At 63.5% G+C, this 57,671-nt stretch carries 52 protein-coding genes (2 of these 52 only partly in view); 32 read left to right on the forward strand and 20 right to left on the reverse strand.

Annotated elements, in window-relative coordinates; translation table 11 throughout:
* The 24 genes from ASD07_RS25940 to ASD07_RS30465 form a co-directional block, all read left to right on the forward strand.
* Positions 1-997, forward strand: partial view of a glycosyltransferase family 4 protein gene (locus tag ASD07_RS25940; protein WP_055937305.1) — the 3' portion only. It extends 245 nt beyond the left edge of the window; 997 of the gene's 1,242 nt are visible here — the last part of the coding sequence; the start codon falls outside the window, past its left edge; the stop codon is at positions 995-997.
* A complete protein-coding gene (locus ASD07_RS25945; protein ID WP_055937308.1) occupies positions 994-2,148 on the forward strand; it encodes a sugar phosphate nucleotidyltransferase in 1,155 nt (384 codons plus the stop codon). Before ASD07_RS25940 ends, ASD07_RS25945 begins: the two co-directional genes overlap by 4 nt.
* Positions 2,145-3,560, forward strand: a complete 1,416-nt coding sequence (locus tag ASD07_RS25950; RefSeq protein WP_055937311.1) for a mannose-1-phosphate guanylyltransferase/mannose-6-phosphate isomerase — start codon at positions 2,145-2,147, stop codon at positions 3,558-3,560. The genes ASD07_RS25945 and ASD07_RS25950 overlap by 4 nt, the downstream gene beginning before the upstream one ends.
* Entirely contained in the window at positions 3,541-4,536 is a 996-nt protein-coding gene (locus tag ASD07_RS25955) for a TIGR03790 family protein (protein ID WP_055937314.1), read from the forward strand. The genes ASD07_RS25950 and ASD07_RS25955 overlap by 20 nt, the downstream gene beginning before the upstream one ends.
* Positions 4,537-4,643: 107 nt before the next feature.
* The gene (locus ASD07_RS25960; RefSeq protein ID WP_055937567.1) at positions 4,644-7,637 is read left to right on the forward strand and encodes an ExeM/NucH family extracellular endonuclease; all 2,994 of its coding nucleotides are present in this window, start codon (positions 4,644-4,646) and stop codon (positions 7,635-7,637) included.
* Positions 7,638-7,648: 11 nt separating this feature from the next.
* Entirely contained in the window at positions 7,649-8,257 is a 609-nt protein-coding gene (locus tag ASD07_RS25965; protein ID WP_055937317.1) for an NF038129 family PEP-CTERM protein, read from the forward strand.
* 190 nt (positions 8,258-8,447) lie between these two features.
* On the forward strand, positions 8,448-9,137 hold the full coding sequence (locus ASD07_RS25970; RefSeq protein WP_055937320.1) for a response regulator transcription factor: 690 nt from the start codon (positions 8,448-8,450) through the stop codon (positions 9,135-9,137).
* Positions 9,131-9,826, forward strand: coding sequence for a LuxR C-terminal-related transcriptional regulator (locus ASD07_RS25975; RefSeq protein ID WP_055937325.1), 696 nt, complete (start codon positions 9,131-9,133; stop codon positions 9,824-9,826). Before ASD07_RS25970 ends, ASD07_RS25975 begins: the two co-directional genes overlap by 7 nt.
* Before the next feature lie 197 nt (positions 9,827-10,023).
* Positions 10,024-10,749 (forward strand): NF038120 family PEP-CTERM protein, encoded by a 726-nt coding sequence (locus tag ASD07_RS25980; RefSeq protein ID WP_055937329.1) that lies wholly within the window; start codon positions 10,024-10,026, stop codon positions 10,747-10,749.
* Between the two features lie 49 nt (positions 10,750-10,798).
* On the forward strand, positions 10,799-13,963 hold the full coding sequence (locus ASD07_RS25985) for a S8 family serine peptidase (RefSeq protein WP_055937332.1): 3,165 nt from the start codon (positions 10,799-10,801) through the stop codon (positions 13,961-13,963).
* Between the two features lie 138 nt (positions 13,964-14,101).
* The gene (locus ASD07_RS25990; protein ID WP_055937334.1) at positions 14,102-14,458 is read left to right on the forward strand and encodes a hypothetical protein; all 357 of its coding nucleotides are present in this window, start codon (positions 14,102-14,104) and stop codon (positions 14,456-14,458) included.
* 296 nt (positions 14,459-14,754) lie between these two features.
* Positions 14,755-15,477, forward strand: a complete 723-nt coding sequence (locus ASD07_RS25995) for an NF038120 family PEP-CTERM protein (protein WP_156398183.1) — start codon at positions 14,755-14,757, stop codon at positions 15,475-15,477.
* 33 nt (positions 15,478-15,510) lie between these two features.
* Positions 15,511-18,681 carry a S8 family serine peptidase gene (locus ASD07_RS26000; protein WP_055937340.1) on the forward strand — a complete coding sequence of 1,057 codons (3,171 nt, stop codon included), beginning with the start codon at positions 15,511-15,513 and terminating at the stop codon, positions 18,679-18,681.
* 163 nt (positions 18,682-18,844) lie between these two features.
* Positions 18,845-19,279 (forward strand): type II secretion system major pseudopilin GspG, encoded by a 435-nt coding sequence (gene gspG / locus ASD07_RS26005; protein ID WP_055937343.1) that lies wholly within the window; start codon positions 18,845-18,847, stop codon positions 19,277-19,279.
* 19 nt (positions 19,280-19,298) lie between these two features.
* Positions 19,299-20,483: a type II secretion system F family protein gene (locus tag ASD07_RS26010; RefSeq protein WP_055937345.1), complete on the forward strand. Its 1,185-nt coding sequence runs from the start codon at positions 19,299-19,301 to the stop codon at positions 20,481-20,483.
* The gene (locus tag ASD07_RS26015) at positions 20,480-22,165 is read left to right on the forward strand and encodes a GspE/PulE family protein (RefSeq protein ID WP_055937349.1); all 1,686 of its coding nucleotides are present in this window, start codon (positions 20,480-20,482) and stop codon (positions 22,163-22,165) included. Before ASD07_RS26010 ends, ASD07_RS26015 begins: the two co-directional genes overlap by 4 nt.
* Positions 22,158-22,919, forward strand: a complete 762-nt coding sequence (locus ASD07_RS26020; protein WP_055937352.1) for a hypothetical protein — start codon at positions 22,158-22,160, stop codon at positions 22,917-22,919. Before ASD07_RS26015 ends, ASD07_RS26020 begins: the two co-directional genes overlap by 8 nt.
* Positions 22,916-23,461 carry a hypothetical protein gene (locus tag ASD07_RS26025; protein WP_055937355.1) on the forward strand — a complete coding sequence of 182 codons (546 nt, stop codon included), beginning with the start codon at positions 22,916-22,918 and terminating at the stop codon, positions 23,459-23,461. Before ASD07_RS26020 ends, ASD07_RS26025 begins: the two co-directional genes overlap by 4 nt.
* Positions 23,458-23,988: a hypothetical protein gene (locus tag ASD07_RS26030; RefSeq protein ID WP_082507567.1), complete on the forward strand. Its 531-nt coding sequence runs from the start codon at positions 23,458-23,460 to the stop codon at positions 23,986-23,988. Before ASD07_RS26025 ends, ASD07_RS26030 begins: the two co-directional genes overlap by 4 nt.
* Entirely contained in the window at positions 23,985-24,536 is a 552-nt protein-coding gene (locus tag ASD07_RS26035) for a hypothetical protein (RefSeq protein WP_055937360.1), read from the forward strand. The genes ASD07_RS26030 and ASD07_RS26035 overlap by 4 nt, the downstream gene beginning before the upstream one ends.
* The gene (locus ASD07_RS26040) at positions 24,533-26,545 is read left to right on the forward strand and encodes a secretin N-terminal domain-containing protein (protein WP_055937363.1); all 2,013 of its coding nucleotides are present in this window, start codon (positions 24,533-24,535) and stop codon (positions 26,543-26,545) included. Before ASD07_RS26035 ends, ASD07_RS26040 begins: the two co-directional genes overlap by 4 nt.
* A 2-nt stretch (positions 26,546-26,547) precedes the next feature.
* Positions 26,548-27,018, forward strand: a complete 471-nt coding sequence (locus ASD07_RS26045) for a type II secretion system protein (protein WP_055937365.1) — start codon at positions 26,548-26,550, stop codon at positions 27,016-27,018.
* Positions 27,012-27,386 carry a type II secretion system protein gene (locus ASD07_RS26050; protein WP_055937369.1) on the forward strand — a complete coding sequence of 125 codons (375 nt, stop codon included), beginning with the start codon at positions 27,012-27,014 and terminating at the stop codon, positions 27,384-27,386. Before ASD07_RS26045 ends, ASD07_RS26050 begins: the two co-directional genes overlap by 7 nt.
* The gene (locus tag ASD07_RS30465; RefSeq protein WP_156398184.1) at positions 27,352-28,146 is read left to right on the forward strand and encodes a type II secretion system protein; all 795 of its coding nucleotides are present in this window, start codon (positions 27,352-27,354) and stop codon (positions 28,144-28,146) included. The genes ASD07_RS26050 and ASD07_RS30465 overlap by 35 nt, the downstream gene beginning before the upstream one ends.
* 12 nt (positions 28,147-28,158) lie before the next feature.
* Here ASD07_RS30465 and murJ read toward each other — a convergent pair whose 3' ends face one another.
* Positions 28,159-29,709, reverse strand: coding sequence for a murein biosynthesis integral membrane protein MurJ (gene murJ, locus ASD07_RS26060; protein ID WP_055937375.1), 1,551 nt, complete (start codon positions 29,707-29,709; stop codon positions 28,159-28,161).
* A 195-nt stretch (positions 29,710-29,904) separates the two neighbouring features.
* On the opposite strand from murJ, the gene rpsT reads away from it, so the two are divergent.
* Positions 29,905-30,171 (forward strand): 30S ribosomal protein S20, encoded by a 267-nt coding sequence (gene rpsT / locus ASD07_RS26065; RefSeq protein WP_055937377.1) that lies wholly within the window; start codon positions 29,905-29,907, stop codon positions 30,169-30,171.
* Between the two features lie 88 nt (positions 30,172-30,259).
* On the opposite strand, the gene ASD07_RS26070 is transcribed toward rpsT, so the two are convergent.
* Both ASD07_RS26070 and ASD07_RS26075 read right to left on the reverse strand, forming a co-directional pair.
* Entirely contained in the window at positions 30,260-30,550 is a 291-nt protein-coding gene (locus ASD07_RS26070; RefSeq protein WP_055937380.1) for a hypothetical protein, read from the reverse strand.
* 80 nt (positions 30,551-30,630) lie between these two features.
* Positions 30,631-31,194 (reverse strand): pseudouridine synthase, encoded by a 564-nt coding sequence (locus ASD07_RS26075; protein ID WP_055937383.1) that lies wholly within the window; start codon positions 31,192-31,194, stop codon positions 30,631-30,633.
* A 102-nt stretch (positions 31,195-31,296) separates the two neighbouring features.
* On the opposite strand from ASD07_RS26075, the gene icd reads away from it, so the two are divergent.
* On the forward strand, positions 31,297-32,550 hold the full coding sequence (icd, locus tag ASD07_RS26080) for an NADP-dependent isocitrate dehydrogenase (RefSeq protein ID WP_055937386.1): 1,254 nt from the start codon (positions 31,297-31,299) through the stop codon (positions 32,548-32,550).
* Between the two features lie 94 nt (positions 32,551-32,644).
* Here the strand turns inward: icd and ASD07_RS26085 are convergent, their stop codons facing one another.
* The 4 genes from ASD07_RS26085 to ASD07_RS26100 all read right to left on the reverse strand — a co-directional run bounded on the left by ASD07_RS26085 (position 32,645) and on the right by ASD07_RS26100 (position 35,627).
* Positions 32,645-33,427: a hypothetical protein gene (locus ASD07_RS26085; protein WP_055937389.1), complete on the reverse strand. Its 783-nt coding sequence runs from the start codon at positions 33,425-33,427 to the stop codon at positions 32,645-32,647.
* A gap of 23 nt (positions 33,428-33,450) precedes the next feature.
* Positions 33,451-34,743, reverse strand: a complete 1,293-nt coding sequence (locus ASD07_RS26090) for a PoNe immunity protein domain-containing protein (protein ID WP_055937392.1) — start codon at positions 34,741-34,743, stop codon at positions 33,451-33,453.
* Between the two features lie 97 nt (positions 34,744-34,840).
* Positions 34,841-35,341, reverse strand: coding sequence for a GNAT family N-acetyltransferase (locus ASD07_RS26095; protein ID WP_055937570.1), 501 nt, complete (start codon positions 35,339-35,341; stop codon positions 34,841-34,843).
* A gap of 82 nt (positions 35,342-35,423) precedes the next feature.
* Positions 35,424-35,627, reverse strand: a complete 204-nt coding sequence (locus ASD07_RS26100) for a cold-shock protein (protein ID WP_055937397.1) — start codon at positions 35,625-35,627, stop codon at positions 35,424-35,426.
* A gap of 326 nt (positions 35,628-35,953) precedes the next feature.
* Between ASD07_RS26100 and clpS the strand changes: the two genes are divergently transcribed.
* Positions 35,954-36,256, forward strand: coding sequence for an ATP-dependent Clp protease adapter ClpS (clpS, locus tag ASD07_RS26105; protein WP_055937573.1), 303 nt, complete (start codon positions 35,954-35,956; stop codon positions 36,254-36,256).
* The gene (gene clpA / locus ASD07_RS26110; RefSeq protein ID WP_055937400.1) at positions 36,253-38,553 is read left to right on the forward strand and encodes an ATP-dependent Clp protease ATP-binding subunit ClpA; all 2,301 of its coding nucleotides are present in this window, start codon (positions 36,253-36,255) and stop codon (positions 38,551-38,553) included. The genes clpS and clpA overlap by 4 nt, the downstream gene beginning before the upstream one ends.
* 52 nt (positions 38,554-38,605) lie before the next feature.
* Here clpA and ASD07_RS26115 read toward each other — a convergent pair whose 3' ends face one another.
* The 9 genes from ASD07_RS26115 to prpR form a co-directional block, all read right to left on the reverse strand.
* Positions 38,606-39,307, reverse strand: a complete 702-nt coding sequence (locus ASD07_RS26115) for a LytTR family DNA-binding domain-containing protein (protein WP_229207292.1) — start codon at positions 39,305-39,307, stop codon at positions 38,606-38,608.
* A complete protein-coding gene (locus tag ASD07_RS26120) occupies positions 39,304-40,317 on the reverse strand; it encodes a sensor histidine kinase (protein ID WP_229207293.1) in 1,014 nt (337 codons plus the stop codon). The genes ASD07_RS26115 and ASD07_RS26120 overlap by 4 nt, the downstream gene beginning before the upstream one ends.
* A gap of 85 nt (positions 40,318-40,402) precedes the next feature.
* On the reverse strand, positions 40,403-41,053 hold the full coding sequence (locus tag ASD07_RS26125) for a LytTR family DNA-binding domain-containing protein (protein ID WP_229207294.1): 651 nt from the start codon (positions 41,051-41,053) through the stop codon (positions 40,403-40,405).
* Entirely contained in the window at positions 41,050-42,084 is a 1,035-nt protein-coding gene (locus ASD07_RS26130) for a sensor histidine kinase (protein ID WP_055937406.1), read from the reverse strand. The genes ASD07_RS26125 and ASD07_RS26130 overlap by 4 nt, the downstream gene beginning before the upstream one ends.
* Positions 42,085-42,095: 11 nt before the next feature.
* On the reverse strand, positions 42,096-43,133 hold the full coding sequence (locus tag ASD07_RS26135; protein WP_055937409.1) for a sensor histidine kinase: 1,038 nt from the start codon (positions 43,131-43,133) through the stop codon (positions 42,096-42,098).
* A gap of 13 nt (positions 43,134-43,146) precedes the next feature.
* Entirely contained in the window at positions 43,147-43,950 is an 804-nt protein-coding gene (locus ASD07_RS26140; RefSeq protein ID WP_055937412.1) for a sensor histidine kinase, read from the reverse strand.
* Between the two features lie 79 nt (positions 43,951-44,029).
* The gene (locus tag ASD07_RS26145) at positions 44,030-44,494 is read right to left on the reverse strand and encodes a DUF6328 family protein (protein ID WP_055937414.1); all 465 of its coding nucleotides are present in this window, start codon (positions 44,492-44,494) and stop codon (positions 44,030-44,032) included.
* Complete coding sequence (locus ASD07_RS30470) at positions 44,464-46,443, reverse strand: acyltransferase family protein (protein WP_082507569.1); 1,980 nt, start codon at positions 46,441-46,443, stop codon at positions 44,464-44,466. Before ASD07_RS30470 ends, ASD07_RS26145 begins: the two co-directional genes overlap by 31 nt.
* Positions 46,444-46,526: 83 nt before the next feature.
* Complete coding sequence (prpR, locus tag ASD07_RS26155; RefSeq protein ID WP_055937417.1) at positions 46,527-48,164, reverse strand: propionate catabolism operon regulatory protein PrpR; 1,638 nt, start codon at positions 48,162-48,164, stop codon at positions 46,527-46,529.
* 146 nt (positions 48,165-48,310) lie between these two features.
* Here prpR and prpB point away from each other — a divergent pair, with 146 nt between their 5' ends.
* The 4 genes from prpB to prpF are packed head-to-tail and all read left to right on the forward strand — an operon-like array spanning position 48,311 to position 54,151.
* On the forward strand, positions 48,311-49,198 hold the full coding sequence (gene prpB, locus ASD07_RS26160) for a methylisocitrate lyase (protein ID WP_055937420.1): 888 nt from the start codon (positions 48,311-48,313) through the stop codon (positions 49,196-49,198).
* Between the two features lie 17 nt (positions 49,199-49,215).
* Entirely contained in the window at positions 49,216-50,367 is a 1,152-nt protein-coding gene (gene prpC / locus ASD07_RS26165; RefSeq protein WP_055937423.1) for a 2-methylcitrate synthase, read from the forward strand.
* A gap of 2 nt (positions 50,368-50,369) precedes the next feature.
* Positions 50,370-52,967 (forward strand): Fe/S-dependent 2-methylisocitrate dehydratase AcnD, encoded by a 2,598-nt coding sequence (gene acnD, locus ASD07_RS26170; protein WP_055937426.1) that lies wholly within the window; start codon positions 50,370-50,372, stop codon positions 52,965-52,967.
* Positions 52,967-54,151, forward strand: coding sequence for a 2-methylaconitate cis-trans isomerase PrpF (gene prpF / locus ASD07_RS26175; protein ID WP_055937583.1), 1,185 nt, complete (start codon positions 52,967-52,969; stop codon positions 54,149-54,151). Before acnD ends, prpF begins: the two co-directional genes overlap by 1 nt.
* A 72-nt stretch (positions 54,152-54,223) precedes the next feature.
* On the opposite strand, the gene ASD07_RS26180 is transcribed toward prpF, so the two are convergent.
* The 4 genes in view from ASD07_RS26180 to tssI are tightly spaced (at most 11 nt apart) and all read right to left on the reverse strand, a layout consistent with a single transcriptional unit that may run on beyond the window.
* Complete coding sequence (locus tag ASD07_RS26180) at positions 54,224-54,610, reverse strand: hypothetical protein (RefSeq protein WP_200953859.1); 387 nt, start codon at positions 54,608-54,610, stop codon at positions 54,224-54,226.
* The gene (locus ASD07_RS26185) at positions 54,610-55,896 is read right to left on the reverse strand and encodes a PAAR domain-containing protein (protein ID WP_055937428.1); all 1,287 of its coding nucleotides are present in this window, start codon (positions 55,894-55,896) and stop codon (positions 54,610-54,612) included. Before ASD07_RS26185 ends, ASD07_RS26180 begins: the two co-directional genes overlap by 1 nt.
* 2 nt (positions 55,897-55,898) lie before the next feature.
* On the reverse strand, positions 55,899-56,729 hold the full coding sequence (locus ASD07_RS26190) for a DcrB-related protein (RefSeq protein ID WP_055937431.1): 831 nt from the start codon (positions 56,727-56,729) through the stop codon (positions 55,899-55,901).
* A gap of 11 nt (positions 56,730-56,740) precedes the next feature.
* Positions 56,741-57,671, reverse strand: partial view of a type VI secretion system tip protein TssI/VgrG gene (gene tssI, locus ASD07_RS26195; RefSeq protein WP_055937434.1) — the 3' portion only. It continues 1,634 nt past the right edge of the window; only the last 931 of its 2,565 coding nucleotides appear in the window; the start codon falls outside the window, past its right edge; it ends in the stop codon at positions 56,741-56,743.

The following is a 57,671-nucleotide window of genomic DNA, read 5'->3' on the forward strand; positions in this document are numbered from 1 at the left end:
GTATTCGGCGGCGCTGTTCCATAGTTCGCGCCTGGCGTGGAAGGTGCTGTTACGCCACGGTTTCGACGTCATCCATGCCTGCAATCCGCCCGACCTGCTGTTCCTGGTCGGCGGCTTCTTCAAGTTCTTGCTGGGCAAGCGCTTCCTGTTCGACCACCATGACATCAATCCTGAACTGTATGAAGCCAAGTTCGGGCGGCGCGACTTCTTCTACAAGCTGATGGTCTGGCTGGAGCGGCTGTCGTTCCGCACCGCCGACGTGTCGATTGCCACCAACGATTCGTATAAGCGCATCGCCATCGGTCGCGGCGGCATGGATCCCGACAAGGTGTACGTGGTGCGCAGCGGACCCAAGCTGGACCGCCTGCGCGTGCTGCCGCCGCTGCAGCAGCTGAAGCAGGGCAGGCGTTTCCTGGTCGGCTATGTCGGCGTGATGGGGGCGCAGGAAGGCATCGACCTGCTGCTGCAAAGCGTGCGCGTGGTGGTGCACGAGATGGGGCGGCGCGACGTGCATTTCGGCCTGGTTGGCGGCGGCACTTCGCTGGAGGAGATGAAAACGCTGGCGCGCGAGCTCGGCGTAGCCGAGTACGTGACGTTTACGGGGCGGGTGCCCGACCAGCAGTTGCTGGAAATGCTGAACACGGCCGATGTGTGCGTGAATCCTGACGTTGCCAACGAAATGAACGACAAGTCCACCATGAACAAGATCATGGAGTACATGGCGCTGGGCAAGCCGATCGTGCAGTTCGACCTGACCGAGGGCCGTGTATCGGCGCAGGAAGCTTCGCTGTACGCGGCCAGGAACGACCCGGTCGACATGGCGCTGAAGATTGTGGAGTTGCTGGATGATCCGGAGCGGCGCGCGCGCATGGGTACTTATGGGCGCAACCGTGTGGTCAATGAACTTGAATGGGAATACGAGGCGCCCAAGCTGCTGGCAGCTTATGAGCGGCTGTACTCGGCGCCCGAGCTGATTCTGGAAAAGGACAACCTATGAAAGCGATGATTCTGGCGGCCGGCAAGGGCACGCGGGTGCGCCCTTTGACCTATGAACTGCCGAAGCCGATGATCCCGATCCTCGGCAAGCCCGTGATGGCCTACCTGGTTGAGCACCTGCAGCGGCATGGCGTCAGCGAGATCATGGTCAATGTCAGCTACCTGCATGAGAAGATCGAAGAGTATTTCGGCGAAGGGCACCAGTTCGGCGTGCAGATCGGCTATTCCTTTGAAGGCTATACCAACGACCAGGGCGAGGTCGTGCCGCAGCCGATCGGGTCCGCCGGCGGCATCAAGAAGATCCAGGAGTTCGGCGGGTTTTTCGACGAGACGGTGGTGGTGCTGTGCGGCGACGCGCTGATCGACCTGGATTTGAAGTCGGCACTGTACGAACACCGGCGCAAGGGCGCCCTGGCCACCGTGATTACGCGTGAAGTGCCGTGGGAGAAGGTGAGCAGTTATGGCGTGGTGGTCAGCGACGGCGGCGGCCGGGTGCTCGAATTCCAGGAAAAGCCATCGCGCGCGCAGGCCAAGTCGAATTGCGCCAGCACCGGCATTTACCTGTTCGAACCGGAAGTGATCGACCTGATTCCCTCCGGCCAGGAGTTCGATATCGGCTCCGAGCTGTTCCCCCTGCTGGCCCAGCGCGGCTTGCCGTTCTACTGCCAGACGCGCAAATTCGACTGGATCGATATCGGCAGCGTCAAGGATTACTGGGAAGTGCTGCAAGGCGTGCTGACCGGCGGCGTGGCGCACATGACGGTGCCGGGCGTGCAGGTGGAGGAGGGCGTGTGGGTCGGCCTGAACACCAGCATCGACTGGCATGGCACCCGCATCATCGGGCCGGTCTATATCGGCTCCGGTTGCCGCATCGAGGCCGGCGCCACCATCATCGGGCCGACGTGGATTGGCCACGGCAGCCACATTCGCAGCGGGGCAAGGGTAGTGCGCAGCGTGTTGTTCGAATATACTCGAGTCTTACCGGACGTTACACTCGACGAATTAATCGTGTTCAAAGAGTATAGTGTCGACCGCGCTGGCGAAATGCAGCATATTTCGCAAGCAGAAGGCGGAGGCTGGGCTAATGCGCGGGATCGCCGTGCGACCCGGCGTGCCGCGCATAATGTTGCCAAAGAGACAACTTTAATATGAAAATTTATCCCGTCATCCTGTCCGGCGGCGCCGGTACCCGGCTGTGGCCCTTGTCGCGCGCGGCGTTGCCGAAGCAGCTGCTGCCGCTGGTATCGGACAAGACGATGTTGCAGGAGACCGTGCAACGCCTGGCTGGCCGCAACGGCATGATGGCGCCGCTGATCGTGTGCGGCAACGAGCACCGCTTCCTGGTGGCCGAGCAGATGCGCGAAATCGGCGTCAGCCCGCTTGGCATCCTGCTGGAGCCGGTGGGGCGCAATACCGCGCCGGCGGTGGCCGCCGCCGCCCATTACCTGCAGGCGATCGATGCGCAAGCGCTCATGCTGGTGCTACCGGCCGACCATGTGATCAAGGACGTGGACTCTTTCTACGCTGCGATCGAGCGCGCCGCGACCCAGGCCGAAGGCGGCGCACTGGCCACCTTCGGCATCGTGCCGACCGCGCCGGAAACGGGCTATGGCTATATCCAGAGCGGCGAGCCGCTGCCGGCCGAAGGCTGCTACAAGGTCGGCAGGTTCGTCGAGAAGCCGGACCGCGAGACGGCGCAGGGCTTTATCGATGCCGGCAACTTCTTCTGGAACAGCGGCATGTTCCTGTTCCGCGCCGACGCCTTCCTGAAGGAGCTGGCGCAATTCCAGCCCGAGATGGCCAGATTCAGCGAGGAAGCGGTCAGCAAGGGCTATCGCGACCTGGATTTCTGCCGCCTCGACGAGGCGGCCTTCACGGCCTGCCCATCCGATTCCATCGACTACGCGGTGATGGAGCACACCAGGCAGGCTGTCGTGGCGCCGGCGGCGATCGGCTGGAACGACGTGGGCTCCTGGTCGGCGCTGGTCGACGTGCTGGAGGCCGACGGCAACGGCAATGTGACGCGCGGCGACGTGTACACCGATGATGCCAGGAACTGCCTGGTGCGCGCCGAGGGCCGCATCGTGGCGGCAATCGGCGTGCAGGACCTGGTGATCGTCGAGACTTCCGATGCGGTGCTGGTGGCGCACAAGGACCATGTGCAGCGCGTGAAGCAGGTGGTGGACCACCTGAAAGCCAGCGGCCGCACCGAGCATCTGCACCATACCAAGGTGTATCGTCCCTGGGGTTCGTACGAAGGCATCGACGTGGGCGAGCGCTTCCAGGTCAAACGCATCATCGTCAACCCGGGCGGCAAGCTGTCGCTGCAGATGCACCATCACCGCGCCGAACATTGGGTGGTGGTATCGGGGACGGCGCGCGTGACTTGCGGCGACAAGGTCAGCCTGCTGACCGAGAACGAATCGACCTATATCCCGATCGGCATGAGCCATCGCCTGGAGAATCCGGGCAAGCTGCCGCTGCACCTGATCGAAGTGCAGTCGGGCAGCTACCTCGGCGAGGACGATATCGTTCGCTTCGAGGATGTCTACCATCGCGGCTAGACGCTGCATTGTTGCCGCGCTCCTGCTGTCGGCAGCCGGGGCGCGCGCCCAACTCCAGCCGGCCCAGCTTGGGCTGGTGGTCAACGATGCCGATCCTGCCAGCGTGGCACTGGGCGCTTACTACGCCCGGTTGCGCGGCATCCCATCGGCGCGCATCGCCCATGTCAGTATTCCCGGCCAGCCGCATCGCCTCGATGCCGATGCCTTTGCGCGGCTGAAAACCGAAATCGACCGCCAGCTGCCTGGCGACGCGCGCGCCGTGCTGTTTGCCTGGACCGCTCCCTATGCGGTGGAATGCAATAGCCTGACCTCGGCCTATACACTGGGCTTCGATGCGGCGCAATGCGAGCGCAGCTGCGCGCCCGGGCGCAAAAATCCCTATTTCAATGGCAAGCTGCTGCCGCCCGGCATGCGGCTGTCGATGCTGTTGCCGGCCGAACCGCTGGAGGTGGCGCGCGCGGTGGCCGAACGCGGCAAGGCGGCCGGTTTCAGTGTGCCGCAAGCGGGCGCCTATTTCCTGCAGACCAGCGAGGCGGCGCGCAATACCCGGGCGCGCTTCTTTCCGCCCAGCGGCGCCATCCCGGCGCGCAAATTGACGATCCACACCTTGCAGCAGGACGTGCTGGAAGGAGCCCGCGATGTCATGCTCTACCAGACCGGACTGGCACAGGTCGGCAAGCTGGAGACCTTGCGCTTCCTGCCCGGCGCCCTGGCCGACCACCTGACGTCCTATGGCGGCGACCTGCTGGGCAGCGGCCAGATGAGCAGCCTGCGCTGGCTGGAGGCGGGCGCCACCGCCAGCTATGGCACGGTCAGCGAGCCCTGCAATCACTGGCAGAAATTTCCTCATCCGCAAATCCTGTTGCAGCATTACCTCAGCGGAGCCACCGCGATCGAAGCCTATTGGCGCAGCGTGGCATGGCCCGCGCAGGGCCTTTTCATAGGAGACCCGCTGGCGCGGCCCTATCCCCGTTAGTCCGTTTGGACTAATCGTGTGTCACCAACTAGTCATATCAAACAGTTAATATGCAAAAGAACAATAAAAAATTCCTTTTGGTACATATTCTGGGGGTATTCATTTTCATGGACAAACGCATTCCTTTGCGCGCTAGCGCGCTGGCCGCCCTGTTGGCTTGCCAGCCGGCTTTCGCTGCCGACGTGGTGATCAGCCAGATGTACGGCGCGGGCGGCAATAACGGCGCTACCCTGCGCTACGATTACGTTGAACTGTTCAACCGCGGCAGCGCTGCGGTGGCCGTGGGCGGCTGGACCATCCAGTATGCGTCTGCCAGCGGCACCACCTGGGGCAAGGCGGAACTGCCGGCCGGCACCAGCATCGACCCGGGCAAATACTTCCTGCTCAAACTGGCCAGCAGCAATGTCGCGGTCGGCGCCGACTTCGCGGCCGACCATTACAGCGCCAGCGTGAACATGAGCGGCGCGTCCGGCAAGGTAGCGCTGGTCAATAACAATACGGCGCTGAGCGGCGCGCAGCCGGGCAGCGCATCGATCCAGGACGTGGTCGGCTACGGTTCGGCCAACTTCTCCGAAACAGCTGCCGCGACCGGCATGAGCGCCACCACCAGCCTGCTGCGCGCCAACAACGGCTGCACCGACAGCAACAACAACGCGGCCGACTTCAGCGCCGTCGCACCGCAATTCCGCACGGCCGCTTCGCCGGCCAATATGTGCGACAACGGGCCGCTGCCGCAGCCAATCGTGCCGCTATGCCCGGCCGCCGCCAAGCTCAACTTCGGCGCCGGCGGCAGCATCGCGCTGTCGGCCTCCGACGCCGACGGCATCGTCAACGACGCGCTCCTTACGTCGGCCGCAGTGCCTGGCCTGAGCCTGGGCAAGCTGCTTCCTGCGGGCGGGGTTGGCGGCAGTGCCAGCGTGTCGCTGCTGGCCTCGCCATCGCTGGCGGCGGGCACTTACCCGGTTGCGGTCAAGTTCTCCAACGACCAGGGGCAGGAAGCCAGCTGCACGGTCAGCCTGACCGTGGAAGTCGGCGCCGGCACGGTGGTGCCGGTACCGCAGATCCAGGGCTCGGGCGCCAGCAGCCCGTTCAGCGGTGCGAAGCTGACCACCGAGGGCGTGGTGACTGCCACGGTCGGCAGCGGCTTCTTCATCCAGGACGTGGCCGGCGACGGCGACCCGAATACTTCCGACGGCATGTTCGTCTACATGGGGGCGGCTGCGATGGCGGCCAAGGTCGGCGACCTGGTGCGCGTGAGCGGCACCGTGACCGAGTACAAGCCAAGCGGGGCAACACGGTCCTATACCGAGCTGTCGAGCGTGACCAGCGTCCTCACCCAGAGCACCGGCAACAGCATTACCCCGGCCAATATCGACCTGTCCAGCACCAGCCTGGCCAATGTGGAAGGCATGCTGGTGCGCTTCCCGGGCGCGCTGACCGTCAACGCTACCGATTCGCTGGCCAGCCGCGGCGAACTCACGCTGTCTGCCGGACGCCGCGAGATCCCGACCAACCGCTATCCGGCCCGCAGCGCGGATGCGCTCGCGCTGGCGGCGCAGAATGCCGCCAATATGATCACGCTGGACGACGGCCTGTTCGTCACGCCGGCGACGGTGCCCTACCTGGACCAGGACGGCACGGTGCGCGTCGGCTATACCGTCAGCGGCCTGACCGGCGTGATCGATTTCGGCGCCCTGGGCAGCGGCGGCGCGGGCTTCAAGCTGCAGCCGACCGAAGCGCCGGTCTTCTCGCGCGATAATCCACGCACCCCGGTGCCGGAAGTGGCGGCTGGCAACCTGAAGGTGGCCAGCGCCAACGTGCTGAACTTCTTCACCACCTTCATGGACGGCACCGATGTGCTGGGACAGACCGGCCAGGGCTGCACCCTGGGCAGCGGCAACAGCAAAGCCAACTGCCGCGGCGCCGACAATATGGCAGAGTTCGTGCGCCAGCGCGACAAGATCGTGGCCGGGCTGAAGGCGATCGATGCCGACGTGGTGGGCCTGATGGAGATCCAGAACAACGGCGACTATGCCACCAGCTACCTGGTGGACAGCCTGAACTCGGCATACGGCAGGGTGGAATACGCTTATGTGCCGAAGCCGCCTGCGACCGGCACCGATGCGATCCGGGTGGCGATGATCTACAAGCCGGCCAAGGTGGCGCTGGCGGGCGCTGCGCTGTCCGATGCGGCGCAGGTCAATGACCGGCCGCCGATGGCGCAGACCTTCAAGGCCAATAACGGCGCGAAGTTCAGCGTCATCGTCAACCACCTGAAATCCAAGCGCTGCAACGGCGCCAGCGGCGCCAATGCCGACCAGAATGACGGCCAGAGCTGCTACAACGCGGACCGCATGGCGCAGGCGCAGCAGCTGGCCGAAAGCTTCGTGCCGCAAGTGGTGGCGGCGGCCGGCGACCCGGATGTGCTGCTGATCGGCGACTTCAATGCCTACGGCATGGAAGACCCGATCATGTACCTGACCGCCGCCGAGCGCCCGCTGCGCTTCGAGAACCAGGTCGAACGCTTCGTGCGCCCGAACGGCATGCCGCATTCCTATGTATTCGGCGGCGAGAGCGGCTACCTGGACCACGCCCTGGCCAGCGCTGCCATGAGTTCGCAGGTAGCCGGCGCCATGGAGTGGAACGCCAACGCCGACGAGCCGGAAGTGCTGGACTTCAACCTCGATGGCAAGAATGCCGCCGCCCAGGCCCTGTACAACACGCTGCCTTACCGCGCTTCCGACCACGATCCGGTGGTGATCAGCCTGAACCTGGCGCCATCGTACGTGGACGTGACTTCGAGTGTGCAGATCCAGCGTTCCGGCCTGGTGCAGGGCCGCTTCAGCAGCATCGCCACCGCCACTGCCTGGCTGACCAACAGCAGCGGCGCCGACATGGCCGCACCGCTGCAGTATGTGCTGCAAGGGCTGCCGGCCGGGGTCACCCTGGCCAATGCCAGCGGCTCTATCAACGGCATGCCTTACATCACCGCCGCGCCGGCGCTGGCTGCCGGTGCCCAGGCAACCGTCCAGCTGCAATTCAATAATCCGGGCCGTGTCGCCGTCAACTACACGCCAAAAGTCTACAACGGCAGTTTCTGAGGACCTGAACCATGCAAAACAAGCTTCTGACCCGATTCCTGCGCATCGCCGCGCTGTTGCTGGCCTTTGGCGCCAGCAGCCACGCCATGGCGGACGTCATGCGCCTGGTGACGCTGGATACCTCCATTTACGGCGCCGGCCGCCAAGGCTACCTGGACTTCACCTTCAATGGCGTGGACGGGGCGCCTGCCGCGACTGCAACCATGGCGCAACTGCAGGGCTTTAATATGGACCCGGCCAATTTTTCGCCTTGGGGCGATGCCGCCGCGGTGCCGGGCGGTTTTGCCATGCTCAATTCGAGCAGCCCCAACGATGTGCTGTACCAGGGCGTGTTCGGTGGCGTGTTCAGCTTCCTGCTGACGATTTCCGGCGATCCTTCGGCGCTGCTGAATTCCAATTTCGGCGTGGTGGCCTATGACATCGACCAGAACCCGATCAAGGGCAAGATCCTGGACCTGATGTTTGTCGCGGCAGCGGACGGCAGCCCCGACCTGCAGATCCTCAGCATCAATGACGCGATCGCCAGCGTGGCGCTCCCGGCCGCAGTGCCGGAGCCGGCGTCGCTGGCGCTGGCGGCGCTGGGCCTGCTGATGCTGGCCTGGGTTCGCCGCCGCGCATAAGCAGCGCGGTTGCACAAACACCACAGGCACCTTGGGAGTTTGGGCTCCCAAGGTGCTTTTTCATTTGGATGGCACAGAGGGAGTGGGGGGATTTATTTCGGCAGAATATTAATACTTAATTAAAATTGTATTAGCGTGCAGGACTTGGCATGATTCATAGTTTTCCGCATAACGACCTGCGTTTTTTGCCATGTCCTTCAACATTCTCGTCATCGACAGCGACCCCGCTGTGCAGCAACTGCTGGCCCATAACCTGGGGCAGGCGGGCTATGCGGTACAGTGCCACGGCGATGCGATGACGGCGCTTGCCGCACTGCAGGGAAGCTTGCCGGAAGCGGTATTGCTGGAGTGGGACTTGCCGGGCCAGTCGGGCGTGTCGCTGATCCGCCATTGGCGCGCGGCGCCGCGCACCAGCGAACTGCCGATCCTGATGCTGAGTGCGCGCTGCGCCGAGCAGGACAAGGTGCTGGCGCTGGAAAGCGGGGCCGACGATTTCATCTGCAAGCCGTTCGGGCCGCGCGAAACCATCGCCCGCCTGCATGCGGTGCTGCGGCGCCGGCGTCCAGCCGGCATGCCGGGCGCCTTGCAGGTGGCGGGCTTGCGCCTCGATCCGCATACCCTGAGCGTGACGGCAGGCGACCGCCAGCTGAACCTGGGGCGCGTGGAATTCCGCCTGTTGAACTACCTGATGCACCACCCGGGCCGCGTGCACAGCCGCGCGCAATTGCTGGACCAGGTGTGGGGCAGCCATGTCTTCCTCGACGAACGCACGGTCGACGCCCATGTGGGGCGCTTGCGCAATGCGCTGCAACCCAGCGGCATGCATGAAGCGATCCAGACCGTGCGCGGCAGCGGCTACCGCTTCCACGCCCAATGCTGAATTCCGACGCCCGCGAGCAGGAATACCTGTTGCACGCCATCGATGGCGCGCATGGCCTGGCCACGCAGGGCGAATTATTCCTGTGGAGCCAGGGCGCCTTGCAGGCCCTGTTGCCGCATGGCGTACTGCTGTGCATCCAGCTTGACGAGCAGGGCCGGGCGCGCAAGGTGGAGTGCCTGCACAGCAGCGTGCTGGCGGCCTCCGCCAGCGCCCTGCTGTGCGACGCCCGGCAAGGGCCGGCCCCGGCCTGGCTGCGCCAGTGGCAACAGGGCGGCGGGCAGCCGCTGGCGCTGCAGGCCGGCGCCATGGGGCACGGCTTGCTGCACGGCTGCGGGCCCTTGGCCTGCGGCGGCAGTGCCATGGTCCTGCTTGGCATGCCGGCGGCGGCCGGCGTACGCGAATCCTGGCTGCTGCAATTGCTGCTGCCCTACCTGCACCTGGCGCTGCAGCGCATCGCCAGCGCGGCCCCGGCGCCAGCCGTCTCGCCGCGCCAGGCTGAAATCCTGCAGTGGCTGCGCGAGGGCAAGAACAACGGGGAAATCGGCCGCCTGCTCGGCATCAGTCCCCTGACCGTCAAGAACCACCTGCAGCGCCTGTACCGCCAGCTCGGCGTCAACAACCGCGCCCACGCCGTGGCGCAATTCCCCATCCCGCCGCTTGCAGATTTGTCGAAGATTTTTACACTTTGATGAAGTGCCAATAATGGCACTTCATCAACTGGTTGATTCTTTTGGAAATGTTGATTGGGCATGATTTTTGCGTGCGCCCTCCCGCACGCGGCAGCATAGCCGTGCGTAAAGTTGTGTTGTAGGCAATAGATCTGAGTCAGGCAGCTGTCCACGAGGCAGGCTGCCATTTTCGAGAGTTCAACCATCCAGGGGATTCCGTGGCCAATATTTCTAAGATCCAAACACATCGCGCAGCCCAGGCGATCAAACAATTCCTGTGCGTCGCAGCACTGGCCGCAGGCAGTGTGGCGCAGGCAGGAGTGCTCAATTTTGAAGGGCAGGTCGATTCGCCCTTCGTTTTCGCCGGCGACCACATCAAGGTCGGCGGGTATTGGATCGAGTCCTATGGCGGCAGCCAGACTTCCGACCTGGTCGGCGCCTTTGTCGACGGCAGCGATCCTGCCAGCTGCTTCGGTGTCAGCTGCCCGGTCAATAATGCATCGCAGTACTATACCGGCCTGGATGACGGTTATTTCTACTTTGGCCAGAATAACGATTCCCTGTTCCGCCTCGGCAGCCTGCGCGCCAGCTTCATCGGCACCGGCCAGGCCAGCTTCCCGGCTGTCGCCGGCATGCTGGTGCTGCAAGGTTTTGACGCCCTGGGCCAGGCGCTGGGCGGCGCGCGCCAGCTCGGCCTGTCCGGCCCGAGCGGCGGCCAGTTCCAGTTCGGTACTTTCGACCTGAGCTCGATCAAGGAACAGTTCGCCTTTGTGCGCGTGCTTGGCTACTCCTGCGATGCCAATGGCAGCTGCAACCGCAACTCCAACCTGGCCAACTTCGCTATCGACGATATCGTCACGATTCCCGAACCAGGCAGCCTGGCGCTGTTCGGCCTGGGCATGGCCGGCCTTGGCCTGGCCGCCCGCCGCCGCCGTGTGCGCTAAGCCGCGGCTCTTTCGCTAACCTGATCCGGGAATCCAAATGAAAATGACCATGAAACTGCGTCCTGCGGCGCTGGCGGTGCTGGCCGTACTGTCCAGCTTGACCGTGGGCGCCGGCGCGCAAGAGGCGCGCAAAACCTATATCGTGCAATTGAGCGACCAGCCGGCCACCACCTATGTCGGCGGCGTCAGCGGCTATCCGGCCACCCAGCCGGCACCGGGCGCGGTGTTCGACTACCGCGATCCCAAAGTACAGAATTATGTGCGCTACCTGGGCGACCGCAAAGCCGACGTCCTGGCCAGCGTCGGCAATCCGGTCGTGATTGCCAACTACGATGTGGTGCTGAACGGCTTTGCCGCCCTGCTTACCGACAGCGAAGTGCTGGCCCTGAAAGGCAATCCAGCCGTGGCGGACGTGCAGGCCGATGCGGTGCGCCGCATGGATACCATTTCCACGCCGCGCTTCCTGGGCCTGAGCACGGCAGGCGGCCTGTGGTCGCAATTTGCCGGCGGCAGCCAGGTCAAAGGCGAAAACATGGTGGTCGGCATCGTCGACGGCGGCATCTGGCCGGAAAACCCGGCCTTTGCCGACCGGGTCGACGGCAATGGCGTGCCGACCTTTGATGCCGGCGGCAGCCTGGCTTACAACACGGCGCCGGCCTCGTTTACCGGCGGCTGCGCGGCGGGCGAGGGCTTCGATCCGGCCATCCATTGCAACAACAAGCTGGTGGGCGCCAAGTATTACAACGCCGGCTTCCTGGCCAGCGGCCGTCCCAAGAACTGGACGGAATTCTATTCGCCGCGCGATTCCAATGTCGGCGGCGATGGCGTAACGAGCGGCCATGGCGGCCATGGCGACCACACTGCTTCTACCGCCGCCGGCAACAGCAATGTCCCTGCCGTGGTGGCCGGCATCCCGATGGGCCCGGCCTCCGGCGTCGCGCCGCGCGCGCGCGTGGCTGCCTACAAGGTATGCTGGACCTATGATGATCCCACTGCCGACGACGGCACCGGCGCCTCCAACAGCTGCTTCAACTCCGATTCGGTGCAGGCCATCGACGACGCGGTCAAGGATGGCGTGAACGCCATCAACTTCTCGATCAGCGGCGCCCAGAACACGGTCAACGATGCGGTCGAACAGGCGTTCTACCGCGCTTCGCTGGCGGGCGTGTTCGTTGCCGCTTCGGCCGGCAACAGCGGCCCAGCCAATGCGGTGGCCCACATCAGCCCATGGCTGACCACGGTGGCTGCTTCGACCCACGACCGCAACCTGGTGGCCGATGCCACCACGGGCAGCGGCAGCAAGTATACCGGCGCTTCGCTCAACACCAAGGCACTGCCGCAAACGGCCCTGGTGCGTGCCGAGGACGCCGGCCTGGGCGGCGGCAACGCCAACCTGTGTTTCAGCAGCTCGCCGCCGGCCGGCCAGGTGATGCTGGATCCGGCCAAGGTGGCCGGCAAGGTGGTGATCTGCACCCGCGGCACCAATGCCCGTGTCGACAAGAGCCTGGCTGTGCTGAATGCCGGCGGCGTCGGCATGGTGATGGCAGACAACGGCGGCGGCCTGGTGGCCGAAGCCCATTCGGTGCCGAGCGTGCACATCTCCGCTGCCGACGGCGCCGCCATCAAGGCGTATGCCTTGGCACAGGGCGCCGCCGCCACGACCGCCATCGGCACCTTCTACCCGGGCAGCAAGCCGGCGCCGGTGATGGCTGGCTTCTCGTCGCGCGGCCCGAATATGGGCGACGCCAACGTGCTCAAGCCCGACCTGACCGCGCCAGGGGTGGACATCATCGCCAGCGTGTCGGCGGCCTTGACACCGGCCCAGCACAGCGCGGTGGTCGCGGGCAGCTTCGTGCCGCCGGCCGCTTACGAGTCCTACCAGGGCACGTCGATGTCGAGCCCGCACGTGGCGGGGCTGTCCCTGCTGCTGCGCCAGGCGCATCCCGACTGGTCGCCGGCCGCCGTCAAGTCGGCCCTGATGACCACCACCTATTCGACCCTGAACGATGGCTTGCCGGGCGCGCAGAACGGCTTGCTGCCATGGTCGCAAGGCGCCGGCCATGTGGATCCGAACAAGGCGGTCGACCCGGGCCTGGTGTACGACATGGGCAAGGCCGACTACGTGCAGTACCAGTGCAAGGTCAACCGGCCAGCCGTACCGGCCGCCGACTGCAGCAACTTCGGCACGCTGGACGAGACCTATAACCTGAACCTGCCTTCGATCACGGTGTCCACGGCACTGGGCGGGGTTGGCACCACGGTGCGCCGCAAGGTGACCAATGTGGGACCGGCAGCCACCTATACCGCCACGGCGTCGCTGCCAGGCTTCAGCGTCGTGGTTTCGCCGTCGTCGCTGACGCTGGCCACCGGCCAGAGCGGCAGTTTCACCGTCAAGCTGACCCCGAACGGCGCACCGGCCAACGCCTGGCAGTTCGGCAGCCTGGCCTGGAACGATGGCAGCCATAATGTGCGCATTCCGGTGCAGGCCAAGGTGGGCAAGGCGGTGACGGCGCCGGCGATCCTGAGCGGCGACAAAGCGTCCGGCAGCCGCCTGTTCCCGGTCCTGACCGGCTTCTCCGGCCGCATGGGCTATGCCAAAGGCGGCTTGAAGGCCGCCAGCTATGGCGATGCGGTGACGCTGGAAGCCAAGTCGACCAGCTCGGCCGTCCTGAAAACCCTGTGCACGGCCGGTGCCGATACGGCCAACGTCAAGGTCTACAAGGTCAGCGTCCCGGCCGGCGCCGTGGCCGCCAAGTTCGCCCTGTTCCAGAAGGATTCCGGGGCCTCGGACGACCATGACCTGGGCGTGCTGACGCCAGGCGGCGCCTGGAGCTACTCCGGCAACGATGGCAGCAACGAGTCGGTGCAACTGGCATCGCCCGCAGCGGGCACCTACAACGTGTGCGTGGTGGCGTATGGCAGCACGACGCCGGAAGCCATGCAGCACAAGCTGGCATCGTGGGTGGTCAGCACGGCCGACACGGGCGGCAAGTTCGTGGTGGCAGTGCCGAGCAAGGTGGTGGCGGGCAACAACACCACGGTGGGCGTCAGCTGGTCCGGCCTCGACAATAACCAGAGCTATGTCGGCGCGGCCCAGTTCCTGGACTTGAACGGGGTGGTGCAGGCCACCACCCTGGTCAATGTCAGCACCGGCGCCGCGGCCGTGCCGATTGCCGAGACCGACCGCGTAGCGGCCGCCAAGCTGCAGGACTAAACGACGGCTGGCGACAGTCCGCCCTGGTGTGCGCCGCGGCGCATGCCAGGGCGGATTTTTTATTGCACCCGCTGCCGGCACGGTTGACCGGGCGGGCGGCAGGACTGATCATAGGCCATCGCCTTCGGAGCAATTCTGATGAAACAACTTGCCATCCTGCTGGCCTGCCTGGGCGCCGCCGCCTGCAGCCACGCCAACCCCGACACCCTGTCGCAGTTGCGCGCCCTGGGCAGCGATGCCGCCTGCAGCAGCGACCAGCAGTGCCGCACGGTGGCGCTGGGCGCCAAATCCTGCGGCGGGCCGGAAGGCTACCTTGCCTATTCGACCGCGCGCAGCGACCCGGCCAAGGTGGCGCAGCTGGCGGAGCGCTACCGCAAGGAGCGCAGCGATGCCAATGCCCGCTCCGGCATGGCCAGCGATTGCCGCTTCATCGCCGACCCCGGCGCGCAGTGCGTGGCCGGCAAATGCCAGCTGGGCGGCGCACTCGACCGCTAATTCCCGTCCCGATTCCCAAGCAGCCGGCCAAGTGCCGGCTATTTGTCATGCATTCGTATGCAAAGTGTCGGAAATTTTTACACTTTTTGAGTTAAATAAATCTTGCCAAGATAACACATTGATTCCTTTGATAATTATTATCTTGGCATGAATCATGCTTCCTACCGGCAACTTGCGCTTACCAAAATTTCCGCAAGTAAAGTTGCTCATAAGTAGAACGTTTAGTGGAGCCGGGGCGGAGCGGACCAAAAGTTCCGTACGCCCTTTCATGATCACAATTCGCAGAGGAATCGACGGTGAAATTTTTTAATAATCAAACACCTCGCGCAGGAAAAGCAGTCAGTCACATCCTGTTGGCGGCAGTGCTGGCCATGGGCGGCGTCGCCCAGGCGGGGACTTTGAGTTTTGAGGGCAATCCGCAATCGCCTTTCATGCTGGCCGGCCAGCATGTCAAGATTGGCGACTACTGGATGGAAGCCTACGGCGGCGAGCAGCAGGGCGATATGGTGGGGGCCTTTGTCAAAGGCAGCGAACCGGAAACCTGCGCCACGGGCAACTGCCCGGTCAACAATGTCAGCCAGTATTACACCGGCCTCAACGATGGCTATTTCTACTTCGGCCGTAATGACAATTCCTCCTTCCGCCTGGGCAGCCTGAACGCCAGCTTCGTCGGCGCCGGCCAGGAGAGCTTCCCGGACATGGCCGGCCAGTTGCTGGTGCAAGGCTTTAACGCCAAGGATGAAGAAATGGGGCCGCTGGTGCGCCTGGCGCTGGCCGCACCGGAGAATGGCCAGTTCAGCTTCCAGCATTTCAACCTGGGCAAGCTGACCGATTACTACAGCTACGTGCTGGTGTTCGGCCTGGAGTGCAACAGCGACGGCAAGTGCTACCGCGGCGGCGGCATGGCGAACTTTGCGATCGACGATATCGCGACGATCCCGGAACCGGGCAGCCTGGCGCTGTTTGGCCTTGGCATGGGCGGCCTGGCCCTGGCCAGCCGCCGTCGCCGCGCGCGCTGAATCTCCCTGCTAACCTGAACCGGAACAGAATCCATGAAACTGAATTTGAAACAACGTCCAGCCGCACTGGCAGTGCTGGCGCTGCTGTCCAGCATTACCCTGTCCGCTGTCGCGCAAGATGAGCGCAAGGCTTACATCGTCCAGCTGCAAGACCAGCCGGCCGCCACCTATAACGGCGGCGTCAGCGGCCTGGCGGCAACCCAGCCGGCCAAGGGCGAAGTGTTTGATTTCCGCTCGTCCAAGGTACAGAACTATGTCAGCTACCTGGGCACGAAGAAAGATGAAGTGCTGGCCAGCGTCGGCAATCCGACCGTGGTCGGCAATTACGACGTGGTGCTGAACGGCTTTACCGTGATGCTGACCGAGGCGGAAGTGCTGGCGCTCAAGGCCAACCCGGCCGTGGCCGACGTGCAGGCCGATGCCGTGCGCCGCATGGACACCGTGTCCACCACCGGTTTCCTGGGCCTGAGCACCATCAATGGCCTGTGGTCGCAATTTGCCGGCGGCAGCCAGGTCAAGGGTGAAAACCTGGTGATCGGCGTGATCGACGGCGGCATCTGGCCGGAAAACCCGGCCTTTGCCGACCGTGTCGATGCCAACGATGTGCCAACCTTCGACCCGGCCGGCACGCTGGCCTTCAGCGCGCCGCCAGCCACCTTCAAGGGCGGCTGCGTGGCGGGCGAGGGCTTTGAGCCGGCCCTGCATTGCAACAACAAGCTGGTGGGCGCCAAGTTCTACAATGCCGGCTTCCTCTCCACCCGCAAGCCGAAGCACTGGACCGAGTACTTTTCGCCGCGTGATTCCAGCTCCGGCACCGACGGCCACGCGATCGGCCATGGCGGCCACGGCGACCACACCGCTTCGACCGCCGCCGGCAATGCCAATGTCTTGGCCACCATCGGCGGCGTGCCGATGGGGCTGACCTCCGGCATGGCGCCGCGCGCCCGTGTTGCCGCTTACAAGGTGTGCTGGAGCACGGCTGAAGAGGGCGCCGCCGACGGCACCAACGTCAACAACGGCTGCTACAACTCGGACTCGGTGCAGGCGATCGACGACGCCGTCAAGGATGGCGTCAACGTGATCAACTTCTCGATCGGCGGTTCGCAGACCGGTACCGGCGACGCCGTCGAACAGGCGTTCTACCGCGCCTCGCTGGCCGGCGTGTTCGTGGCCGCATCGGCCGGCAATGCCGGCCCGGCCAATACCGTGGCCCACCTCAGCCCATGGCTGACCACGGTCGGCGCCTCGACCCATGACCGCAAGTTCCAGGCCGATGTCAAGCTGGGCAGCGGCGCCAAGTATTACGGCGCCTCCAACAACCTGAGCAGCCTGCCTGATACGGCCCTGATCCGCGCCGAGGATGCAGGCGTGGGCGGCGGCAACGCCAGCCTGTGCTTCAGCGCCGCGCCGCCAGCCGGCCAGGTCCTGCTGGACCCGGCCAAGGTGGCCGGCAAGGTGGTGGTCTGCACCCGCGGCAATAACGCGCGCGTCGACAAGAGCCTGGCAGTGCTGAATGCCGGCGGCGTTGGCATGGTGCTGAGCGACAATGGCGCCGGCCTGGTGAGCGAAATCCACTCGGTGCCGACGGTGCACGTGAGCGCCGCCGACGGCAGCGCGATCAAGGCCTACGCCAAGGCGCAGGCGGCAGCGACGGCTTCCCTGAGCGCCTTCTACCCCGGCACCAAGCCGGCGCCGATCATGGCCGGCTTCTCCTCGCGCGGCCCGAACCAGGGCGACAGCAATATCCTGAAGCCGGACGTCACCGCGCCGGGCGTGGACGTCATCGCCAGCTACGCGGCAGCCCTCAACCCTGCCGAAACGGCGGCAGTGGCGGCCGGCGCGCCGGGCCAGCAAGCCTACGCTTCGATCCAGGGCACCTCCATGGCCAGCCCGCACGTGGCCGGCCTGGGCCTGCTGCTGCGACAGGCGCATCCGGAGTGGTCGCCAGCTGCCATCAAGTCGGCGCTGATGACCACCGCCTACGATACGCTGGACGACGCCCTGCCAGGCGCGCAGAACGGCAAGCTGCCATGGGCGCAGGGCGCCGGCCATGTAGCACCGAACAAGGCCAACGATCCTGGCCTGGTATACGACATGGGCAAGGCCGACCTGGTGGCCTACCAGTGCAAGGTGAACCGCCCGCTGGTGCAGCCGGCTTCCGACTGCATCACCTACGGCACGCTGGACGAGACCTACAACCTGAACCTGGCATCGATCACCGCCGGTGCGATCCAGAACAGCGTCACCATCAAGCGCAAGGTGACCAATGTGGGCGGCGCAACGGCCACCTACAATGCCAGCGCTGCGGTGACCGGCTTCAGCACCGTGGTCACGCCAGCCACGCTGACCCTGGCGCCTGGCGCCAGCGGCAGCTTCACCGTCAAGCTGACCCGCACCACGGCGCCTGAAACCGTGTGGCAGTTCGGCAGCCTGGTCTGGTCCGATGGCAACCACGTGGTGCGCAGCCCGATCCAGGCCCGTACCGCCAAGCCGGTCATTGCGCCGGCACTGGCGTCGGGCGACAAGCCGGCCGGCACCCGCCTGTTCACCGTGCGCACCACCTTCAGCGGCCGCCTGACGGCACTGAAGGGCGGCCTGAAAGCGCCTGTCTTCGGCGACAGCGTCACGCTGGCGGCCAAGGCGGTCAGCTCGGCGGCCCTGAAGGATGCCTGCGCCACCGGCGCCGACACCGCCAACATCAAGGTCTATAACGTCGCCATCCCGGCCGGGGCGGTAGCGGCGCGCTTCGCGCTGTTCCAGAAGGATACCGGCACGGCCAGCGACGACCATGACCTGGGCATGCTGGCACCGGACGGCAGCTGGAATTATTCCGGCCATGACGGCACCAGCGAAGCGGTGCAGGTGGCTTCGCCGGCGGCCGGCAACTACAAGGTGTGCGTAGTGGCCTATGGCGGCGAGAATCCTGACGCCATGAACCACAAGCTGGCGTCGTGGATCGTGACCCCGGGCGACAGCGGCGGCCAGTTCACTGCGGCCCTGCCGGGCCGCGTGTACAGCGGGACCAACACCACGGTGGGCGTCAGCTGGGCTGGCCTGGATGAGAACCAGAGCTATGTCGGCGGCGTACAGTTCCAGGACCTGAGCGGCACGGTGCAAGCGACCACCCTGGTCAATGTGAACACCGGCAGCGCTACCGTGCCGGCGCCGGAATCGGACCGCGCCCAAGCCAAGCTGCAGGACTAAGCGCAGTTTGCAAGGTGAAAAACCGCCCGGGCGCAGGCCGTCCGGGCGGTTTTTTTTTGTGAATGACTGCAAAGACACACACTATTAATCAAAATGTTGTTGAATACTTAAACTGCGTGGTAGTCTTGCGAGTTCTTCAGCGGTCATCATAGGAGTCGTCCGGATGCAAGTAGCACAGTTTCAAGGTTCGCGCCGCGCCGCCGGCTTCACCCTGCTCGAATTGCTGGTGGTGATTGTCATCATCGGCCTGCTGGCCGCCTATGTCGGCCCGAAATACTTTTCCCAGCTCGGTAAATCCGAAGTCACGATCGCCAAGGCGCAGATCGAGGCCTTCGACAAGGCGCTCGACACCTACCGCCTGGATGTCGGGCGCTACCCGAGCACCGAGGAAGGCTTGCCTGCATTGCTGGCGGCGCCGGCCACGGCAGGCACCAAGTGGAATGGCCCCTACCTGAAAAAGGGCGTGCCGCCCGATCCATGGGGCCGCCCATACCAGTACAAGGCGCCCGGCGCCAAGGCTGAATACGACATCATCTCCCTCGGCAAGGATGGCCAGCCGGGCGGCGAAGGCGAGAACGCCGACATCGGCGCCCAATAAAGACAGCGTGGTTTAAGCAATGCAGTTTGATGTTCGCACCCTGTCGCCGGACATGGCGATCGGCCAATTGGTGGTCGATGGCCGCGACGAGGCCGATGCACGGCGCCAGGTGGAGGCGCGCGGCCTGTTCGTCAGCGCCATCACGCCGCGCAGTGCCGGCCTGCGCGCGGGCAAAGCCAAGGCGCTCTCGCTGGTGCTGTTCAGCCAGGAGCTGCTGGCGCTGCTGAACGCGGGCCTGGGCGTGGTGGAGGCGCTGGAAGCGCTGCTGGAAAAGGAATCGGCGCCGGCCACGCGCAGCGTGCTGGAGCGCCTGCTGCAAGGCCTGCGCGAAGGGCAGCGCTTTTCCACCGTGCTGGCCGAGCAGCCGCAATTGTTCCCGCCCCTGTATGTGGGCATCGTCAAGGCTGCCGAAGGCACCAGCGACCTGCCACGCTCGCTGGAGCGCTTCATCGATTACCAGCAGCGGGTCGACCTGGTGCGCGCCAAGCTGGTCAGCGCCGCCATCTATCCCTGCATCCTGCTGCTGGTGGGCGGCGGCGTGTCGCTGTTCCTGATTGCCTATGTGGTGCCGCGCTTTGCCGAGGTGTACCAGGGCGCGGGGCGCAACCTGCCGTGGATGTCGCAGCTGATGCTGAGCTGGGGCCAGTTTGCCGCGGCGCATACCCTGCCGCTGGTGGCCGGCCTGGCCGCTGCGATCGGCGGCGCGGTGGTCGGCGTGCGCCACCTGCTGCGCAGCGGCGGCCTGGCGCGCCTGCTGGCCCGCCTGCCGGGCGTGGGCGAGCGCGTGAAGATCTATGAGCTGTCGCGCCTGTACCTGACGCTGGGCATGCTGAGCGAGGGCGGCATCACCATCCTGAATGCGGTGGACACGGTGCAGGCAATGGTGTCCGCCAATGTGAAAGAAGGCTTGCAGGGCGCGCGCGCCATGATCGAGGCGGGCTTGCCGCTGTCGTCGGCCTTCGAAGCCAATGGCTTGACCACGCCGATTTCGCTGCGCATGCTGCGCGTGGGCGAGCGCACCGGCGAAATGGGGGCCATGCTGACGCAGTCGGCCGCCTTCTACGACGGCGAGATCGGGCGCTGGATCGACCGTTTTACCCGTACTTTTGAACCGCTGCTGATGGCCGGTATCGGCCTGGTGGTGGGCGCTATCGTGGTGCTTTTGTATATGCCGATTTTTGACCTGGCCGGAGAAATGGCATGACGCTGCCGGTGCTTGATGCAACCCTGCTGGCCAAGGCGCGCGCGCAGGGCGCGCTGTCCAAACGCAGCCTGGTGGAGGAGCTGGAAGAGCTGTCCGGCATCGAACCGCGCATGGCGGTGCGGGCGCTGGCCCAGCCTTTCGGCCTGGCGGTGCTGGAAACGGCCGACATGCTGGCTTTCGAGACGGCTTTCGACCTGCTGCCGCTGTCGCAGGCCATGGCGCGCCACTGCGTGCTGCTGCGCTCCCACGATGGGGCGGCGGTGGGCGTGATTGCCGATCCGTTCGACCTCGACCTGCAGACCTGGCTGGCGACGCAGGCGCGCTGCTCGGCAGCCGCGCCGCTGCAGCTGCGGCTGGCGCTGCAGGCCGACATCCAGGCCTACCTGTCGAAGCAGGAAGAGTCGGCGCGCGCGGTCGATACCCTGGTGTCGGGCGCGGAGGGCACGCGGCGCGACGGCAAGACGGCGGCGGTGCTGTCGTTTGCCTCGGTGTCGGAGGGCGCCAGCCCGGCCGTGCGGCTGGTCAATTCGACCTTGTATGACGCCTTGAAAGCCGGCGCCTCCGACATCCACCTGGAATCGACTGCCGGCGGCCTGGCCGTCAAGTACCGGGTGGACGGGGTGCTGGACCATGCCACGGCCGTCAACGGCATCGACGTGGCGGAGCAGATCATTTCGCGCCTGAAGGTGCTGGCCGAGCTGGACATCGCGGAACGCCGCGTGCCGCAGGACGGCAGCTTCCGGGTCGAATCGATGGGGCGCGAGATCGACCTGCGGGTATCGATCATGCCGTCCATCCATGGCGAAGACGCGGTGATCCGTATCCTGGACAAGCGCGCCATGATCGAGTCCTATGGCTCGCTGACGCTGGAGGCGCTGGGCTTCGACGACGCTTCGCTGTCGACCTTGCGTGCGCTGGCGCAGGAGGCTTACGGCATGCTGCTGGTGACCGGGCCGACCGGTTCCGGCAAGACCACCACGCTGTATGCTGCGTTGACTGAAATCCACAATGGCCGCGAAAAGATCATCACCATCGAAGACCCGGTGGAATACCAGCTGCCGGGCATCCTGCAGATCCCGGTCAACGAGAAGAAGGGCCTGACCTTCGCCAAGGGCCTGCGCTCGATCCTGCGCCACGACCCGGACAAGATCATGGTGGGCGAAATCCGCGACCGCGAAACGGCGGAAATCGCGGTGCAGTCGGCCCTGACCGGCCACCTGGTGCTGACCACCGTCCACGCCAACAATGTGTTCGACGTGTTCGGGCGCTTTACCCATATGGGCATCGATCCCTATGCCTTCGTGTCGGCACTGAACGGCATCTGGGCGCAGCGCCTGGTGCGCATCAACTGCCCGCATTGCGCGGTCGAGGTGACGCCGTCGGACGAGGAGCTGGCCAGCGTCGGCCTGGCGCGCGCCGACGTCTACGAATACAACTTCAAGGAAGGCAAGGGCTGCGGCGATTGCCGCGGCACCGGCTACAAGGGCCGCCGCTCGATCGCGGAGATCCTGACCCTGAACGATGAAATCCGCGAACTGATCGTGGAAAAGCGGCCGATCCGCCAGATCAAGGCGGCAGCCTATGCCAACGGCACGCGCAGCCTGCGCCATGCGGCGCTGGACGTGGTGCGGCGCGGCGATACGACCCTGGCGGAAATCAAGCGGGTGACCTTGCATGCTTAAGAATCTGACGCAATCGCTGCGCATCGAAGTCACGCCGCACGCCATGCGCCTGCTGCGCGTGCCGCGCTGGGGCTCGGCCGCACCGGAACTGCTGGCCGAACAGGCGCTGGCTGCTGCGCCGGCCGCTGCCTTGCCGCTGGCCCTGGGCGCGCTGCTTGCAGGGCAGGGCGCTGCCGGCATGGCCGCCAGTTTTGTCCTGTCCGATGAACTGCTGCGCCTGTGGCAAGTAAGCCCGCCGGCGCAGGCCGCCCGCCTGGCCGACCTGGAAGGCGCCGCGGCGCTGCGTTTCCACACGCTGTACGGCGAAACGCCGGCCGCCTGGCACGTCAGCGCGGACTGGAACGCCGCCGCCCCCTTCATGGCAGCGGCAATTCCGCGCTTGCTGAAGGCCGCCATCGAAAACGCCGCCGCCCAGCATGGCCTGGTCGTCAGCGCCATCGTTCCCTATTTCGTGGCAGCTTGGAACCGCCATGCCGGCGCCTTGAAGAACGATGCCTGGTTCGGCGTTGCGCAGGCCAATGTGCTGGCACTGGCCGCCTGCGAAGGCGGCAAGCTGCGCGCCTTGCGCCATGTCGCCATTCCGCCCGGCGCCGACCATTACTGGCTGACGCAGGCGGCGCAGCGCGAGGCCTTGCTGCTCGGATTGCAGGCGCCGGCCCTGATCCAGCTCAGCGGCGAGGTGCCGCCGGCGCTGGCAAAACCGGCCAGCAGCGACAAGCATATCGCCACTGCCGCGTTGGGAGCTGCAGCATGAGGCCTATGCAGATCGATTTTGCCGCTGCCGGCTGGCGCCGCACGCTGTATCGCAGCCACCCGCTGGCGCTGGCTGCCGGCGTGCTGGGCCTGGCATTGCTGACGGCGGGGGGCGTCTTCGGCGTGCAGGCTGCGCAGCAGCAAGCGGCGCGCGAAGAAAACCTGCGCGCCCAGCAGCGCAAGCAAGCCGCCGCCGTGCGCGCGCCTGAGCGCAAGCCGGAAACCGTGATTCTGGAAGCCCAGGCGGTGGCGGTCAACACCGCCATCCTGCAACTGAACCTGCCATGGCGCGACCTGCAGGATGCGGTGGCCGCCGCCAATACGCCGGCTGTGGCGCTGCTGGCGCTGGACCCTGATCCGCGCAAGCAGACACTGAAAATCACGGCGGAGACCAAGAACAGCGACGATATGGTCGGCTACATCGAGCAGCTGAAGCAGCAGGAATTCTTTGCCGGCGCTGCGCTGCTGCGCCATGAAATCAACGACCAGGACCCGAATCGCCCGCTGCGCTTCCAGGTCGAAGTGCAATGGAGGGCGCGATGAACGCGGCGGCCCTGATGCTGCGCCTGCGCCTGGCGGCAATGCGCCTTGGCATAGCCGGCTGCGTTGCGCTGGCGCTGCTGCTGGCCGGAGCGTCGCTGTTGTCATGGTCGCTCAAAGCGCGCCAAGAGGCGGCCCAGCCTTTGCCGCCCGCGCCGGCGCAGCTGGTGCAAGCGGCGCCGCCGCCGACCGCCAACGAGAACCTGGCCCATTTCTATGCCTCCCTGGGCGAAAAACGCCATGCCGAACAGCAGGTCAAGCAGCTGTTCGACATCGCGGCCAAGACCGGCCTGGCGCTGGACCAGGGCGAATACAAATTCAGCCTGGATAAGGCCAGCGGCGTCTCTGCCTACCAGGTCACGCTGCCGGTGAAGGGCGCCTACCAGAATATCTGGCAGTTCAGCATGCAGGCCCTGTCGGCGATCCCGTTCGCGGCGCTGGACGATATTGCCTTCCGCCGCGAAACCATTACCGAGCCGGTGGTCGAGGCGCGCATGCGTTTCACGTTGTACCTGAAGGAGAAGCCATGAAGCCGCGCCATATGCTGATGGGCGCGGCGCTGCTGTGCGCCGCAGCGCTGGTGCTGTTCGGCGACAAGGCCCCCAACGACACGGTGGCGGAAGCGGTCGAACGCAAGCCGGCGCGCGCGCCGGCCGCCAGCGCGCCGCCGGCGGTGAAAGTGGCGCATGCGGCGGCAGGGGAGACCTCGATCCTGCGCCTGGTGCCGCGCGAGGAATTGATCGGCGAAGTCGGCGAAGGCTCGTTCAAGAGCAAGGACGGGGTATTCGGCGGCCAGAACTGGAATCCACCGCCGCCGCCGCCCACGGCTGCGGAACTGAAACCGCCGCCGCCGCCGCCGCCGACAGCGCCGCCGCTGCCGTTCCAGTTCCTGGGCAAGGCAGCCGCCGATGGCCAGTGGGAGGTGTACCTTGGCCGCGGCGAGCAGACTTTTGTCGTGAAAAAAGGCATGCAGATCGACGGCACGTACCGCGTCGATGCCATCGCACCGCCAACCCTGACCATGACCTACCTGCCCATGAACCAGGTGCAGCAGTTAAATATTGGAGTAATTGAGTGAAGCCAAATCTGAGAACGCTGTCGCTGTCCGTGCTGGTACTGGCACTGTCCGGCTGCGCGGCCGATATGGCCTACCGCGATGGCCGCAGCCTGGTTGAAAAAGACCAGGTGGAAGCGGGCCTGCTGAAATACCAGGAAGCGATGAAGCGCAACCCGGACAGCGCCCTGTACCGCTCCGCCTACCTCGACACGCGCGAGCGGGCCAGCGCCCGCCTGCTGGAGCAGGCCGACCAGTTCATCAATGAGGGCAAATACCTCCCTGCCGCGCAGAATTTCCAGCGCGTGCTGTCGATGGACCCGCAAAACGAACGCGCGCGCGCCGGCCTGCGTGCGCTGGAAATGGCTGACCGCCACGACAAGCTGCTGGCGCAAGCCCGTGCATCGCTGGAGCAGAAGGAATTCGAAGCGGCGAAGAGCCGCGTCGGCACGGTGCTGGCCGAGAAGCCGGACCACGCGGCCGGCCGCGCCCTGATGCGCGAGATCAATGAGCAGACGCCGCAGCCGCCGGCCGAATCGGGCCTGTCCAAAGCCTACAAGACCCCGATTACGATCGAGTTCCGCGAAGCGCCGCTGAAACAGGTATTCGACATCATTTCGCGCCGTTCGGGCCTGAACTTCATCTTCGACAAGGATGTGAAGAGCGACGCCCGCACCACCATCATGCTGAAGAACAGCACGGTGGAATCGGCAATTTACTTCCTGCTGATGACGAACCAGCTGGAGCAGCAGGTGATGGATGCCAATACCATCCTGGTCTACCCGAACACGGCGGCCAAGCTGAAGGAGTACCAGGAAACGGTGGTGCGCACCTTCTATTTGTCGAACGCGGAAGCCAAAACCGTCGCCAACACGCTCAAGACCATCCTCAAGTCGCGCGACGTGGTGGCCGATGAAAAGCTCAACCTGGTGATCCTGCGCGATAGTGCCGATGCGGTGAAACTGGCGGAAAAGATCATTGCAACGCAAGACCAGGCCGAGCCCGAAGTGATGCTGGACGTGGAGATCCTGGAGGTCAAGCGCAGCCGCCTGATGAAGCTTGGCGTGGATTGGCCGAACCAGGTCGGCCTGTCGGTGCTGGGCAGTGCCCGCGACGCAACCAAGCTGACTTTGCGCGACCTCGACAACATCAACCGCGACAACATCGGCGTCTCGGCGCTTGCCACGACCCTCAATATCAAGAAGACCGACGGCGACACCAACCTGCTGGCCAGCCCGCGCATCCGCGTGCGCAACAAGGAGAAGGCCAAGGTCGTGATCGGCGAAAAGGTGCCGGTGATTACCACCACCATTTCGCCGGGCACGGGCGGCTTTGCCTCCGAATCGGTGAGCTATGTCGATGTCGGGCTCACGCTGAATGCGGAGCCGATCATCTACCTGAACAACGAAGTGGGCATCCGCATTGCGCTGGAAGTATCGAACCTGATCGACCGCGTGACGACCGCCAGCGGCACCACCGCCTACCAGATCGGCACGCGCCAGGCTTCCACCTTCCTGCAACTGAAGGATGGCGAGAACCAGGTGCTGGCGGGCCTGATCAATAGCGAAGAGCGCAGTACGGGCAACCGCGTGCCGGGCCTGGGCGACCTGCCGATCCTGGGCCGCCTGTTCGGCACGCAGACGGATGACAAGCAGAAGACCGAGATCGTGCTGTCGATCACGCCGCACCTGGTGCGCAACCTGCAGCGCCCGGAAACCTCGGTTGCCGAATTCTCGGCCGGTACCGAAGCGAACTTCCGCCGCAAGCCTGACGTCGCACCGCGCCAGGCCGTGGTGCTGCCGGGCGCCCGCCCAGCCGGCGCGACTGCTGCGCAGGATGCCGTCACGACGGCCGTGCCGACGCCAGGCGCCGCACCCGCCGCACCCGCCGCACCGGCGGACCAGCCCGCGCCGCAGAAACTGCCGCTGTCGAATACCCAGCCCGGCCCGGCTTCCAGCGTGACCAAACCGCTGCCGCCACCGGTCCCCGCCAATACCGTGCAGCCGCCGGCCAGCACGGAGCGTAAAGAGTAAGCATGCGCGCGCGCGGATTCACCCTGATCGAACTGCTGGTGACGCTGGCCATCCTTGGCCTGCTCGCCGCACTGGCGATCCCGGTCGGGCAGACCGTGGTCCAGCGCCGCAACGAGCAGGAGCTGCGCAGCGCGCTGCACGTGATGCGCAAGGCGCTGGACGACTACAAGACCGCCTACGATGAGGGGCGCATTGCCAAGTCCATCACCGGCAACGGCTATCCGCGCACGCTGGAGGTGCTGGTGGAAGGCGTGGTCGATGTACGCAGCCCGAAGCGCAGCAAGATCTACTTCCTGCGCCGCATCCCGCGCGACCCCTTCAACCCGGATTCCAATGCCAGCAATGGCCAAAGCTGGGGCAAGCGCAGCTACGCCAGCGACGCCGACGATCCGCGCGAAGGCGAGGATGTTTTTGACGTGTTTTCGACTTCGGAGCAGGTAGGCCTGAACGGCGTGCCTTACAAGAAATGGTGAACAAGAAGGGCTTCACACTGATCGAGCTGCTGGTCGTGCTGGGCATCATCGCCTTGCTGCTGACGCTCGCCGTGCCGCGCTATTTCCCGAGCGTGGACAAGACCAAGGAAACCATCCTGGCCGATAACCTGCGCAGCACGCGCGCCATCATCGACCAGTTCTACGGCGACACTGGCCGCTTCCCGGACAGCCTGGAGCAGCTGGTGGAGAAAAAATACCTGCGTGCCGTCCCGATCGACCCGATCACGGAAAAGAGCGATAGCTGGACTATCGTGCCGCCGGAGGACGTCAGCAAAGGCGGCGTGGCAGACATCAAGAGCGGAGCGCCCGGCAATGACCGCAGCGGCAAGCCTTATTCCGAGTGGTAGGCAGCACGGGTTCACCTACGCCAGCGTAGTGATCCTGGTGGCGATTATCGGCCTGGTTGGCGCCATGTCGCTGCGCCTTGGCACAACCATGCAGCGCGCGGCCGCTGAACAGGCCCTGCTCGACATCGGCATGGAGTACAGCAACGCCCTGGCCAGCTATGCCGCCGCCACGCCGCAGGGGCAGCCCAACTATCCCAATTCTTTCGCCGAACTGCTGAAGGACCCGCGCTTCCCGCAACTGCGCCGCCATTTGCGCCGCGTCTATGTCGACCCGATGACGGGCAAGGCCGAATGGGGCCTGGTGAAGGCAAACGAGAATGGCGGCATCCTGGCCATATACAGCCTGTCGAAAGCGGCGCCGATCAAGATCGGGAATTTCCCGCCGCGCTTCGTGGCTTTTGAAGGCAAGACCAGCCTGGCCGACTGGAAATTCAGCGGCGAGGGCGTGCAGGTTGCTGGCGCCAAGGGCGCGGACGGCCAGCAGCCCGGCCAGCAGCCGGGACAGCCGGCCAAACCCGGATCGGGCATGCAGCCGGGCAGTCCGCTGACCGGCATGAACGGCACCCAGCCCGGTGCTTTGAGCGGCACGCAGCCTGGCAGCAAGCCGGGCACGCCGCAAGAGCCGCCGCAGCCTGCCGAACCGCCGCAGGAGCCGCCAGAGCCGCCGCAGGAGCCGCAGGAGCCGCCACCAGAGCCGGCGCCGGAGCAGTCCGGCGAGCAGCCGCGCGAAGAGGCGCCACCGCCGCCATCGCGCCGCTGAAGCCTGGCGCCTTTACTTGGCGCGGCGCTTGAAGTCGCGCAGGCGGAAACCGAGCGCGAACAGGGTGCCGAAGTACACCACTGCGCAGGCGCCGATCACCAGGAACAGCGCGCCGGCGCGCAGGAAAGCGTGTTGGCGCATGCCCAGCCAGTCGAATTGCTGCGCACCGCACCAGCCGGCAAGCCCCATCAGGACTACCGCCGCCAGCAAACGGGCCAGGAACTTTGGCCACCCCGGTTGCGGATTGTAGATGCCCTTCGCGCGCAGGCCCCGGTACAGCAAGGCGGCGTTCAGCAGCGCCGCCACGCTGATCGACAGCGCCAGCCCGGCGACCTTGAACTGCCAGACGAAAGCCAGGTTCATTACCTGGGTCGCAACCAGGGTGATGACACCGATGCGCACCGGCGTGCGCACATCCTGGCGCGCATAAAATGCCGGCGTCAGCGATTTGACCAGGATGATGCCGACCAGGCCGACCGCATAAGCCAGCAAGGGCTGCGCCGACATCACGGCCGCGAAGTCGGTGAACTTACCGTTGTGGAACAGGGTTGCCATGAGCGGCAACGCCAGCACAGCAATACCTACCGCCGCCGGCATGGCCAGCAGGAAGGTCAGGCGCAAGCCCCAGTCCAGCAGGGACGAATATTCGTCGTGGTCCTGTTCCTGGCTGGCCTTTGACAGGCTAGGCAGCAGGATGGTACCCAGCGCCACGCCGAGCAAGGCGTTGGGGAATTCCATCAGGCGGTCGGCGGCGGTCAGCCAGGACACGCTGCCTTCCTGCATCCAGGAGGCATACGTGGTGTTGATCATCAGGCTGATTTGCGCCACCGACACTGCAAACAGGGCAGGGAGCATATTTTTCAGCATGCGGCGCACGCCCGGATCGGCCAGGCCGACGCGCGGATTCCATGACAAGCGTGGCAGCATGCCGATCTTCACCAGCGAGGGCACCTGGATCGCAACCTGCAGGACGCCGCCCACCACGACCGCGATCGCCATGGCATAAACCGGTTGCTTCAAGTGCGGAGCCAGGAACAGGGCAGCGGAGATGAAGGAGATGTTCAGCAGCACCGGGGTAAAGGCCGGGATCTTGAACTGGCGCCAGGTATTCAGTACGCCGCTGGAGAGCGCGACGAAGGACATGCAAGCGATATAGGGGAACATCAGGCGCGTCATCCACACTGCGGCGTCAAACGATGCCGGATCCTTGCTCAAGCCCGAACCAATCAGATAGATGAACAGCGGAGCGCCTATAATCCCCACCGCACTGGTGAGCAGCGTGGCCCAGACCAGGACGGTCGCCACATGGTCGACCAGGGAACGGGTAGCCTCTTCACCCTGCCTGTTTTTGTATTCTGCCAACATTGGCACAAAAGCCTGCGAAAAAGCGCCTTCCGCGAACAGGCGGCGCAACAGGTTGGGAATGCGGAAGGCAATGTAGAACGCGTCGGTCATGCCGCCCGCGCCGAAAGCGCGGAAGAACAGGACTTCACGGAGCAGCCCCGTAATGCGGGACAACATTGTCATGCTTGAAATAGCGGCGAGGGTCTTGAGCAAGTTCATGGGCGCTGATTATAGCGAAAGCAGCAACGCCCCGACATTTAGAATTGCCCTGGCAGCAAAACCCCGTTATAATTTAAGGCTGTACAGAATTCAGTATGGCAGGCAGCGACGTTCAGCCGGCTCTGAAAACACCGCACCGGTTTGGCAAACGCTATTGTTTGCAAACGAACTTTGACAACGAATTAGGATTCTCAAATGGCAAATACCGCACAAGCGCGCAAACGCGCTCGTCAAGCAGTTAAGCAAAACGCTCACAACTCCGCTCAGCGTTCGACCCTGCGCACCGCGATCAAAGCTGTTCGCAAGGCGATCCAGGCTGGCGACAAAGCTGCTGCTACCACCATCTTCCAGGCTTCCGTGTCGACCATCGACTCGATCGCTGACAAGAAAATCATCCACAAGAACAAGGCTGCTCGTCACAAGAGCCGTCTGGCAGCTGCCCTGAAGGCACTGTCCGCCTAAGTTCGTGTGCTGGCAGCATTAGCCGCCAAACAGGTGTACCGGAATAACCCGCATGGCATTGCGCCATAGCGGGTTTTTCACTTTGCGCCTACTTCATCGAAGCAGCCATGGAAGCGGCGGAGGCTGCCGATGCGGCAGCAGAGGCCGCGGCAGAAGCGGCTTTCTTGGCTTTCTTGGCCGATTTCTTGGCGGAGGCCGCGTCCGAAGCGGCGGCCGAAGCGGCCGATGCGGCGGAAGCCATTGGTGCGGCGGATGCCATCGAGGCAGCGGATGCTGCGGCGGAAGCCGAGGCGGAAGCCGAGCCTTTCAGGTGGTGGTCGGCAGCGAAGGCGGAGAGGGAAAGCAGGGAGGCAAGCAGCGCGACAGTAGTCTTAGACATGGCGAACTCCTTTTATAGTGGATGAAGGTTCTGGTGAACCTGATTCATCAACGCTGCCGCGACTTGCCTGGTTGACTTATTTAGTGCGTGCTCAGGTCGTCCGCTGAAACTTCCATCCATTCGCCCGGCATCAGCGGGTGGCTGGCCAGCGATATGGCGCCGATGGCCGAGCGCACCAGGCGCAGGGTAGGGTGGCCGATGGCGGCGCTCATGCGCCGTACCTGACGGTTTTTGCCTTCTTGCAGGGTGATCGCCAGCCAGGACGTGGGCTGGCCGGCGCGCTGGCGGATCGGCGGATTGCGCGGCCACAGCCAGGCCGGCTCGGCGATGCGTACCGCCTTGCAGGGCAGGGTGGTGAAGTCGCCCAGGTCGAGCGGCGCCTGCAGGCGCCCCATGGCGTCGGCATCCGGCACGCCTTCCACCTGTACCAGGTAGGTCTTGGCTTCCTTGCGATCGGGGTGGGCAATCTTGTGCTGCAATTTGCCATCGTCGGTCATCAGCATCAACCCCTCGCTGTCATAGTCGAGGCGGCCGGCCGGGTAGACGTTCGGGATCTTGATGTAATCGGCCAGGGTTTCCTTATCCCCGGAGGGGGAAAACTGGCACAATACCTGGAAAGGTTTATTAAAAAGTATCAGGGGCATAGGTTGGTAGTATAGCGCCCAGTAAAATACTGGTGCATAATGTGGAACGCCAGTGTCTTATGTCTTATAGAAGACTGCCAAACCCCTTCTTCGGAGAACACGATGTACCAACATATCAAAGTACCTGCCGACGGCCAGAAAATCACCGTTAATGCCGATTATTCCCTGAGCGTGCCTGACACCCCGATCATCCCTTACCTGGAAGGCGACGGCACCGGCGTCGACATCACCCCGGTGATGATCAAGGTGGTGGACGCGGCGGTTGCCAAGTCGTACGGCGGCAAGCGCAAGATCAGCTGGATGGAAATCTTCGCCGGCGAAAAGTCGACCAAGGTCTACGGCCCGGACGTATGGCTGCCGGAAGAAACCCTGAAGGTACTGAAGGACTACGTCGTGTCGATCAAGGGCCCGCTGACCACCCCGGTCGGCGGCGGCATCCGTTCCCTGAACGTGGCCCTGCGCCAGGAGCTGGACCTGTACGTCTGCCTGCGCCCCGTACGCTACTTCAAAGGCGTGCCATCGCCAGTACGCGAGCCTGAGAAGACCGATATGGTGATCTTCCGCGAGAACTCGGAAGACATCTACGCCGGCATTGAATGGCAGGAAGGCTCGGAAGGCGCCAAGAAGCTGATCGAATTCCTGACCAGGGAAATGGGCGTGAAGAAGATCCGCTTCCCTGAAACTTCGGGCATCGGCATCAAGCCGGTGTCGATCGAAGGCACCGAGCGCCTGGTGCGCAAGGCGATCCAGTACGCGATCGACAACGACAAGCCGTCCGTGACCATTGTCCACAAGGGCAACATCATGAAGTACACCGAAGGTGGCTTCCGTGACTGGGCCTACGCGCTGGCGCAGAAGGAATTCGGTGCTGAGCTGATCGATGGCGGCCCATGGTGCAAGTTCAAGAATCCGAAGACCGGCCGCGAGATCACCGTCAAGGATTCGATCGCCGACGCCTTCCTGCAGCAGATCCTGCTGCGTCCTGCGGAGTACTCGGTGATCGCCACCCTGAACCTGAACGGCGACTACATCTCCGATGCGCTGGCGGCGCAAGTGGGCGGCATCGGCATCGCACCGGGCGCCAACCTGTCCGACTCCGTGGCCATGTTCGAAGCGACCCACGGCACCGCGCCCAAGTATGCAGGCAAGGATTACGTGAATCCGGGTTCGCTGATCCTGTCGGCTGAAATGATGCTGCGCCACATGGGCTGGACCGAGGCTGCCGACCTGATCATCTCCGCGATGGAAAAGGCCATCACCTCCAAGAAGGTCACCTACGACTTCGCCCGCCTGATGGAAGGCGCGACCCAGGTGTCGTGCTCCGGCTTCGGCGACGTGATGATCGAACAGATGTAATCGATCCGGCTTCAAGCCAAACCCCATTTCCGCGAGGACATGGGGTTTTTATTTTTCTCGGCTGGGGCAGCCCTTCAACGTTGGCGCAAGCTGACTACTTGCCGCTATCGCAGGTATGCGAGATACGCGTCCAGACGGTACGCGAACGGGTTTTCATGGTCGGCGTGCCCGCTTGCATGCGGTCGAGCGCCATGCGGATGCCGGCTTTTTCTTCTGGGTCGGTGCTATTCTCCATTTCTGCCTTCATGCGTGCAATGGTGGCGGCGTAAGTCGCGTCGCTCTGCTTTTGCATGCCCGGCAGCTCGGCCAGTTGCTGTTTGGCGCGTGCACGGATCTCGGGCGTCTCACCATGCTCGGCCTGCTGTTTGAGCAAAGGCGACAGGACTGACATATTGGGCGCGGCGCCGGTCGTCACCATCGTCATATCCGATAGAAATTCCCAGCGCTCCTTGTCGAGTTGGTGCACGGTCAAGTCAAGCCTGCCGAAAGAGCAATTGGCGGTCTGGGTAAAGCCATCCTTGATTCTGGTTATCGACTGCACCGTGCAAGCTTCGGCTTGCGGCGGCAAGGGCAGCGTCCCGCCGGTCACGGCCTTGACGCAATGCGTGACCGGAGCACTGCCCTTGAACTCACGCGTGGCGCTATTTGCGCCGGCTTGCCAGCGTGCGGTTGTATCGCCGTGCTCACCCTCGGTGGTCAAGCGGACTTGGGTAGGGTTGCCGCTGAAGGCCATCGTACCGTCGGTATCGATGCGGTACAGGCCCAGTGGCGGCAATTCGATGGGCGCCGCCAGACTTGTCTCGCTAGTTAATGCGCCTGCCGCCAACAGAAGGGCAGCCAGCAGGCGGTGCGTTGTATGCAATTCGAATGTCGACATTTATTTTCCTTTTGTTTGTTAAGTTATTGCCACTGGCTATGGTTCAGGCGCTTGAGGCCAAGTTGCTCACATAGCGTCGTGAATTCGGCTTCATGGTGATAGCTGTATAGAAGGGCATTCCAGTTATCGCCGCCGTCGTCGAAGACGGCCAGCCGCCGTTCGTTGTCGTTTGCACGGTCTTGCAGCGCATTCAGCATCGTGGTGACGGCGGCCGTTCCTTGCTGCGCCGTATTGGCAAGCCCTGCTGCGGGTAATTGCCATGCTTCGCACAGGGCCGTTGCCTGGGCGGCCAACGTGGCGTCATCCTTCAAATCGGCGTGCAGCGCCAGGCCACGCGCTGCCAACGTCGCCATCAGCGTATGGATAGGCGGCATGGTTTTGCGCTTGCCCAGCGCCTGCCTGGCGGCGTCGGTTAGGGCAGGCTGCTCGCCGCACACCAGCTCGATCCAGCGGGCGTACGCTTCGGCTTTGGTCAGGACATAGTCACGCTTGGGTTTTGGTCTGGCGGTAGCGGGCAAGCCCTCAGCCGGGTCCCGCACGCAGCTGCGCCAGGCGTCGCGCGTTGGTCGAACGTGAGTGCGGTAGTAGTCGACCAGTTCGTGCGGATAGTAGGGCAGGTGGCGGAACGCGCTGTCGTCGACATCGAAGGCACAAACGGCAAGGCCCAGGTGCAGCGGGAAATATTCGAATGCCGACTTGCCGTCCCCGACCTGCTCGCGGTAGCCGAAAGCCTTCATCAGCCTGGGCCACTGCTTCATGTAGGTGGCAAATGCCTGCGGCCAGGTTGCGGGCGGCTGCAGCAGCGCACCCACCAGCTGCTCCTCGTGCGGCATCGCCTTATGCTCAATATCGAGATCAGCCGGGTAGCGCTCACCTGGCGCGAAGGCTTTGCGCACCATCGTAAACAGGACTGGATTGCCGCCCGGCGTGAACCAGTTGTCCAGATGCGTCACCTGCGCACCATCGTCATCGAAGCAGACCAAGGCGAACAGCAGCATCCAGCTAGCTGTTTGGTCAACCTGCAGGCGCAGCCGATGATCGGGAAACAGCTTGGCGCACAAGTCTGCCGCCTGCTGAAGTAAGGGCAGGTAGTCACCATGGAAGTGGTGACGCAGCAAGTCGAGCGAGTCGCCGCGAGCGTAGCGCTGCAGCAGTCCCCGGGCCAGGTGGCTGGGTACTGCCAGCAGGCTGTATTGGTGCGGATTGTCGGGTTCTTCCAGTGCCTTTCGGATCGCCCCGCTTGCCAACCGTTCATGACTTTCGACCTGGTAGCTTGTTGATTCCACGGTGGCGGTGAGATTGCGCGGCTTATGCATATGAAAAACTTATCCTAAAGATAAGTCTATCTTACCCCAGCGCACAAAAATTCCCGCGTTGATTCGCCAAATCATGGGAATGCTGGCGGGGGCTGCTTTAATTATGCCGGTAATGCAGGCAGGCCAGTTGCGCGCCGCCGACCACGGCGGTAATGGGGGACGGGCCTGCCAGCGCGAAGCCGGCGCGTTCCAGGACCCGGGCGGAGGCGGCGTTGGCAATGGTGACGTGGGCGTCGAGGCCGGCCAGCTCCCAGCGGCCATATGCCAGTTCCATCAGGTGCGACAGCGCGGCACCCGCCAGGCCGCGGCCAATGGCGGACGCTGCAATGCGATAGCCGACTTCGGCCCGGCCACCGATGCGGTCGATATCTTTCAGGTTGCAGCGGCCAAGAATGCCCCCGTCTTCAATCAACAGGCAGGGATGCAGGCTGCCGGCCGAATAGCGGGCCAGGTATTCCTCTATATGTGCCGCTACGCCGGACAGCTTGTAAAAGTCGGGCGTTCGCGCATCGACCTGCGATTCGAACCAATCGCGGTTGGCGAGCTCGAACGCAAGCAGGGCTGGCGTGTCGGCTAGGCTGAGAGTGCGTATTTGCATGACGAAATCAGCATAGTAGTTGCCGGGCAAGGTGCGAAAAAAAACCCCGCAGGGCGGGGCTTTTGCTGATCCGAGGCCAGGGTTAGCTGGATTGGATGTTGGAAGCTTGCTTGCCTTTAGGGCCTTGCGTGACTTCGAACTGCACTTTTTGACCTTCTTTCAGGGTCTTGAAGCCGTTCATGTTAATAGCGGAAAAGTGCGCGAACAAATCCTCACCGCCATCATCAGGAGTGATGAAGCCAAAACCTTTGGAGTCATTGAACCACTTAACGGTACCAGTTGCCATATTAAAAAAACCTTCATTAAAAACGAATCACACGAGCCATAAAAGCAAGAAGCTTCCTGCCCCCTCCTCGACAACTCACTTCTTACCGGCATGTACAGAACTGCACAATGTCGATATCGCATTGTTGGCGGAACAATTTTTAATGTCAAGCGCTTTCACTAGCACACGGTGAGCTTTTTGCAACAGCTATTTTTGAGGCCCCTTGATTTATGCCAACCTGACCGCCATCTGCGGCAATCGGCGAAAACGCGTAAGATGAGTACTGGTGGAAATGGCCCTCTTAAATGGGCGTTGCAACTAGTCTGAAAGCATTAGAATATAAGCGTATGGCAACCAAGCATGACACCGAAACCGTCCTGGAACGGCAGGCAATAAAGCCGCCACCTATGTACCAGGTGGCGCTCTTGAACGACGACTACACTCCGATGGAGTTTGTAGTCGCCATCATCCAGGAGTATTTCAATAAGGACCGGGAGACGGCCACACAAATTATGCTGAGTGTCCATCGCTACGGCAAAGGCGTGTGCGGCGTTTTCTCTAAAGATATAGCTTCAACCAAAGTGGAGTTTGTTTTAACGCATGCACGCAAGGCGGGGCACCCCCTGCAATGTGTGATGGAGGAAGTATGATTGCGCAGGAATTGGAAGTAAGTTTGCATATGGCGTTTGTCGAAGCGCGGCAGGCACGACACGAGTTCATCACCGTGGAGCACTTGCTGCTGGCGCTGCTTGACAATCCATCGGCAGCCGAGGTGCTGCGCGCCTGCGCAGTGAATATTGAGGACCTGCGCAAAACGCTGACCAACTTCATCGGCGATAACACCCCGACCGTGCCTGGCACCGGCGAAGTGGATACCCAGCCTACCCTGGGCTTCCAGCGCGTGATCCAGCGCGCGATCATGCACGTGCAGTCGGCTTCCAACGGCAAGAAGGAAGTGACCGGCGCCAACGTGCTGGTGGCCATCTTCGGTGAAAAAGACTCGCACGCGGTGTACTACCTGCACCAGCAGGGCGTCACCCGCCTGGACGTGGTCAACTTCATCTCGCACGGCGTGCGCAAGGACCAGCAGATGGAGTCCGGCAAGGCCTCCGAGGGCGTGGAAGAGGGCAGCGTGCCGGAAGGCCAGGCCAAGGAATCGCCGCTGGACCAGTTCACGCAGAACCTGAACAAGTCGGCCGCCGAGGGCAAGATCGACCCGCTGATCGGCCGCGAAGACGAAGTGGACCGTGTGATCCAGGTCCTGTGCCGCCGCCGCAAGAACAACCCGCTGCTGGTGGGCGAGGCTGGCGTGGGCAAGACCGCCATTGCGGAAGGCCTGGCTTACCGCATCACCCAGGGCGACGTGCCGGAAGTGCTGTCGAGCGCTGTGGTCTACTCGCTGGACATGGGTGCGCTGCTGGCCGGCACCAAGTACCGCGGCGACTTCGAGCAGCGCCTGAAGGCGGTGCTGAAGCAGCTGAAAGACAACCCGAACGGCATCCTGTTCATCGACGAGATCCACACCATCATCGGTGCCGGTTCGGCCTCGGGCGGCACGCTGGACGCGTCCAACCTGCTGAAACCGGCCCTGGCCAACGGCCAGCTGAAGTGCATCGGTGCGACCACCTTCACTGAGTTCCGTGGGGTGTTCGAAAAAGACCATGCGCTGAGCCGCCGCTTCCAGAAGGTCGACGTCAACGAGCCGACCGTGGAGCAAACCGTGCAGATCCTGCGCGGCCTGAAGTCGCGTTTCGAAGAACACCATGGCGTGAAGTATTCGTCGTCGGCGCTGTCGACTGCGGCCGAACTGGCGGCGCGTTTCATCAACGACCGCCACCTGCCGGACAAGGCGATCGACGTGATCGACGAGGCGGGCGCCGCGCAGCGTATCCTGCCGAAGTCGAAGCAGAAGAAAACCATCGGCAAGGCCGAGATTGAGGAAATCATTTCCAAGATCGCGCGCATCCCGCCGCAGACCGTCAACCAGGACGACCGCAGCAAGCTGGCCACCATCGACCGCGACCTGCGCAACGTGGTGTTCGGCCAGGATCCTGCGATCGAAGCGCTGGCTTCCGCGATCAAGATGTCGCGCGCCGGCCTGGGCAAGCAAGACAAGCCTATCGGTTCCTTCCTGTTCTCCGGTCCGACCGGCGTCGGCAAGACCGAAGTGGCCAAGCAGCTCGCCTTCATTCTGGGCATTGAGCTGATCCGCTTTGACATGTCGGAATATATGGAGCGCCATGCGGTGAGCCGTCTGATCGGCGCGCCTCCTGGCTACGTGGGTTACGACCAGGGCGGCCTGCTGACCGAAGCAATCACCAAGAAGCCGCACGCGGTGCTGCTGCTGGACGAGATCGAGAAGGCGCATCCTGACATCTTCAATATCCTGCTGCAGGTCATGGACCACGGCACGCTGACCGACAACAACGGCCGTAAAGCCGATTTCCGCAACGTGATCATCATCATGACCACCAATGCGGGTGCGGAAAGCTTGCAGAAGCGTTCGATCGGTTTCACCGACAGCAAGGAAGCAGGCGACGAGATGGCGGACATCAAGCGCATGTTCACGCCGGAGTTCCGCAACCGCCTGGACGCGACCATCAGCTTCCGCGCACTGGACGAGGAAATCATCCTGCGCGTGGTGGACAAGTTCCTGATGCAGCTGGAAGAGCAGCTGCACGAGAAAAAGGTGGAAGCGATCTTCAGCGAGAAACTGCGTAAGTTCCTGTCGAAGAAGGGCTTCGATCCTTTGATGGGCGCGCGCCCGATGTCGCGCCTGATCCAGGACATGATCCGCAAGGCGCTGGCCGACGAACTGCTGTTCGGCAAGCTGGTGTCCGGCGGCCGCGTGATCGTGGACCTGGACGAAGCCGAAGCCATCAAACTGGAGTTCCCGGAACCGGATGCGGCGCCTACGCCACCCCCGGAGACCGTTGAAGTCGAATAAGCGGTACTCCGCTTGCGAAAACCCGCCCGGCTTTGGGCGGGTTTTTTTTCGCTCAGAATTCCTGCAATTGCTTGAGGGCCGCCACGCGGCGGCGCGAGACTTCCACCGTCATACCGGCGATACGCAAGGACAAGGCGCCGCCTTCGCCGTTCTCGACGCCTTGCACGGCGGCCAGGTTGACGATGTGGCGGCGGCTGGCGCGGAAGAACTGCTGCGGGTCGAGGCGCTGCTCGACTTGCAGCAGCGAGCGCGCCAGCAGCGGTGCGGAGCCGTTGAAGTAGAGGCGGGTGTAGTTGCCTTCCGACTCGAACAGGCGGATGTCTTCCAGCCGCACGAACCAGCAGCGCTCGCCGTCGCGGATGAACAGCTTGCGTGGCGCGGCGCTGGGCGGCGGCGCCAGGCCCAGGCGAGCGGCGGCTCGCTCCAGCGCCGCGGCCAGGCGTTGCGGTTCGATGGGCTTCATCAGGTAATCGAGCGCACTGGCTTCGAAGGCCTGCAGGGCGTACTGGTCGAAGGCGGTGGTGAAGATCACTTCCGGCGCCTCGTCCAGTGTGGCCAGCAGGTCGAAGCCGCTGCCGCCCGGCATCTGCACGTCCAGCAGCAGCAGGTCCGGTTGCAGGGTTGCGATCTGCAGCGCCGCTTCGGCGGCATTGGCCGCTTCCCCGACGATACTGACGCCGGGATGGGAGGCCAGCAGGCGCCGCAATTCGGCGCGCGCCAGACGTTCGTCGTCGACGACCAGGATGCGCATCATGCGGCCACCGGGAATTGCAAGGTGGCGCGTACCCAGCCGCTGTTCTCGCTCAATTGCAGGCTCGCTTCGTCGCCTAAGGACAAGGCCAGGCGCTTGCGGGTGTTGCTAAGGCCAACCTTGGTGGAGTTGCCGAACGAGCGGATGGCGCCCGCGTTGGCGATCTCGATCAGGGCGTTGTCGCCGGCACGGCGGGCGGTGATCAGGATGTCGCTGCCGGTCTTGCTCATCTCCACGCCGTACTTGACGGCGTTTTCCACCAGAGTCTGCAATGACATGGGTGGAACCATGACCTGTTCCAGCCCCGGTTCGACGGTGATGCTGGCGCGCAAGCGCTCTTCAAAGCGGATTTTTTCAATGGCCAGGTAGGCTTCGACTGCTTCCAGTTCCTTTTGCAGCGGCACCTTGTGCAATTCGCCTGTCTGCAGGGTATAGCGCATCAGGCTCGCCAACTGGTCGATCATCTGCGAGGCCGAATCGGGTTCTTGGTAGACCAGCGCGCGGATGCTGTTCAGGCTATTGAAGAAGAAATGCGGATTGACCTGGGCTTGCAGCGCGCGCAATTCGGAGTCCTTGGCCTGCACCTCCATGCGCAGGGCGCTCGCTTCGAACTGGTTTGCGCGGCGGATAGCCAGCGCCACCATATAAGCAAGCTGCCAGCCGACGAAAACGCAGCTCCAAAGGGTAGCCGAAGGCGCCATCCATGCCCAGCTGCTGTCGAATTTCCCCTGCAAGAAATAGATCGCCGCCGCTACGCTCAGCGCCTGCAGCGGTCCTAACAAAAGCGACGGGCCTACGAACATGCGCCACTTGATCGTGCCGGTATTCCAGCTGCGGGCCTTGATCAAACGGTGCCAAAGGTCCGACAGCAAGGCGCCGCTGGCCGCGGTCCAGACGCAGGTGGCCAGCACGCCGGGCAAGTTGAGGAAATGGCTGTAAATTACCGCGACAACGAGGAAGATCAGTGTCCAGCCGAGGCCTTGCATGATCCAGTACCAGTTAAGCCTTGCCAACAAAGGACGCCGGAGTTCTGTCATAGGAGCGGTTAGTGGAGGAATTGGTCGGTGCGAGCATACATCCATTCTGCATCGTCGTACATCATGAAATAACGGGCTGGTTAGCGCCCGTGATCTCCACCGCGACGCCGCCTACTTTCAACGCCAGGGAGCCGCCGGCTGTCTGGACGATGCGATCGACATCGGCAAGGTTGACGATATGGCGGCTGCTGGCGCGGAGAAATTGCTGCGGGTCGAGCAGCTTCTCCAACTGCGGCAGCGGGCGTGCAATCAGCGGCGAGCCGCCGTCGAAATAGGCGCGTGTTTGCTGGCCTTCCGATTCAAACAGGCGAATATCCATCAGGCGCACGAGCCAGTATCGGTCGCCGTCGCGGATGAAAAGCTTGCCCGGCTTCCCGCCCATTCCGGCTCGCACTGCAGCGCGTTCCAATGCGGCTGCAAGGCGTTGCGGGTGGATGGGCTTGAGCAGGTAGTCGGCCGGGCAGGGGCCTTGGCCTGTAGTGAAGATAATCTCCGGTACCTCGTTGAGTGCGTCGAGCAGGTCGAAGCCGCTGCCGCCCGGCATTTGAACATTCAGCAGGATCAATTCCGGCGTCAAAGCGGCGGCTTGGGCAATGCCGTCGCCAACGTCCGCCGCCTCGCCGACGATTTCGAAATGCGCGTGGCCAGCCAGCAGGCGGCGCAGTTCCTTGCGCGCCAGCCGTTCATCGTCGACGACCAGCACGCGCATCATGATGACAAAGGAAAGGTAACAGTGGCGCGCACCCAGCCATCGCGCTCCACCAGGTCCAGGCTGGAATTTCCGCCTTTGGCATGCAGCAGACGTTTGCGGGCATTGGCCAGGCCGACGCGGGTCGAATTGCCAAGCTTGGCCAGCGTGCCACGGTTGGCTACCTCGATCTGTGCGCGGCCATTGGCCTGGCTGGCGCTGATGCGGATTTCCGTTCCAACGCTGCTTTGCTCGACGCCGTATTTGACCGCGTTTTCCACCAGCGTCTGCACGGCCATTGGCGGGATCGTCACCGCGCCCATCTCGCCGGCGATGTCGATGGCGACATTCAAGCGTTCTTCAAAACGGATCTTTTCGATGGCGAGATATGACTGCACTGCCTCCATTTCTTCTTTCAGCGGTACGGTGTCGGCATAGCTGGAAGCGAGCGTATAGCGCATCAGCGTTGCCAGCTGGTCGATCATCTGCGCGGCCGAGTGCGGGTTCTCGAAGATCAGCGCCCGCACGCTGTTCAGGCTATTGAAAAAGAAGTGCGGGTTGACCTGGGCCTGCAGTGCCTTCAGTTCGGCCTCCTTGGCCAGCACGTCGAGACGCAGCGCCTCCGATTCGAAGCGGTTGGCGCGGCGCAAGGCCGTGGCAGCCATATAGCACACCTGCCACGCCGTCATGATGCCGGACCAGAACAGGATCAGCATCGGCAGCCAGCTACCGCCGTCGGCCACGCCAACCAGTGTGCGCGCGATGAAAGTGACGGCAGCCAGTTGCAATGGACCGAGGATGAAGATGGCCACGGCGACCTGGCGCCAGTCCGCCTTGCGCGAGTTCCATTCGCGCAGCTTCATGTACCGGCGCCATAAGTCGGTCAGCACCAGGCCGCTGACGCCATCCAGGATGCAGGCCAGGACCGCGCCTGGCTTTTCCAGGAAGGGGCCGTTGACCAGCATGATGAAAGCAGTGATGGCGCTCCAGCCCAGTCCTTGCAGGATCCAGTACCAGTTGATGCGCGCAAGTAGCGGTGTACGAAGTTTATTCATTGCGCTCTATCTCAGGCGGCGAGCGGGAAACGCAAGGTAGCCGTCACCCAGCCATCGTGTTCGCTCAAGTCCAGGCTGGATTGTCCGCCCTTTGCCAGTTCCAGCCGTTTGCGTGCATTGCCCATGCCAACCTTGGTCGAGCCGGCATTGGCGAGCAGCGAGCCCTGGTTGGCGACTTCGATCACTGCATGGCCGCCCGACTGGCGTGCGGTGATGCGGATCTCGCTGCCGTCGGTACGGCGCTCGACGCCGTATTTGACCGCATTTTCAACCAGGGTCTGCAAAGTCATTGGCGGAATCGTCACGTGCGCCATCCCGTCGCCGATCTCAAAATGCGCGCGCAAGCGTTCCTCGAAGCGGAGCTTCTCGATGCCCAGGTAGGCGTGCACGGCATCCAGTTCCTGCTTCAGCGGCACGCAATCGCTGAACGTGGACATGAGCGTGTAGCGCATCAGGGTAGCAAGCTGGTCGACCATATGGGCGGCGTTGTCGATGTTTTCGTACATCAGGGCGCGGACGCTGTTCAGGCTATTGAAGAAAAAGTGCGGGTTGACCTGCGATTGCAAGGCCCGCAGTTCGGCGTCCTTTGCCAGCACTTCCAGTCGAAGTGCTTCGGCCTCGAGCCTCGAGGCGCGGCGCAGCGCAACCGCCGCCATGTAGCAGATGGTCCATCCCAGCATGACGGCGCACCAGAAGGCCAGTTCTATTGAAATGCGCTCCGGACGGCCGACATCGGCCAGGTGAGGCGCGAAGATGTAGGTTGCCAGCTCCGAGATCGCAGTCTGCAAGGGTGCCAGTACCAGCACTGCGGCAGCTGGCAGCCGCCAATCGTTGCCATGGCGGTTCCAGCGCCATGCCTTGAAGATGCGGTGCCATGCGCTGGTGAACATCCAGCCGCTGCCAAAAACCAGGATGAATGAGGCCAGTATCTTGGCATTCGTATAGCGGTTGTTGCCGAGGATGATCAACAGGAACAGCGTTCCCCAGCCAATGATTTGTAGCGCAGAGAACCAGCCAAGGCGGGAGACGGGGGCGCGGTTGTGGTCCATGTAGTGGAATCCTTTATGCTGCGACCGGAAAGCGCAAGGTTGCGCGCACCCAGCCGTCGATTTCAGCAAGATCGAGGGTGGCATGCTCGCCTTTGGATAGCGCCAAACGCTTGCGTGCATTGCTCACGCCAACTCCGGCCGATTTGCCGCCTGCCAGGATGCGGCCGCGGTTTGCTACTTCGATGATGGCAGTTCCGCCGGTACGTTGCGCGCGGATGCTGATTGCGCTGCCGCTCGAGGACGGTTCGACGCCGTATTTCACAGCGTTTTCCACCAGCGTTTGCAGCGCCATCGGCGGGACCATGATCGCTTCCATGTCCTTGCCTATGTCGATAGCGAATTGCAGCCGTTCTTCGAAGCGAATTTTCTCGATCGCCAGGTAGGCGTTCACGGCGCTCAGTTCTTCTTGCAGCGGCAGGCGCTGGTTGCTGCGCAGCGACAGTGCGGCCATGTAGCAGACATTCCATGCCAGCATGACGCCGCTCCAGAACGACAGCAGGATCAATTTCCACGGCAACCCGCCGCCTTGCCAGCCGGGACCTGTCAGGAAACGGTCCATTTCGAGATTGCCGACGCTCTGGATGACTCCCAGCAGGATCGCCGCTCCGACTGCAACCGGCCAGGTGAGGTGTTTGCCGCGGCGCTGCCTGGTATTGCACAGTTGGCGCCACGCGCAGCTCAAGGCCAGGCCACTCAAGCCGCACCAGGCGGATAGCGGGAACAGGATGATTTCCAGCCGGTTGACCAGGGCGACGAACAGCGCGACGCCGGCCCAGCCAGTGACTTGCAGCGGCCAAAAATAGTGTGCTCTTTTCATGGAATGGAAGCATAACGCACGCAGAAGGATGCCGTTCCGGCGATATGACGAGTGGTCGGATCGGATGACAGGCGGTTGCTCAGGGGCGGTGTGAGCGACCGCGGGCGCGCAAGGGGAAAATGAACCAGGTGCCAATCAGCAGCAGGAAGGCGGCCAGGCCGCCGGCTGCGCTTCCCATGTCGCTTCCTGTGACCATATACAGGACCACGGCGATGTCCAGCGCCAGGCCGGCGGCAAGCGGTGCGAGGGCGTAGCAGATGGCGCGCGAAGAAATTTTGATCGCATGCATGGAGACCTGGCCCGGTTCGGCCAGGCGATGGTAGGCAGCAGGCAGCATGACCAGTGCGATGGCCACCACCACCAGCGCCAGGGCGGCGGCATGGCAGTCCTGGGCGTAGACCGGCAGCTTCTCGAAGCGGTCGTTGAAGACGGCAATGGACTGGAAGCCGAACAGTGCCTGGATACCTGGCAGTATCATGCGCGCCTCTTCAATGATGCGGCCCATCTGTTCTTTTAGTGTCTCTTGTTCGGTGTGCTCGTCCATGCCGTCGATTTTAGCGAGCAGCCGGTTTCGCAGGCGCGCGCCTGTCCCGCCAGGATACCGTGCGCGACAAGACCCGCGCCGTAGACGGACATATGGTCGTCGTCGAAATACAGGGCTTTGGCGTCCTTGACGGCGTAGCAACGCGCTGCATCGCAAAACAACGATTCCGGCCGCACGATGCGCACGCCGGCAGGCAATTCGCCCAACCGTTGCTCGACATAGGCGCTGCGACGGCGCCACCAGTCCAGGGTGACACCGTCAACGGTGCGTGGATCCTCGGCCTGGCGTATCAGCTTGTCCACCTGGCGCGGCAGTTCCGGCGCTTGCAATACCACGGTCACGCGTTTGCCTGCGCCGACAAAGCGGTTCAATATCGTCTTGTACGATGCCCAGATGGCGCTGCGCTTGGCATCGGAGAATTCGTCCGGCAAGCGCGGGTAAATGCCTTCATGGTCGCCGAACAGCGCGCTGTGAAGGCGGTAGCTGACCACTACCTCCTTGATATGGGGATCGCCGGCGATGAAGTCGACCGTTTCGCGCGTCCAGTCGCTACAGCCGGGATTGAGGTCTGCGCGCTGATAGGAAGGCGAGCAGCCGCTGAAGCTGAACTGGCGCACTCCCTGGTGGCTGTCCTTCAACTCCACTGACAGCGCGTAAGCCAGTTCGATGGCATGGCTGTCGCCGAATACAGCCCATTCGCCGCCAGTTGCATTGAAAGCGCAGGCGTCCTGGGGTTTGCGGTAGTCCAGCCCTTTGGTATGGCAGACAGCCCGCTCTGGGCTTGCAGTGACGGTACGCAGGACCTCCTGCTGCTGTGGCGTAGTTTTCACGCTTCGCATACCATCGGTTTTGTGGCCGGCCAAGCCGATGCCGAAAAACAGCAGCGAGCCGGCGATGGCAAACGCGAAGACTTGCGGGCGGCCGAACTTGCTGCGGTTGCGGAACGGCTTTTCGACAAACTGCCAGCTAAGGTAGGCCAGCACCATGGTCAACGCAACCAGGCTGGCCATCAACGCGGTGCTGGGGCCTTCCATGCTGCGATGGCGCGCGAACGCCAGGAGCGGCTGGTGCCACAGGTAGGCGCTGTAGCTGACCAGGCCCACCCCGACCAGGATCCTGCTGCCCAGGATCTTGCCGACCGTAGTCGGCGGCGCCGCGAACAGGATGATCATTGCAGCGCCAACCGTGGGCAGCAGCGCATATACGCTGGGGAAGGGCGTGTATTTGTCGAAGGCGAAAATACTGATGCCGATCAGGCCAAGCCCCGCCAGGCTGGCCAGTTCGCGGGTGCGCTGCGCATACTCTCCGGCGCCCGGCCGCGACATGTAATACGCGCACAGGGCGCCGATGGCCAGTTCCCAGCCGCGTGTGGGCAGCAGGAAGAAGGTGGCAGTCGGATCCTTGGCAACGCCCCATTGTGCTGCAGCCAGGCTGGCGAGCGCCGTACCTGCCAGCACCGCAAGCAGCACGCGTTGGTCGCGGCGCCAGAACAGCATCAGGAACAGGGGGAAGAGCAGGTAGAACTGTTCTTCCACCGCCAGGCTCCAGGTGTGGAGCAGCGGCTTGAATTCGGCGGAAGAATCGAAATAATCGCTCTGTTGCCAGAACAGGATATTCGATGCAAAGACAGTGACGGCCAGCAGGCTTTGCCCAAAGCTTTTCAAATCATCGGGCACCAGCCAGAACCAGGCGAACGGCAGGCAGGCGAGCAGCAGCAGGAATAGCGCGGGCAAGATGCGGCGCGCCCGCCTTTCGTAGAAATTCAGGATCGAGAACTGGCCGGCTTGCAGTTCATGGATCAGGATCGTCGTGATCAGGTAGCCGCTGATGACGAAGAAAATATCGACCCCAACGAAGCCGCCGCCGAACAGCTGGAACCCTGCGTGAAACAGGATTACCGGCAGGACGGCAACCGCCCGTAGACCATCAATTTCCCTGCGATATTCCATGAATTGCCCCTGAAATCAAGGCAAGACGATACTACGGCATTGTAATTGATGCAATATTATGTGGTTTCGATGCCGCAGGCGCACTAGGTTTCCTGTTCTTCGCGCAAACGGCGCCAGAGCGTCGTGCGGCTGACGCCCAGGTAGTCAGCCGCGGCGTCGCGGCGGCCGCCGAAACGTGCCAGTACTTCGGTGACGCGTTCCGGTGCGCTCGCGCGTGGCGCCGATGCGAACGGTGCGGCCAGTTGCGGTGCCGTGTGCGGGGACGCGCCCAGTTCCGGCGCAACGCCGATGACGAAGCTTGGTGTCAGGGCTTGCAGCGGTTCGGCGGCGAGGAATAGCGCCAGGCGTTCGGTCAGGTTGCGCAGTTCCCTCACATTGCCCGGCCAATCGTAGCGCAGCAGCAGCGGGGCGCAGGCGGCTAGTTCGGCCGGCAGGTTCGGGTGGGCGCGTGCGCCCAGGCTGGCCAGTGCGGTGCGCAATGACCATTCGGCCAGCGGCTGGATGTCGGTTGGACGGTCGCGCAGCGGCGGCAGCGACAGGCGCAGCACGGCCAGGCGGTAGAACAGGTCGGCGCGAAAGCGGCCTTCGCGCACGCGTGCCTCCAGGTCGCAATGGGTGGCGCTGATGATGCGCACGTTGACGGGAATCGGCCGCGTGCCGCCGACCCGCACCACTTCGCGTTCTTCCAGTACGCGCAGGAGCCGGGTCTGCAGCGCAAGCGGCATTTCGCCGATCTCGTCGAGGAACAGCGTGCCGCGGTTGGCTGCTTCAAACAGGCCCGCGTGGCCGCCGCGCCGCGCGCCGGTGAAGGCGCCTTCTTCGTGGCCGAACAATTCCGATTCCAGCAGCGATTCGGCGATGGCGCCGCAGTTCACGGCGACAAACGGCCGGTTGGCGCCGCCCAGGGTGCGCGGCGATTCGCGGTGGATGGCCTGCGCCACCAGTTCCTTGCCGCTGCCGGTTTCGCCCTGGATCAGCACTGTGGCGGGCGACTTCGCGTACAGCACGACCGCCTGGCGCACGCGCTCCATCGCCTCGGATTCACCGCGCAGGTCGGCCAGCCCATGTTTGGCGCGCAGGGTGTCGGCCACCACGTGGCGCCGGCTGCGATTGGTTTCGAGCTGCGCCAGGCGCGCCAGTTCCAGTGCATCGTCGAAGGCCTGGCGGATCGAGGCGGCGGAATAGACAAACACGCCGGTCAAGCCGGCTTCTTCAGCCAGGTCGGTAATCAAGCCTGCGCCGACAATGGCCTTGATGCCCGCAGCTTTCAGGTCGTTGATTTGCGCGCGCGCGTCTTCTTCGGTCGCGTACGTGCGCTGTTCGATCGGAACGCCGAAGGTGGCTGCGAACTCCGCCAGCGCGGGCATGTCCTCCTGGTAGGTGATCACGCCGATGCGGTCCGATACTTTGCGGGCGCGGGCCAGGGCCTGCATGAAGTCGAAACCGCTGGCCTTGGCGATCACCACCGGTATCGACAGGCGGCCTTTCAGGTAGGCCGCATTGGAACCTGCCGCGATCACCGCATCGCAGCGCTCGGCCGCCAGGCGTTCGCGGATGTGGCGCGCGGCTTCGTCGAAGCCGAGGTTGATCGGCTCGATATCGGCCAGGGCATCGTATTCCAGTGTGATATCGCGGAACAGTTCCGACAGGCGCGAGACTGAAACGGTCCAGATCACAGGCTTGTCGGCCGGGTCGAAGGGCAGGGGAGTGGAATGTCGCATGTTTCACCTGAAACGTTGCACGTGTTTCAATTTGGAACATTATACTCTGGCGCCGGCGTTGCAAGTACTTGATTTTGCTGGACCGGCGCGGCTGGCACGCCACTTGCACTATGGTCGGCAAACTCTCCATAACTGTTAAGGACATCATGAGCCAATATTCCGCAGGCGCCGCCTTTCGCAAGGCCGTGCAAGAAGAATCCCCGCTGCAGGTGGTCGGCGCGATCAACGCCAACCACGCCCTGTTGGCCAAGCGCGCCGGCTTCAAGGCGATCTACCTGTCGGGCGGCGGTGTGGCGGCCGGCTCGCTGGGCCTGCCGGACCTGGGCATTTCGAACCTGGACGACGTGCTGACCGACGTGCGCCGCATCACCGACGTATGCGACCTGCCGCTGCTGGTGGACGTCGATACCGGCTTCGGCTCCTCTGCTTTCAACGTGGCGCGCACCGTGAAGTCGATGATCAAGTTCGGCGCCGCAGCGATGCATATCGAAGACCAGGTCGGCGCCAAGCGCTGCGGCCACCGTCCGGGCAAGGAAATCGTGTCCAAAGGCGAGATGGTCGACCGCATCAAGGCTGCCGTGGATGCGCGCACCGATGAAAACTTCGTGATCATGGCCCGCACCGATGCGCTGGCCGTGGAAGGCCTGGATGCGGCCATCGAGCGCGCCGTGGCCTGCGTGGAAGCCGGCGCCGACATGATCTTCCCGGAGGCGATGATCTCGCTGGACATGTACAAGCAGTTCGCCGCGGCAGTTAAAGTGCCGGTACTGGCCAATATCACCGAATTCGGCTCGACCCCGCTGTTCACCGTGGAAGAGCTGAAGTCCGCCGACGTGGGTTTGGTGCTGTACCCGCTGTCAGCCTTCCGCGCCATGAACAAGGCTGCCGAGAATGTGTACACCGCGATCCGCCGCGATGGCACCCAGCAGAACGTGGTCGACACCATGCAGACCCGCGCCGAACTGTACGAGCGCATCAGCTATCACGATTTCGAGCAAAAACTGGACGCGCTGTTCGCAGCGGCCAAGAAATAATCCGAGGAGAGACCGCCATGACCGAACAAGCCCCAGCCTTCAAGCCCAAGAAATCCGTCGCCCTGTCCGGCGTTGCCGCCGGCAATACCGCCCTGTGCTCCGTCGGCAAGACCGGCAATGACCTGCATTACCGCGGCTACGACATCCTGGACGTCGCCACCACCTGCGAATTTGAAGAAATCGCCTACCTGCTGGTGCACGGCAAGCTGCCTAACCTGGCTGAACTGAAAGGCTACAAGAAGAAGCTGAAGTCCCTGCGCGGCCTGCCGCAAGGCGTGAAGTCCGCCCTGGAAGCGCTGCCGGCATCGGCCCACCCGATGGACGTGATGCGCACCGGCGTGTCCGTGCTCGGCTGCTGCCTGCCTGAGAAGGATGATCACAACATCGCCGGCGCGCGCGACATCGCCGACCGCCTGATGGCCTCCTTCGGCTCCATGCTGCTGTACTGGTACCACTTCAGCACCAACGGCAAGCGCATCGACGTGGAAACCGACGACGAAACCATCGGCGGCCACTTCCTGCACCTGCTGCACGGCGAAAAGCCGTCCGAATCGTGGGTGCGTGCGATGCACACCTCCCTGATCCTGTACGCGGAGCACGAGTTCAACGCCTCCACCTTCACCAGCCGCGTGATTTCCGGCACCGGTTCCGACATCCACTCCGCCATCACCGGCGCAATTGGCGCGCTGCGCGGACCGAAGCACGGCGGCGCCAACGAAGTCGCGCTGGATATCCAGCAGCGCTACGAAAACGCCGACGAAGCCGAAGCCGACATCCGCAACCGCGTCGCCAACAAGGAGGTCGTGATCGGCTTCGGCCACCCTGTATACACCATTTCCGATCCGCGCAACGTGGTGATCAAGGAAGTGGCGCGCTCCCTGTCGCAGGAAGCCGGTTCGATGAAGATGTTCGACATCGCCGAGCGCCTGGAATCCGTGATGTGGGAAATCAAAAAGATGTTCCCGAACCTGGACTGGTTCTCCGCCGTGTCGTACCACATGATGGGTGTCCCGACCGCCATGTTCACCCCGTTGTTCGTGATCTCCCGTACTTCGGGCTGGGCTGCCCATGTGATCGAACAGCGCATCGACAACAAGATCATTCGTCCAAGCGCCAACTACGTCGGCCCTGAAGACCTGGCCTTCGTACCACTGAAGGACCGCAAGTAATCATGAACACCCAATACCGCAAACAACTCCCAGGCACCAGGCTGGATTACTTCGACGCGCGCGAAGCTGTCGATGCGATCAAGCCGGGCGCCTACGCTACGCTGCCGTACACCTCGCGTGTGCTGGCGGAAAACCTGGTGCGCCGCTGCGACCCGTCCATGCTGACCGCGTCGCTGTCGCAGCTGATCGAGCGCAAGCGCGACCTGGACTTCCCATGGTTCCCGGCGCGCGTGGTGTGCCACGACATCCTGGGCCAGACCGCGCTGGTCGACCTGGCAGGCCTGCGCGACGCGATCGCGGAGCAGGGCGGCGACCCAGCCCTGGTCAACCCTGTGGTGCCGACGCAGCTGGTGGTCGACCATTCGCTGGCGGTGGAATGCGGCGGGTTCGATCCGGATGCGTTCAACAAGAACCGCGCCATCGAAGACCGCCGTAATGAAGACCGCTTCGACTTCATCAACTGGACCAAGAAGGCGTTCCAGAACGTCGACGTGATCCCGCCAGGCAACGGCATCCTGCACCAGATCAACCTGGAGCGCATGTCGCCCGTCATTCAGGTGAGCGACGGCGTAGCGTATCCGGACACCCTGGTCGGCACCGACTCCCACACCCCGATGGTGGACGCGCTGGGCGTGATCGCAATCGGCGTGGGCGGCCTGGAAGCGGAAACCGTGATGCTGGGCCGCGCCTCCTGGATGCGCCTGCCGGACATTATCGGCGTTGAGCTGACCGGTAAGCCGCAGCCTGGCATCACCGCCACCGACATCGTGCTGGCGCTGACTGAATTCCTGCGCAAGGAAAAAGTGGTCTCGGCTTACCTGGAGTTCCATGGCGAAGGTTCGACCGCGCTGACCCTGGGCGACCGCGCAACGATCTCCAATATGGCGCCTGAATTCGGCGCCACCGCGGCAATGTTCTCCATCGACGCGCAGACCATCAAGTACCTGAAGCTGACCGGCCGTGACGACGACCTGGTCGAATTGGTGGAAACTTACGCCAGGCACACCGGCCTGTGGTCGGACGACCTGGCCACCGCGGAGTACGAGCGCGTGCTGACGTTTGACCTGTCGAGCGTGGTGCGCAATATCGCCGGTCCGTCCAATCCGCACAAGCGCGTGCCGACCAGCGAGCTGGCCGCACGCGGCATTTCGGGCGTGGTGGAAAACGAGCCGGGCAAGATGCCTGACGGCGCCGTGATCATCGCCGCCATCACCAGCTGCACCAACACCAACAATCCGCGCAATATGATCGCCGCCGGCCTGTTGGCCCGCAATGCGAACAAGGCGGGCTTGCTGCGCAAACCATGGGTCAAGTCCTCGCTGGCGCCAGGCTCCAAGGCTGTCACGTTATACCTGGAAGAAGCGGGCCTGATGCCTGAACTGGAAAAGCTGGGCTTCGGCGTCGTCGCATATGCTTGCACCTCGTGCAACGGCATGTCCGGCGCGCTGGATCCCGTGATCCAGAAGGAAGTGGTCGAGCGCGACCTGTACGCCACCGCCGTCCTGTCGGGCAACCGCAACTTCGACGGCCGTATCCACCCGTACGCCAAGCAAGCCTTCCTGGCTTCGCCCCCGCTGGTGGTGGCCTACGCCATCGCCGGCACCATCCGCTTCGATATCGAGAAGGATGTGCTGGGCCATGACGCCGCCGGCAAGGCCATCACCCTGAAGGACCTGTGGCCGAGCGACGAAGAAATCGACGCCATCGTCGCTTCTTCCGTCAAGCCGGAACACTTCCGCAAAGTCTACATCCCGATGTTCGCGCGCAGCGAAGAAGCCGCCGAACGTGCCGAGCCGCTGTACGACTGGCGTCCGCAATCGACCTACATCCGCCGTCCGCCGTACTGGGAAGGTGCGCTGGCAGGCGAGCGTACCCTGAGCGGTATGCGCGCGCTGGCCGTGCTGGGCGATAACATCACCACCGACCACCTGTCGCCATCGAATGCGATCATGATGGATTCCGCTGCAGGCGAATACCTGCACAAAATGGGCTTGCCGGAAGAGGACTTCAACTCCTACGCCACCCACCGCGGCGACCACCTGACCGCGCAGCGCGCCACGTTCGCCAACCCGACGCTGAAAAACGAAATGGTGCGCAATGCCGACGGCAGCATCAAGGCCGGTTCGCTGGCCCGGGTGGAGCCGGAAGGCCAGGTGACCCGCATGTGGGAAGCCATCGAAACCTATATGGAGCGCAAGCAGCCGCTGATCGTGATCGCCGGCGCCGACTACGGCCAGGGTTCCTCGCGTGACTGGGCCGCCAAGGGCGTGCGCCTGGCCGGCGTGGAGGCCATTGTGGCCGAAGGCTTCGAGCGCATCCACCGCACCAACCTGGTGGGCATGGGCGTGCTGCCGCTGGAGTTCAAGCCGGGCGTGAACCGCCTGACCCTTGGCATCGACGGCACGGAGACTTTCGATGTCATCGGCAAGCGCTCACCGCGCGCCACCCTGACCCTGGTCATTAACCGCAAGAACGGCGAACGCGTTGAAGTACCGGTCACCTGCCGCCTCGATTCGTCGGAAGACGTATCGATCTACGAAGCAGGCGGCGTGCTTCAGCGTTTCGCGCAGGACTTCCTTGAATCGGCAAAGGCGGCATGATGGCACACGCACCGCAAATCAAGATAGCCGCCACCTATATGCGCGGCGGCACCAGCAAGGGCGTGTTCTTCCGGCTGCAGGACCTGCCGCAAGCGGCCCAGGTGCCAGGCAAGGCGCGCGACGCCTTGCTGCTGCGCGTGATCGGCAGCCCGGACCCTTATGGCAAGCAGATTGACGGCATGGGCGGCGCGACCTCGAGCACCAGCAAGACGGTGATCCTGTCCGCTTCCACCCGTTCCGACCATGACGTGGACTACCTGTTCGGCCAGGTTAGCATCGACAAGGCTTTTGTCGACTGGAGCGGCAACTGCGGCAACCTTTCCGCAGCGGTCGGGGCGTTCGCCATCAGCGGCGGACTGGTAGCTCCAGCCCGCGTGCCACGCGACGGCATGGCTGTGGTGCGCATCTGGCAAGCCAATATCGGCAAGACGATCATCGCGCATATTCCGATGAACAATGGCGAAGTGCAGGAAACCGGCGACTTCGAGCTTGATGGCGTGACCTTCCCGGCCGCCGAAGTGCAGCTTGAGTTCATTGACCCGGCGGCGGAAGAGGAGGGAGCGGGAGGTTCGATGTTCCCCACCGGCCGCCTGGTCGACGATCTGGAAGTCCCGGGCGTCGGTACACTGAGGGCAACCATGATCAACGCCGGCATTCCGACCATCTTCATCAATGCCGATGCTATCGGCTACACCGGCACGGAGCTGCAGGATGCGATCAACGGCGACGCCGCCGCACTGGCGAAGTTCGAAAACATCCGTGCCCACGGCGCGGTGCGCATGGGGTTGATCAAGGACGTGTCGGAAGCGGCCACGCGCCAGCACACGCCAAAGGTGGCCTTCGTCGCGCCGCCAACCGGCTACACCGCATCCAGCGGCAAGCAGGTGCAGGCCGGCGACATCGACCTGCTGGTGCGCGCCCTCTCGATGGGCAAGCTGCACCACGCGATGATGGGCACTGCAGCAGTGGCAATCGGCACGGCTGCCGCCATTCCCGGCACCCTGGTCAACCTGGCAGCCGGGGGCGGCGAACGTGAAGCGGTGCGTTTCGGCCATCCTTCCGGTACGCTGCGTGTTGGCGCCCAGGCCACGCAGGAGAATGGCGAGTGGACCGTGAAGAAAGCCATCATGAGCCGCAGCGCGCGGGTCCTGATGGAAGGCTGGGTGAGGGTGCCAGCCGCCTGATGCGCCAGGCTATGCGTTCGGCTTGACGGCCGGACGCTTGCGCGCCTGGACGCATGCAGGCCCACCGCGTCATCATCGCCTGATATCGTCGTCTTCGTCGTCATCGTCATAGAATTTACCGGGCGGGCCATATTCCCCGTTCTGGAACACCGGGCACCAGCCAAAGCTTGTGTCGAACATGGCGAGGTCGATGACCTTGTAGACGCCCGGCTGCGCAGCTTCCAGTGACACCATCCCGAAGGTGTAGTGGGTATAAATGCCGCCTACGCCCGAAATAGCCCGCTCGTGGAGCAGCTTCCAATCCCAACCTTGCACAACACCTGTCGCTTCCGGTAATGGGTCCAGGAATTCGATTTCGAATTCCTTGGCTACCTTGCAAAAGCAAGGGATGTTTTTTTGCCGGATCATTTCTTCCGAAATGAGATTCTTTGGCAGATTAATATGCAGGTACAGACTCACTACTTTCTCCTTGGGACACTGACATTTCGCGGCACGATGACTTCGCCGGTGAAATGCTGTTCAAATTTGCTGACGGGCTGAAAATACTGCTTACCATGCGGGTCACGGATAGCCACAACGCGTACGCCGTTTCGCGTAGTTACGCCGTCAACCACAACATAGTGCAGGAATCCTGGGGGATTGGCCTTCGGATTATCTGCAATCACCGCCATGATCGGCACGCCTTTCGACGTGTATTTTGCTACGTCATTCACGTTGCGGCCAGTCCATGCCATAGCCTTAACGTCCTCGGTGCGGAACAAACTGACCATGCGCGGCATGGTAGTGCCACCACCGGCCGGCGGTACTCGATCAATGAGCGCGCCAACTTCGACAGGCTTACCGAGAGTATCCATTATCATGGCCATCGAGTTCTGGCCGCAAGTTGGCTTTTGTCCCTGGTTCAGCACCAGGCGGTCCGTATTCCTTGGTAACCCCGTACGCGTAAAGGGATTTCTGCCAACGTCCGCATTCGGGTGAACATCATCCCCCGGGGCGGCGGCTTTAGGGGAAACCGACGTCGGCTTCCACAGACCGGCACCTTTGGCGCCGAGGAAGCCTCCAAGCAGGCCGCCACCCAGCATCGACCACTTCTGGCCGTCCGAGCCTTCGCCAAATATTTTCCCGCCAACCCAGCCCCCGCCCATTCCGCCAAGGATGCCGCCAATCAGCCCGCCGGCAGCGACGACGGGACCGGCAAGCACCACAGCTGCGCCTGCGCCGACGACGAACAGTGCGACATGCACCCAGGTCGGCACCAGGTCTTCGGCGTGCATATCGTCGGTCTGCACGGTCTCGCCACCAATATTCACGTTGGGAGAACCCTTGGTGATGGTGGCGCTGCAGGTGGTCTTGTCGTCGACGCGTGCGGCTGGCCAGCTATTGATGAAGACTTTGCCGCTGCCGGTCGCCACCTTTTCAGTATCCGTATGCTTGTCGCACTTCGCTGTGTCGAGGTGGGCGCGGATTGCACGCAGGCTGTTGGTGAAGACGTTGGGTGAGCCTGTGGTGGTGATGTTGCCCACTTCCTCTTTGGGCGCCCAACTCATGGTACTCATCACTTCACCTATGCCGCCACCGGCTGCTGCTGCGCCGCCGATGATGGCGGCGGCGGCCAGGCCGCCAGTGCCGACGACGGCCACCGCCGCCACCGCGATAGCTGCGGCGGCGATCAGGCCGCCCAGCAGCCAGCTCATGGTGGGGCTATGACCGATCGGGTCATTCAGCCTTGCTGCCGCTTGTGCCATGGCTAGGCCGCCTGCTGTTCGAGGAAATTGCGCACCGCGTCCAGATGCGGCAGACCCGGAACGTCCATTGGTGGATCGTAGATGGCCGCCAGGTGCAGGTTGTCGAGCAGGCTTGTGGCGTCGGGATCAGGATGGGCCGCCAATTGATACATGCCCGTGTTGCGCAAGCCCGGATCGTAGGAATTGGGCGCCGTGAAATGCGGCTGCAAACGGTTGCCGGCAGCGTCGAAGAAGGCCCAGGTTTCCAGCTCCACTTCGCGCGGGTCGGTCTTGCGGCAGGCCTCGGCCTGGTTGGCGTAGACGTGCAGGCTGCGCCGGCGTGCAGAAAGTGCGAAGGTGTATGGCTGAGTAGCTGCCACCACTTTCCGTTTGGGGGCGGCCGCAGCCACGCTCAAAGGATTCCGCAGCGTCATGCTGGCGAGAAGACCGTCAAACGCTGCGTTCCATTCTTCGGTAAAGGCATTCAGGCAGGTGGCCGCGATCATTATGGCCTGGCGCGTGCCGGGTGCTGGCCCCTCCACCAGCACGATGGCCTGGCGCTGGTGCATGAAGTTTCCGTCCTTGCGCCAGCTGTAGGCCAGTTCGATGGCCGGGGAGGCGCCCACCTGGCATTCCTTCAGGCCACGCAGCTGGAAGCGGGGCAGGGCGCGGCCCAGTTCCTGCCGCAGGCGATCGCCGAAATCTGCCAGGCTTTCTTCCGGCAGCACGTCGGCATGGGTAATGACGACGCTGAATTCACTTGGCCCATCATCCCGCATCACGAACATGTGCATCGATTTGTCTTTGAGCGGCGCTGGCAGATCGAACGTGGCGCTATTGGTGTGGTATTGCATTGTTGAGGCTCCTACTTGTTCAGGTCGATACGGTCGCTGCCGACGATGTCGACATACTTGCCCTGGATGGTGATGGTGCCGTCGGCGCGCAGCTCGATCTTGCTGGCGCCGACTTGCAGCGTGATGTCGGTGCTGGCCGTCAGGTGGATATGCTGGGTGTCGGATTTGATGTCGACGAATTTGTTGGCGCCCACCTCAACATGCTCGGTTTCTGCCTTGAGCATGACGTGCTTTTTCGCCGTGGCACCGATATGCTCGGTCTCCGCCTTCAGCTCCACGAATTTCTTTGCCGTGGCGCCGATGTGCTCCGTCTCCGCCACCACTTCGACGTGCTTCTTCGCGGTCAGGGCAATATGTTCGGTTTCGGCGGTCAGCGCGATATGCTGCTTTGCCCGCTGGTCGATATAGGAGGTCTCCGACACTATTTCGATCTGCTGCTTGACCGTGTTGCGCTGGTAGCCCTGGCTTACCGTATTGGTCTGGTGCGGGCCGTTGACGGTGGTCGCGTGCGCGTTCTGCACGGTCGTGACCATGTCCTTCTGTGCGTGGATGTTGATCAGCTCCGCCCCCTTGGAGTCGTGGATCACCATTTCGCTGAAACCGCCGCCGCCCGGCGTGGAGCGGCTCTTGAAGCCCATCATGTGGGCGCCGTCCGGCAGGGCGTAGGGCGCCGGCTGGTCGGCGTTGAACAGGCGTCCCGTACACACCGGGCGGTCTGGATCGCCTTCCAGGTAATCGATCAGGACCTCCTGCCCGATGCGCGGGATGGAAACCGTGCCCCAGCCTTTGCCGGCCCACGGCTGCGATACCCGGATCCAGCAGGAGCTTGCCGCGTCGCGGCGCCCGTAGCGGTCCCAGTGGAATTGCACCTTGATGCGGCCATACTGGTCGGTGTGGATTTCCTGCCCCTTGGGGCCGACCACGGTGGCGGTCTGCGGGCCG

This window comes from Duganella sp. Root336D2 (assembly GCF_001425005.1).
Classification (GTDB): domain Bacteria; phylum Pseudomonadota; class Gammaproteobacteria; order Burkholderiales; family Burkholderiaceae_D; genus Rugamonas.

Coding starts and splice junctions, on each gene's coding strand:
- prpF (WP_055937583.1), top strand. CDS start 52,967: ATGGCACACGCACCGCAAATCAAGATAGCCGCCACCTATATGCGCGGC.
- ASD07_RS26115 (WP_229207292.1), bottom strand. CDS start 39,307: ATGATGCGCATCCTGGTCGTCGACGACGAACGTCTGGCGCGCGCCGAA.
- ASD07_RS26095 (WP_055937570.1), bottom strand. CDS start 35,341: ATGCAAATACGCACTCTCAGCCTAGCCGACACGCCAGCCCTGCTTGCG.
- ASD07_RS26050 (WP_055937369.1), top strand. CDS start 27,012: ATGGTGAACAAGAAGGGCTTCACACTGATCGAGCTGCTGGTCGTGCTG.
- ASD07_RS26010 (WP_055937345.1), top strand. CDS start 19,299: ATGCAGTTTGATGTTCGCACCCTGTCGCCGGACATGGCGATCGGCCAA.
- prpB (WP_055937420.1), top strand. CDS start 48,311: ATGAGCCAATATTCCGCAGGCGCCGCCTTTCGCAAGGCCGTGCAAGAA.
- ASD07_RS26075 (WP_055937383.1), bottom strand. CDS start 31,194: ATGCCCCTGATACTTTTTAATAAACCTTTCCAGGTATTGTGCCAGTTT.
- ASD07_RS26020 (WP_055937352.1), top strand. CDS start 22,158: ATGCTTAAGAATCTGACGCAATCGCTGCGCATCGAAGTCACGCCGCAC.
- ASD07_RS26015 (WP_055937349.1), top strand. CDS start 20,480: ATGACGCTGCCGGTGCTTGATGCAACCCTGCTGGCCAAGGCGCGCGCG.
- ASD07_RS25975 (WP_055937325.1), top strand. CDS start 9,131: ATGCTGAATTCCGACGCCCGCGAGCAGGAATACCTGTTGCACGCCATC.
- ASD07_RS30470 (WP_082507569.1), bottom strand. CDS start 46,443: ATGGAATATCGCAGGGAAATTGATGGTCTACGGGCGGTTGCCGTCCTG.
- ASD07_RS26140 (WP_055937412.1), bottom strand. CDS start 43,950: ATGAAAAGAGCACACTATTTTTGGCCGCTGCAAGTCACTGGCTGGGCC.
- ASD07_RS26045 (WP_055937365.1), top strand. CDS start 26,548: ATGCGCGCGCGCGGATTCACCCTGATCGAACTGCTGGTGACGCTGGCC.
- ASD07_RS26125 (WP_229207294.1), bottom strand. CDS start 41,053: ATGATGCGCGTGCTGGTCGTCGACGATGAACGGCTGGCGCGCAAGGAA.
- icd (WP_055937386.1), top strand. CDS start 31,297: ATGTACCAACATATCAAAGTACCTGCCGACGGCCAGAAAATCACCGTT.
- prpR (WP_055937417.1), bottom strand. CDS start 48,164: ATGCGACATTCCACTCCCCTGCCCTTCGACCCGGCCGACAAGCCTGTG.
- rpsT (WP_055937377.1), top strand. CDS start 29,905: ATGGCAAATACCGCACAAGCGCGCAAACGCGCTCGTCAAGCAGTTAAG.
- ASD07_RS30465 (WP_156398184.1), top strand. CDS start 27,352: ATGACCGCAGCGGCAAGCCTTATTCCGAGTGGTAGGCAGCACGGGTTC.
- ASD07_RS26130 (WP_055937406.1), bottom strand. CDS start 42,084: ATGAATAAACTTCGTACACCGCTACTTGCGCGCATCAACTGGTACTGG.
- ASD07_RS25990 (WP_055937334.1), top strand. CDS start 14,102: ATGAAACAACTTGCCATCCTGCTGGCCTGCCTGGGCGCCGCCGCCTGC.
- ASD07_RS26070 (WP_055937380.1), bottom strand. CDS start 30,550: ATGTCTAAGACTACTGTCGCGCTGCTTGCCTCCCTGCTTTCCCTCTCC.
- prpC (WP_055937423.1), top strand. CDS start 49,216: ATGACCGAACAAGCCCCAGCCTTCAAGCCCAAGAAATCCGTCGCCCTG.
- gspG (WP_055937343.1), top strand. CDS start 18,845: ATGCAAGTAGCACAGTTTCAAGGTTCGCGCCGCGCCGCCGGCTTCACC.
- murJ (WP_055937375.1), bottom strand. CDS start 29,709: ATGAACTTGCTCAAGACCCTCGCCGCTATTTCAAGCATGACAATGTTG.
- ASD07_RS25970 (WP_055937320.1), top strand. CDS start 8,448: ATGTCCTTCAACATTCTCGTCATCGACAGCGACCCCGCTGTGCAGCAA.
- ASD07_RS25965 (WP_055937317.1), top strand. CDS start 7,649: ATGCAAAACAAGCTTCTGACCCGATTCCTGCGCATCGCCGCGCTGTTG.
- ASD07_RS25950 (WP_055937311.1), top strand. CDS start 2,145: ATGAAAATTTATCCCGTCATCCTGTCCGGCGGCGCCGGTACCCGGCTG.
- ASD07_RS26190 (WP_055937431.1), bottom strand. CDS start 56,729: ATGCAATACCACACCAATAGCGCCACGTTCGATCTGCCAGCGCCGCTC.
- ASD07_RS26090 (WP_055937392.1), bottom strand. CDS start 34,743: ATGCATAAGCCGCGCAATCTCACCGCCACCGTGGAATCAACAAGCTAC.
- acnD (WP_055937426.1), top strand. CDS start 50,370: ATGAACACCCAATACCGCAAACAACTCCCAGGCACCAGGCTGGATTAC.
- ASD07_RS25985 (WP_055937332.1), top strand. CDS start 10,799: ATGAAACTGCGTCCTGCGGCGCTGGCGGTGCTGGCCGTACTGTCCAGC.
- clpA (WP_055937400.1), top strand. CDS start 36,253: ATGATTGCGCAGGAATTGGAAGTAAGTTTGCATATGGCGTTTGTCGAA.
- ASD07_RS26145 (WP_055937414.1), bottom strand. CDS start 44,494: ATGGACGAGCACACCGAACAAGAGACACTAAAAGAACAGATGGGCCGC.
- ASD07_RS26030 (WP_082507567.1), top strand. CDS start 23,458: ATGAACGCGGCGGCCCTGATGCTGCGCCTGCGCCTGGCGGCAATGCGC.
- ASD07_RS25960 (WP_055937567.1), top strand. CDS start 4,644: ATGGACAAACGCATTCCTTTGCGCGCTAGCGCGCTGGCCGCCCTGTTG.
- ASD07_RS26000 (WP_055937340.1), top strand. CDS start 15,511: ATGAAACTGAATTTGAAACAACGTCCAGCCGCACTGGCAGTGCTGGCG.
- ASD07_RS25945 (WP_055937308.1), top strand. CDS start 994: ATGAAAGCGATGATTCTGGCGGCCGGCAAGGGCACGCGGGTGCGCCCT.
- ASD07_RS26025 (WP_055937355.1), top strand. CDS start 22,916: ATGAGGCCTATGCAGATCGATTTTGCCGCTGCCGGCTGGCGCCGCACG.
- clpS (WP_055937573.1), top strand. CDS start 35,954: ATGGCAACCAAGCATGACACCGAAACCGTCCTGGAACGGCAGGCAATA.
- ASD07_RS26135 (WP_055937409.1), bottom strand. CDS start 43,133: ATGGACCACAACCGCGCCCCCGTCTCCCGCCTTGGCTGGTTCTCTGCG.
- ASD07_RS26085 (WP_055937389.1), bottom strand. CDS start 33,427: ATGTCGACATTCGAATTGCATACAACGCACCGCCTGCTGGCTGCCCTT.
- ASD07_RS26185 (WP_055937428.1), bottom strand. CDS start 55,896: ATGGCACAAGCGGCAGCAAGGCTGAATGACCCGATCGGTCATAGCCCC.
- ASD07_RS25955 (WP_055937314.1), top strand. CDS start 3,541: ATGTCTACCATCGCGGCTAGACGCTGCATTGTTGCCGCGCTCCTGCTG.
- ASD07_RS26100 (WP_055937397.1), bottom strand. CDS start 35,627: ATGGCAACTGGTACCGTTAAGTGGTTCAATGACTCCAAAGGTTTTGGC.
- ASD07_RS26035 (WP_055937360.1), top strand. CDS start 23,985: ATGAAGCCGCGCCATATGCTGATGGGCGCGGCGCTGCTGTGCGCCGCA.